This window comes from Streptomyces sp. NPDC093221, assembly GCF_044753885.1.
Lineage (GTDB): Bacteria > Actinomycetota > Actinomycetes > Streptomycetales > Streptomycetaceae > Actinacidiphila.
On the sequence record NZ_JBIVOA010000001.1, the window covers coordinates 1,331,276 to 1,388,439 of the forward strand.

At 72.1% G+C, this 57,164-nt stretch carries 47 protein-coding genes and 1 pseudogene (2 of these 48 running past the window's edge); 31 read left to right on the plus strand and 17 right to left on the minus strand.

What is annotated here, in order from left to right:
* Positions 1–403: the beginning of an RNA polymerase sigma factor SigF gene (locus tag ACIQCJ_RS05940; protein WP_355346983.1), read on the minus strand. The gene continues 449 nt to the left of window position 1, outside the view; the window shows 403 of its 852 coding nt (coding positions 1–403); its start codon is at positions 401–403; its stop codon lies beyond the left edge, outside the window.
* A gap of 229 nt (positions 404–632) precedes the next feature.
* On the opposite strand from ACIQCJ_RS05940, the gene ACIQCJ_RS05945 reads away from it, so the two are divergent.
* The 7 genes from ACIQCJ_RS05945 (at position 633) to ACIQCJ_RS05975 (ending at position 8,203) form a co-directional block, all read left to right on the plus strand.
* A complete protein-coding gene (locus tag ACIQCJ_RS05945; protein WP_355346986.1) occupies positions 633–1,001 on the plus strand; it encodes an STAS domain-containing protein in 369 nt (122 codons plus the stop codon).
* 141 nt (positions 1,002–1,142) lie between these two features.
* Positions 1,143–1,646: an ATP-binding protein gene (locus ACIQCJ_RS05950; protein WP_355346989.1), complete on the plus strand. Its 504-nt coding sequence runs from the start codon at positions 1,143–1,145 to the stop codon at positions 1,644–1,646.
* A 311-nt stretch (positions 1,647–1,957) separates the two neighbouring features.
* Positions 1,958–2,701, plus strand: a complete 744-nt coding sequence (locus tag ACIQCJ_RS05955) for a peptidase (RefSeq protein ID WP_402710804.1) — start codon at positions 1,958–1,960, stop codon at positions 2,699–2,701.
* A 126-nt stretch (positions 2,702–2,827) separates the two neighbouring features.
* On the plus strand, positions 2,828–4,189 hold the full coding sequence (locus ACIQCJ_RS05960; protein WP_402710805.1) for a beta-xylosidase: 1,362 nt from the start codon (positions 2,828–2,830) through the stop codon (positions 4,187–4,189).
* A gap of 327 nt (positions 4,190–4,516) precedes the next feature.
* On the plus strand, positions 4,517–5,617 hold the full coding sequence (locus ACIQCJ_RS05965; protein ID WP_402710806.1) for a WxL protein peptidoglycan domain-containing protein: 1,101 nt from the start codon (positions 4,517–4,519) through the stop codon (positions 5,615–5,617).
* A gap of 1 nt (position 5,618) precedes the next feature.
* Positions 5,619–6,884 carry a hypothetical protein gene (locus ACIQCJ_RS05970; protein ID WP_402710807.1) on the plus strand — a complete coding sequence of 422 codons (1,266 nt, stop codon included), beginning with the start codon at positions 5,619–5,621 and terminating at the stop codon, positions 6,882–6,884.
* Positions 6,881–8,203 carry a hypothetical protein gene (locus tag ACIQCJ_RS05975; RefSeq protein ID WP_402710808.1) on the plus strand — a complete coding sequence of 441 codons (1,323 nt, stop codon included), beginning with the start codon at positions 6,881–6,883 and terminating at the stop codon, positions 8,201–8,203. Before ACIQCJ_RS05970 ends, ACIQCJ_RS05975 begins: the two co-directional genes overlap by 4 nt.
* A gap of 279 nt (positions 8,204–8,482) precedes the next feature.
* Here the strand turns inward: ACIQCJ_RS05975 and ACIQCJ_RS05980 are convergent, their stop codons facing one another.
* Both ACIQCJ_RS05980 and ACIQCJ_RS05985 read right to left on the minus strand, forming a co-directional pair.
* Entirely contained in the window at positions 8,483–9,034 is a 552-nt protein-coding gene (locus tag ACIQCJ_RS05980) for a hypothetical protein (RefSeq protein ID WP_402710809.1), read from the minus strand.
* Positions 9,031–10,152 (minus strand): helix-turn-helix domain-containing protein, encoded by a 1,122-nt coding sequence (locus ACIQCJ_RS05985; protein WP_402710810.1) that lies wholly within the window; start codon positions 10,150–10,152, stop codon positions 9,031–9,033. Before ACIQCJ_RS05985 ends, ACIQCJ_RS05980 begins: the two co-directional genes overlap by 4 nt.
* A 242-nt stretch (positions 10,153–10,394) precedes the next feature.
* Here ACIQCJ_RS05985 and ACIQCJ_RS05990 point away from each other — a divergent pair, with 242 nt between their 5' ends.
* Positions 10,395–11,069 carry a response regulator transcription factor gene (locus tag ACIQCJ_RS05990; RefSeq protein ID WP_188285980.1) on the plus strand — a complete coding sequence of 225 codons (675 nt, stop codon included), beginning with the start codon at positions 10,395–10,397 and terminating at the stop codon, positions 11,067–11,069.
* Positions 11,070–11,081: 12 nt separating this feature from the next.
* A complete protein-coding gene (locus tag ACIQCJ_RS05995) occupies positions 11,082–12,350 on the plus strand; it encodes an ATP-binding protein (protein ID WP_391051534.1) in 1,269 nt (422 codons plus the stop codon).
* Positions 12,351–12,427: 77 nt separating this feature from the next.
* Here the strand turns inward: ACIQCJ_RS05995 and ACIQCJ_RS06000 are convergent, their stop codons facing one another.
* Positions 12,428–12,994: a GtrA family protein gene (locus ACIQCJ_RS06000; RefSeq protein WP_355347007.1), complete on the minus strand. Its 567-nt coding sequence runs from the start codon at positions 12,992–12,994 to the stop codon at positions 12,428–12,430.
* 290 nt (positions 12,995–13,284) lie between these two features.
* Here ACIQCJ_RS06000 and ACIQCJ_RS06005 point away from each other — a divergent pair, with 290 nt between their 5' ends.
* The 3 genes from ACIQCJ_RS06005 to ACIQCJ_RS06015 all read left to right on the plus strand — a co-directional run bounded on the left by ACIQCJ_RS06005 (position 13,285) and on the right by ACIQCJ_RS06015 (position 16,247).
* Positions 13,285–14,418, plus strand: a complete 1,134-nt coding sequence (locus tag ACIQCJ_RS06005; protein WP_391051693.1) for a 5-(carboxyamino)imidazole ribonucleotide synthase — start codon at positions 13,285–13,287, stop codon at positions 14,416–14,418.
* Positions 14,411–14,950, plus strand: a complete 540-nt coding sequence (gene purE / locus ACIQCJ_RS06010) for a 5-(carboxyamino)imidazole ribonucleotide mutase (RefSeq protein WP_355347013.1) — start codon at positions 14,411–14,413, stop codon at positions 14,948–14,950. The genes ACIQCJ_RS06005 and purE overlap by 8 nt, the downstream gene beginning before the upstream one ends.
* 103 nt (positions 14,951–15,053) lie before the next feature.
* Positions 15,054–16,247 (plus strand): dipeptidase, encoded by a 1,194-nt coding sequence (locus ACIQCJ_RS06015; RefSeq protein WP_402710811.1) that lies wholly within the window; start codon positions 15,054–15,056, stop codon positions 16,245–16,247.
* A gap of 24 nt (positions 16,248–16,271) precedes the next feature.
* On the opposite strand, the gene ACIQCJ_RS06020 is transcribed toward ACIQCJ_RS06015, so the two are convergent.
* Complete coding sequence (locus tag ACIQCJ_RS06020; RefSeq protein WP_355347019.1) at positions 16,272–17,198, minus strand: lysylphosphatidylglycerol synthase domain-containing protein; 927 nt, start codon at positions 17,196–17,198, stop codon at positions 16,272–16,274.
* 326 nt (positions 17,199–17,524) lie between these two features.
* A complete protein-coding gene (locus tag ACIQCJ_RS06025; RefSeq protein ID WP_355347022.1) occupies positions 17,525–17,893 on the minus strand; it encodes a VOC family protein in 369 nt (122 codons plus the stop codon).
* A gap of 147 nt (positions 17,894–18,040) precedes the next feature.
* Here ACIQCJ_RS06025 and ACIQCJ_RS06030 point away from each other — a divergent pair, with 147 nt between their 5' ends.
* On the plus strand, positions 18,041–18,595 hold the full coding sequence (locus tag ACIQCJ_RS06030) for a CGNR zinc finger domain-containing protein (RefSeq protein ID WP_391051526.1): 555 nt from the start codon (positions 18,041–18,043) through the stop codon (positions 18,593–18,595).
* A gap of 152 nt (positions 18,596–18,747) precedes the next feature.
* Here ACIQCJ_RS06030 and ACIQCJ_RS06035 read toward each other — a convergent pair whose 3' ends face one another.
* Positions 18,748–20,088 (minus strand): UDP-glucose/GDP-mannose dehydrogenase family protein, encoded by a 1,341-nt coding sequence (locus ACIQCJ_RS06035; RefSeq protein WP_355350043.1) that lies wholly within the window; start codon positions 20,086–20,088, stop codon positions 18,748–18,750.
* Positions 20,089–20,261: 173 nt separating this feature from the next.
* Between ACIQCJ_RS06035 and ACIQCJ_RS06040 the strand changes: the two genes are divergently transcribed.
* From ACIQCJ_RS06040 to ACIQCJ_RS06055, 4 genes are all read left to right on the plus strand, one after another.
* The gene (locus ACIQCJ_RS06040) at positions 20,262–21,518 is read left to right on the plus strand and encodes an LCP family protein (protein ID WP_402710812.1); all 1,257 of its coding nucleotides are present in this window, start codon (positions 20,262–20,264) and stop codon (positions 21,516–21,518) included.
* Positions 21,519–21,657: 139 nt separating this feature from the next.
* Positions 21,658–22,830, plus strand: a complete 1,173-nt coding sequence (locus ACIQCJ_RS06045) for an acyl-CoA dehydrogenase family protein (RefSeq protein ID WP_391051522.1) — start codon at positions 21,658–21,660, stop codon at positions 22,828–22,830.
* A gap of 295 nt (positions 22,831–23,125) precedes the next feature.
* Positions 23,126–23,830, plus strand: coding sequence for an LAETG motif-containing sortase-dependent surface protein (locus tag ACIQCJ_RS06050; RefSeq protein ID WP_391051520.1), 705 nt, complete (start codon positions 23,126–23,128; stop codon positions 23,828–23,830).
* A gap of 167 nt (positions 23,831–23,997) precedes the next feature.
* The gene (locus ACIQCJ_RS06055; RefSeq protein WP_355350031.1) at positions 23,998–24,420 is read left to right on the plus strand and encodes a hypothetical protein; all 423 of its coding nucleotides are present in this window, start codon (positions 23,998–24,000) and stop codon (positions 24,418–24,420) included.
* A 188-nt stretch (positions 24,421–24,608) separates the two neighbouring features.
* Here ACIQCJ_RS06055 and ACIQCJ_RS06060 read toward each other — a convergent pair whose 3' ends face one another.
* Complete coding sequence (locus tag ACIQCJ_RS06060; RefSeq protein ID WP_355350028.1) at positions 24,609–25,823, minus strand: LCP family protein; 1,215 nt, start codon at positions 25,821–25,823, stop codon at positions 24,609–24,611.
* Between the two features lie 321 nt (positions 25,824–26,144).
* On the opposite strand from ACIQCJ_RS06060, the gene ACIQCJ_RS06065 reads away from it, so the two are divergent.
* Positions 26,145–26,624, plus strand: a complete 480-nt coding sequence (locus ACIQCJ_RS06065) for an acyl-CoA thioesterase (protein ID WP_355350051.1) — start codon at positions 26,145–26,147, stop codon at positions 26,622–26,624.
* Between the two features lie 184 nt (positions 26,625–26,808).
* On the opposite strand, the gene ACIQCJ_RS06070 is transcribed toward ACIQCJ_RS06065, so the two are convergent.
* Positions 26,809–28,362 (minus strand): LCP family protein, encoded by a 1,554-nt coding sequence (locus ACIQCJ_RS06070; protein ID WP_402710813.1) that lies wholly within the window; start codon positions 28,360–28,362, stop codon positions 26,809–26,811.
* Between the two features lie 118 nt (positions 28,363–28,480).
* On the opposite strand from ACIQCJ_RS06070, the pseudogene ACIQCJ_RS06075 reads away from it, so the two are divergent.
* A pseudogene (locus tag ACIQCJ_RS06075) lies at positions 28,481–29,527 on the plus strand (glycosyltransferase family 2 protein); the annotation flags it as partial.
* 171 nt (positions 29,528–29,698) lie between these two features.
* On the opposite strand, the gene ACIQCJ_RS06080 reads toward ACIQCJ_RS06075, so the two are convergent.
* The 4 genes from ACIQCJ_RS06080 to ACIQCJ_RS06095 all read right to left on the minus strand — a co-directional run bounded on the left by ACIQCJ_RS06080 (position 29,699) and on the right by ACIQCJ_RS06095 (position 36,295).
* Positions 29,699–31,507 (minus strand): LCP family protein, encoded by a 1,809-nt coding sequence (locus ACIQCJ_RS06080; RefSeq protein ID WP_355350019.1) that lies wholly within the window; start codon positions 31,505–31,507, stop codon positions 29,699–29,701.
* A gap of 303 nt (positions 31,508–31,810) precedes the next feature.
* Entirely contained in the window at positions 31,811–33,637 is a 1,827-nt protein-coding gene (locus tag ACIQCJ_RS06085) for an LCP family protein (RefSeq protein ID WP_402710814.1), read from the minus strand.
* A 153-nt stretch (positions 33,638–33,790) separates the two neighbouring features.
* Positions 33,791–35,317, minus strand: a complete 1,527-nt coding sequence (locus tag ACIQCJ_RS06090) for an LCP family protein (protein WP_402710815.1) — start codon at positions 35,315–35,317, stop codon at positions 33,791–33,793.
* 186 nt (positions 35,318–35,503) lie between these two features.
* Positions 35,504–36,295 carry a TIGR03089 family protein gene (locus ACIQCJ_RS06095; protein ID WP_391162243.1) on the minus strand — a complete coding sequence of 264 codons (792 nt, stop codon included), beginning with the start codon at positions 36,293–36,295 and terminating at the stop codon, positions 35,504–35,506.
* A 208-nt stretch (positions 36,296–36,503) separates the two neighbouring features.
* On the opposite strand from ACIQCJ_RS06095, the gene ACIQCJ_RS06100 reads away from it, so the two are divergent.
* Both ACIQCJ_RS06100 and ACIQCJ_RS06105 read left to right on the plus strand, forming a co-directional pair.
* Positions 36,504–37,643 (plus strand): sugar phosphate nucleotidyltransferase, encoded by a 1,140-nt coding sequence (locus tag ACIQCJ_RS06100; RefSeq protein WP_391162242.1) that lies wholly within the window; start codon positions 36,504–36,506, stop codon positions 37,641–37,643.
* A 68-nt stretch (positions 37,644–37,711) separates the two neighbouring features.
* Positions 37,712–38,701, plus strand: coding sequence for a DNA-3-methyladenine glycosylase family protein (locus ACIQCJ_RS06105; RefSeq protein WP_402710816.1), 990 nt, complete (start codon positions 37,712–37,714; stop codon positions 38,699–38,701).
* A 901-nt stretch (positions 38,702–39,602) separates the two neighbouring features.
* Here ACIQCJ_RS06105 and ACIQCJ_RS06110 read toward each other — a convergent pair.
* Genes ACIQCJ_RS06110 through ACIQCJ_RS06120 form a run of 3 tightly spaced genes read right to left on the minus strand, consistent with a single transcriptional unit; the run spans position 39,603 to position 42,434 of the window.
* Positions 39,603–40,922 (minus strand): coenzyme F420-0:L-glutamate ligase, encoded by a 1,320-nt coding sequence (locus ACIQCJ_RS06110; protein ID WP_402710817.1) that lies wholly within the window; start codon positions 40,920–40,922, stop codon positions 39,603–39,605.
* Entirely contained in the window at positions 40,919–41,875 is a 957-nt protein-coding gene (cofD, locus tag ACIQCJ_RS06115; protein WP_355350057.1) for a 2-phospho-L-lactate transferase, read from the minus strand. The genes ACIQCJ_RS06110 and cofD overlap by 4 nt, the downstream gene beginning before the upstream one ends.
* Positions 41,876–41,888: 13 nt before the next feature.
* Positions 41,889–42,434, minus strand: a complete 546-nt coding sequence (locus ACIQCJ_RS06120) for a cysteine dioxygenase (RefSeq protein ID WP_402710818.1) — start codon at positions 42,432–42,434, stop codon at positions 41,889–41,891.
* Between the two features lie 631 nt (positions 42,435–43,065).
* Between ACIQCJ_RS06120 and ACIQCJ_RS06125 the strand changes: the two genes are divergently transcribed.
* The 3 genes from ACIQCJ_RS06125 (at position 43,066) to ACIQCJ_RS06135 (ending at position 48,965) form a co-directional block, all read left to right on the plus strand.
* Positions 43,066–43,329 carry a WhiB family transcriptional regulator gene (locus ACIQCJ_RS06125; RefSeq protein WP_031519519.1) on the plus strand — a complete coding sequence of 88 codons (264 nt, stop codon included), beginning with the start codon at positions 43,066–43,068 and terminating at the stop codon, positions 43,327–43,329.
* Between the two features lie 312 nt (positions 43,330–43,641).
* Positions 43,642–47,505, plus strand: coding sequence for a glycosyltransferase family 2 protein (locus ACIQCJ_RS06130; protein WP_402710819.1), 3,864 nt, complete (start codon positions 43,642–43,644; stop codon positions 47,503–47,505).
* On the plus strand, positions 47,502–48,965 hold the full coding sequence (locus ACIQCJ_RS06135) for a DUF5719 family protein (RefSeq protein WP_402710820.1): 1,464 nt from the start codon (positions 47,502–47,504) through the stop codon (positions 48,963–48,965). Before ACIQCJ_RS06130 ends, ACIQCJ_RS06135 begins: the two co-directional genes overlap by 4 nt.
* Positions 48,966–49,045: 80 nt before the next feature.
* On the opposite strand, the gene ACIQCJ_RS06140 is transcribed toward ACIQCJ_RS06135, so the two are convergent.
* Entirely contained in the window at positions 49,046–49,489 is a 444-nt protein-coding gene (locus ACIQCJ_RS06140; RefSeq protein ID WP_391052892.1) for a metallopeptidase family protein, read from the minus strand.
* A gap of 237 nt (positions 49,490–49,726) precedes the next feature.
* Between ACIQCJ_RS06140 and ACIQCJ_RS06145 the strand changes: the two genes are divergently transcribed.
* From ACIQCJ_RS06145 to ahcY, 7 genes are all read left to right on the plus strand, one after another.
* Positions 49,727–50,149 carry a DUF3499 domain-containing protein gene (locus ACIQCJ_RS06145; protein WP_355350091.1) on the plus strand — a complete coding sequence of 141 codons (423 nt, stop codon included), beginning with the start codon at positions 49,727–49,729 and terminating at the stop codon, positions 50,147–50,149.
* Positions 50,150–50,374: 225 nt separating this feature from the next.
* On the plus strand, positions 50,375–51,733 hold the full coding sequence (locus ACIQCJ_RS06150; protein ID WP_401314628.1) for a phosphomannomutase/phosphoglucomutase: 1,359 nt from the start codon (positions 50,375–50,377) through the stop codon (positions 51,731–51,733).
* Positions 51,734–52,104: 371 nt separating this feature from the next.
* Complete coding sequence (locus ACIQCJ_RS06155; RefSeq protein WP_402710821.1) at positions 52,105–52,284, plus strand: Trm112 family protein; 180 nt, start codon at positions 52,105–52,107, stop codon at positions 52,282–52,284.
* A gap of 83 nt (positions 52,285–52,367) precedes the next feature.
* On the plus strand, positions 52,368–53,504 hold the full coding sequence (locus ACIQCJ_RS06160; RefSeq protein WP_355350076.1) for an SIS domain-containing protein: 1,137 nt from the start codon (positions 52,368–52,370) through the stop codon (positions 53,502–53,504).
* 4 nt (positions 53,505–53,508) lie between these two features.
* Positions 53,509–54,708, plus strand: coding sequence for a mannose-6-phosphate isomerase, class I (gene manA / locus ACIQCJ_RS06165; RefSeq protein ID WP_402710822.1), 1,200 nt, complete (start codon positions 53,509–53,511; stop codon positions 54,706–54,708).
* Positions 54,709–54,804: 96 nt separating this feature from the next.
* Positions 54,805–55,764: a cation diffusion facilitator family transporter gene (locus tag ACIQCJ_RS06170; protein WP_391052882.1), complete on the plus strand. Its 960-nt coding sequence runs from the start codon at positions 54,805–54,807 to the stop codon at positions 55,762–55,764.
* 236 nt (positions 55,765–56,000) lie between these two features.
* Positions 56,001–57,164, plus strand: partial view of an adenosylhomocysteinase gene (gene ahcY / locus ACIQCJ_RS06175; RefSeq protein ID WP_355350085.1) — the 5' portion only. The gene runs 288 nt beyond the window's last position; the window shows 1,164 of its 1,452 coding nt (coding positions 1–1,164); its start codon is at positions 56,001–56,003; the stop codon falls past the right edge of the window.

The window sequence follows — 57,164 nt, forward strand, 5'->3', positions numbered from 1 at the left end:
CCCGCACCGACCAGCTCGTGTCACGGAAGAAACGTTTGATCTCACCGATGATCGTCGGCATCGCGAACGTGGGGAACTCCACACCGCGGCTCAGCTCGAACCGGTCGATCGCCTTGATCAGGCCGATCGTGCCGACCTGGACGATGTCCTCCATCGGCTCGCTGCGGGTGCGGAAGCGCGAGGCGGCGAATTTCACCAGCGCCAGATTGAGTTCGACCAGGGTGTTGCGGACATACGAGTACTCGGTGGTGCCCTCCTCCAGCGACTGGAGGCGGGCGAAGAGCGTCTTCGACAGAGCGCGGGCGTCGACCGGTCCTATACGGTCGTACGGCGGGATCTCGGGAAGTCCCTCAAGGCCCTTGAGCTGCTCGTGCGCATGATCCAGGCTCAGCCGGGGTGTCATGTGCTCCTCCCTCTCTTGAGACCTTTCGCGACCACTCGCGGCGATGGATGGAGCGGTGCCGTATCTCCACCCCTACCCCGATTCCCCGGCCGGTCGCAAATTCCCTCGAACGGGTGAGGTACGGTCCGCTGGACCGTTCCTGCCGGGCCCGCGACCTCCGACTACCGCGCCATCTGCGAAAAGCGTAGGGTCGGGGGGCGTGTCAACACGGACGCACAGAGGAGCGCACATGGACCGCGATGTGGTCGGCACGGCCGACCTGGGAAGGCTGCGTGTCGAGGTGGGACACCACGGCCGATCCGCGGTCTTCGCCCCCACGGGCGAGTTGGACCACCACACCGCTGACCTGCTGAGCGAGCCGCTCGACGCGGCTCTCGACGCGGGCACCACCCGGCTGGTGATCGACTGCTCGGGCCTGGAGTTCTGCGACTCCACGGGGCTGAACGTGTTGCTGAGCGCGCGACTGCGGGCGGACGCCGCCGGGGGGGCCGTCCATCTGGCCGCCATGCAGCCGACGGTCGCCCGCGTTTTCGAGATCACCGGGGCGGACACGGTTTTCACCGTGCACGCCACGCTGGACCAGGCGCTTCAGGAGTAGCGGGGTGCGTACGGGGGCCATGGGACGTGAGTGGCGATTTCCTGCGGGACGATGTTTGGTGGGCTCCCAGACGTGTTCCCGGAGATCGACCGGGAAGAAGACCGACGGACACCTGTTGGACATCCGTGAGGTGAGGCGCTGATGAGCACCACCCGGCCTTACGCTGCGGACGACCGCGGCTCGGATTCGGGCGAGGGTGAGTCCGACGTGTCGGCGCCCGAGCGGGCCGGTCCCGACGAACCGGTGCGGAAGCTGGCGCTGTCGGGCGAGAGCGGCATTGTGCCGCGCGCCCGTGACTTCACCCGGCAGGCACTGCGCGACTGGGGCTGGCTGCCCGCCGCGAGCGCGGACCGCAGAGCCGCCGCCGAGGACGTGCTGCTGGTCGTCTCCGAGTTGGTCACCAACGCCTGCCTGCACGCGGGCGGCCCCGACGAGCTGCGGCTGCGCCGCAACCCCAAGTCGCTGCGCCTCGAAGTCGTCGACAGCGGCCCGGGCGAGCCGTCGCCCCGTACCCCGCACCGCGCGGGCCGCCCCGGCGGCCACGGCATGTTCATCGTGCAGCGGCTCTGCCTCGACTGGGGCGTGATCCGCGAGGCCGACCGGCCGGGCAAGACGGTCTGGGCGGAACTGGCCGCACCGGCGTAACCGCGACGGCCGCCGCCCGGCGGCCACGACCGGACCCCTCCCGGTCAGGGCGACCTTTCCGTACGCCCGCACCGGTACGCGCCCGCCCTGACGCGTTCCCGTCCGCGCACGCGTGCTTCCGTACGCGCGCGCTCGCCTGCTCCCGTACGCCCACGCGCGCCTTCGCGCGCCTGCGGGTCCGCCTTCGCGCGCCCGGTTTCCGTCGGTGCGACGCCTCTCTTCCCTCTCCGACCTCACCGGCGTACCCTCACGCCAAATCTGATGTGCCGTCAGATCTGCCGGTGCGGGTGGCGGCGGAGGGAGATGGGCCGATGAGCAGGACCAGGGCGGGTTTCGTGGTGGCCGGGATAGCGGCGGGGGCGGTCGTCATGACCGGCGCCCCAGCCGCGCAGGCGACCACGGTGAACGTCAACTACCACTGCAAGACGCCGATCGGCGACAAGAGCGCGGTCTCGCCGATCGACATCGCGGCCACGCCCAGCGGTTCGTCGTACCGCCTGAAGATGACCTTCCAGAAGGGGGTCTCGTCCAGTCCGATCGAGCTGGGCAAGGGGGCGATGAACCCGCACGCGACGATCCTGCTCGGCGGCGCGGACAGCGGTTCGCTGACGGTGACGGGACCGTCCAACCCGGCCCCGATCCCGGCCAACACGCCGATCAAGATCACCGATCTGTCGGGCACGTACACCCCGAAGGCGAGCGGCAAGGTCACCTTCACGCCCGGCGTGCTGACCATCCTGGCGCTGGGCACGACGACGACCTGCACGGCCGATCCCAAGCCGGGGGTGTCGCTCACCCTCACCGTCAAGGCGGCGGGCGGATCGAGCGGTTCCGGCGGGTCGAGCGGTTCTGGCGGATCGAGCGCGTCCGGCGGTACGACGGGCTCCGGCGGCTCGTCGGGTTCCGGCGGTACGAGCGGAGGTTCGAGCGGCAACCTCGCGCAGACCGGCTCCGACGACGGCGTGGTCGCCCTTGGCACCCTCGGCGGCACGGTGCTGCTGTTCGGGGCCGGTGGCGCGCTCTGGCTGACCCGCCGCACCCGGCGAGGCGTCTGACGACCTGACGGATCGTCACATACGGTCGGCGCTCTCCATTGACTTCTCTTGACCGCCCGGCCTCAATGGCCACCGTCGGCGCGGGAAATGGGACGCCGCGTCACGAACACGGATCAAGGGGACGATATGAACGCTCATTCGCGCAGGGCGCCGGGCCGCCGAGGTCCACGAAGACCAGCCACCGTCGCGCGCCGGCTCGTGGCGGTCGTCGGTACGGCGGCGCTCGTCGTCGGCGGCGGGACGGTGCTCGCCGCCTCGGCGCACGCCAACACCCCGGTCGACTTCGCCACGCACTGCGTCCCGCCGGCCGTCGCCGGGCTGCCGCCCATCGACGGCACGTCCACCGCCACGGTCACCGTGGACGACGCGACGCCGAAGGTCGGCGACACCGTCCACGTCACCTACACGCTCAGCCGGGCCGCGGCGAGCAACCCGACCGACATCGCCCTGCCCGCCGACGTGGTCACACCGCACGCCGTCGTGGTGCTCGGCGGCGCGCAGACCGGCGCCGTCACGGTGGACGGCCCCAAGAGCAACCCGCCGATCCCCGGCAAGGGCGCCTTCCCCGCGCTGGTCATGCACGGCAGCTTCACCGCCACCGCGGCGGGCACGGTCACGCTGTCGCCCGGCGACTACACCATCCACACCAGCTACATCCTGGAGCTGGACACCGTCTGCACCGTGACGAATCCGCCCGCGCCGGTCTCCGAGACGGTCACGGCGAGCGGCTCGGTGCCGACCAACAACCGTGCCATCGCGCTGAGTTCGGCGTCCGGCGACCGGGGTGCGGCGGTGAGGGTGACCGGCAGCCACTTCACCGAGGGCGCCACCGTCACCATCGCGGGCCGCTCCGGCGCCGACGAGACGGCCGACCGTACGACGGCCACCGCCGACTCCTACGGCGGCTTCACGGCGTCGCTCACCGTCAACGACCCCGCGACCACCGGGATCGTGGCGTACGAGGGCGGCGCGTACGACCCCGCGACCGCCGCCGGACCCGCCGCGTACACCGTCAATGACAACACTCCCGTACCGCCCGGCGCGCAGAAGGTCACGGCGTCGGTCGTCCCGGGCACGCTGTCGATGACGCAGGCCGGTGACACGGTCACCATGACGCCCGTCGACTTCGGCACGGGCGGCACGTCCAGCGGCGCGCTCAGGACCGTCACCGTCACGGACTTCCGCGGCGGCTCCACCGGCTGGTCGCTCACCGGCAAGGTCAGCGACTTCACCGGCCCGGACGGGTCGCGGATCGGCGCGGACAAGCTCGGCTGGACACCCGCCTGCGCGACCGCTACGGGCAGCCCGAGCAACTGCGTGGCGGGCAGCGCCGGTTCCGTCGGCAGTACGGGAGCCACCCTGGCCTCCGCGCCCGACGCCACCGCGACCGGCGGCGAGTTCACCGTCGACGCCGGTCTCTCACTCGACATTCCGCGGTTTAGCCCCGCCGGAACCTACTCGGGAGTCTTGACCCTGACCCTGACCTGACGCACAGTCAGATACTGCTGCCGACCGAGGGAGTTGACGAGGATGTCGTGGTCGCGAGCACGGTCGTGGTCACCGCCGCCGTCCCGGTCCCGCCCGCGCGCCGCCCGGGTCGGGGCCGACGCGCGGACGCGTACGCGGATACGCGTGCGGCCCCGTCCGCCGCTTCCGGACGTGCCCGCGGGCACACCTGCGGGGACACCTGCCGGGACACCTGCGGGCACACCTGCGGGCACACCTCCGGGCGTACTTCCTCGCGGACGGGCGCGGGCGCGGGCACGGTCCGCGGCGGCCACGGGCCTGCGCGCGCTCACCGCGACCGGGGCCGTCGTGGCGGTCGGCCTCGCCGCTCTCCTCGGTCCGGCGGCGGGACCGGCCGGCGCCGCCGACAACGGGCGCTGGTCGGTCTTCCCCGCCCCCGCCGCGGGCGCCGCCGACCCCAGTGCCACCGGCCAGGAACGGCAGTTCTTCACCCTCCAGGCCGACCCCGGCACCACCGTCAAGGACAAGGTGTCGGTCTCCAACCTCTCCACCGCGCCGATGACCTTCAGGCTCTACGGCGCCGACGCGTACAACACCCCGCGCGACGGCGGCTTCGCCGTCCGGGGCCCCGACGAGACCAACCGCGACGTCGGCACCTGGATCCGGCTCGCCAAGACCACGCTGACCGTGCCGCCGCGCACCCGCGCCGACATCCCGTTCACCCTCGCCGTCCCGGCCAACGCCTCGCCCGGCGACCACCCCGGCGCGATCGTCGCCCTGGACACCCGGACCGACGAGGGCTCGGGCAAGGTCGCGGTCGGCGTGCGCCGGGCGGTCGGCGCGCGCGTCTACCTGCGGGTCGGCGGGCCGAGCCTGGCCGCGCTCTCCGTCGAACACCTCACCGTCAGCCACGGCGACCCGCTGCTGCCCGGCACCGGCAGCACGGCCGCCACCATCCACTACACGCTGGTCAACCGCGGCAATGTCACCCTCTCGCCGCGCCTGGCCGTCAAGGCCACCGGCCTGTTCGGCCGCACCCTGCTCAACCGCCCGGCCCGCGACCTGCCCCTCGAACTCCTGCCGGGACAGCAGGTCAGCCTCACCGAGAAGTGGGCGGGCGCCCCGGCCTTCGACCGCGTCTCGGTCCGGCTGACCGTCAGCACCGCGACCGGCGGCGTCGACGAGCGCGGCACCGCCTCGTACCTCGTCGCACCCTGGCTCGCGGTGGCGCTCGTCCTGGCCGGACTCGCGGTGTCGGCCGCCTGGTACGTACGCCGCCGGCGGTCGCGGCACCCGGCGGCGGAAGCCGCTGAGGCGGCATCTGGCGCCGGGCCGGACGCGGTGCCGGACGCTTCGGATACGTACACGGGCCCCGGTCCGCGTGCGGATACGGGTGCGGACTCCGGGCCCGGCACCGCCGTCATCGGCGCGCCGAGGGGCGGGAGTTGACGTGCGGGCGACGCGAAGCGGGCTCCTGGGACGGCGGTTGGGCCTCGGGCGGCGGGCACGGCTCCGGCGGCCGGTCCTCGCCTTCGTCACCGCCCTTGTCCTGACGGCCGGTTCGGCCGTCGCGGCACCGGCAGCGCTCGGCGCGCCCGCCGACTCCGCCGTACTCCGCGTGCCCGCCGCCGCGCCGACCGTCGTGGCGCACCCCGGCGCGGCCCGCCCCGGCGGCGACGTCACCGTGGTCGGCGCGGGCTGGAAACCCGGCACCCTGCTGGCCATCCTGCTCTGCGGCCAGGACGCGATCGGCGGCACCAACTCCTGCGCCAACGCCTCCGGCCGGGCCGTCACCACCGACGCGGCGGGGAAGTTCAGCCGCCGGCTGCCGGTCGTGGCGCCGCCGAAGCCGTGCCCCTGCGTCATCCACGTGTCCACCGTGACCGGTGAACAGCTCACCGTGGACGCGCCGTTCACCGTCACAGGACACCCCACCGCGCCGCTGCCCGCGCGGACCGGCACCGGCAGGCTCGCCGTACTGACCGCGCGGCTGCGCGGCGGCGGCGGACTGCTCACCTGGTTCGGCGCGCCCGCGCACCGCACGCTCGTGTTCACCGTCGGCAATCTGGGCTCGGGCGCTGTCAAGGACCCGGCCTTCGACGTCGGCGCCTCGCACGGCGTCTACGCACCCCAGTGGGACCGCCAGCAGTGGCACGGCACGGTCGCGCCCGGCGGGAAACAGCGGATCGGCTTCCCGGTGGAGCTGGGCTCCGGCGCGCACGGCGCGTACACCGTACAACTGCGCTACGGCGGAAAGGTGCTGGTCACCGAGGCGTGGTCGGTCGGGCGGCCGTGGGGCGTCACCCTCTTCTGGATCCTGCTCTTCCTGGTCGTCCCGGCCGCCGTCTTCCGGCTCGGGATGCTGGCGGTCGACCGGCTCAGGCCCGGCGCGGGAGCCGCCGTGCCCGGCGGGCGGCCCGCGTGGCACCCGGCGACCGTACTGGCCCACCTGCCGCTGAAGGCCGCCGTCCCGCGCGGACGCCACGCGCCGCCCGGACCGCCGCCACCCGCCTCCGCGCCCCCGCCGCCCTCGTACGCGCCGGACGCGGGCCCGCTGCCCTGGTTCACCCACGGCGCCCTGCCCGCCCTGCGCGGCTCCGTGCCGCCGCGCTCTTCCGACTCCGGCTCCGGGCCCGGGTCCGGCTCCGGCTCCGGGTCCGGGCCCGGCTCCGACGAGAGCCCCGCCCCGAGCCCCCCTTCGAAAGGAAGCCCGTGACCATACGACGAAGCGCGTCCGCGGCCGTGGCCGCCCTGCTGCTCGGCGGCGGATCGGTGCTGATGACCGCGGGGGCCGCGCACGCCGCGGAATCCGACTTCGCGACCAGGTGCGTGCCCCCGGCCGCGTCAGGACTCGGCCCCATCGACGGCACCACCAAGGCCGACATCACCGCGCCCGCCACCGCCAAGGTCGGCGACACGGTCACCGTCACCTGGAAGACCGTCCAGGCCGCCTCCAAGAACCCCGACATCATCGACCTGCCCGCCGACAAGGTGCAGCCGTCCGGCAAGGTCACCCTCGGCGGCACCCAGACCGGCACCCTCGACGTCCAGGGACCGCGCCGGAATCCGGCCATCCCCAAGAACAGCGAAATGAAGCTCTCCGACATGACCGGCACCCTCAAGCTCACCAAGGCCGGTGACATCACCCTCTCCCCGGGCGCCTACACCATCAACGTCAGCTACCCGATCTCCACCGACACCGTCTGCACCCCCACGGCCGCCGTGCCGGTCGCCACCACGATCAAGGTGACGGAGGGGGACGCGACTTCCGGCGGTACGACGACGGGCGGCACGACAACCTCGGGCGGTACGACCACCGGGGGCACGTCCGGTAGCACGTCCGGTGGGACAGGCGGCGGGACGGGCGGCACCTCGTTCAAGGGGACGTCCGTGGACGTGCCGTACGCCTGCAAGACGCTGATCGGTGACAAGTCGGCCACCTCGAAGGTCGAGATCGACGCGGCGAAGGCGTCCTCCGGCTACGACCTCACCGTGAAGTTCGGCAACAGCGTGATGGACAGCCCGAGTCCGATCAGCAAGGGCATGATCACACCGAGTATGACCGTGCTGCTCAGCGGTGCCCAGACCGGCTCCCTCACGCTCACCGGCTCCCCGAACAGCACCGCCTTCGCCCAGAACGCGCCCATCACCATCGACGACATCAAGGGCCGCTTCGTGCCCGGCAAAACCGGCAAGGTCGGGCTGAGCCCCGGCACTCTCGTCATCAAACTCACCGACGGCGGCACCGCCGTCGCCACCTGCACGCCCACGAAGGCCGCCCCGGTCTCCCTCACCCTCGACACCGCCGCCGCCCCCGGCGGCGGCACGACCGGCTCCACGACCACCGGCGGCACCACCGGCTCCACGACCGGCGGTTCGAGCACGACCGGCTCCACCACGGGCGGCGACCTCGCCGCCACCGGCTCCGACGCCAACGGCCCCCTCCGCGCCCTCGGTTACGTCGCCGCCACCGCCCTCCTCCTCGGCGCCGCCGTCCTCACCTTCACCCCCTGGCGCCGCTTCCTCCGCCGCTGACCCGCGCAGGACGGGCCGCGACATCAGCCGGGCGACGGGCTGTTGTCGCGGCCCGCGGGATCACGTAGCGTCGGCCGACGTGAACACCGGACCGGCGCTACGCGCGGCTGTGTGAGCGCGCCGTCGAGTACGGCTTCAGCGGCGAGTGTGTCGCAGGCGGTGCTCGGACAGTTGGGAACACGACTGTGCGGACAGGGCGTCGAACAATCCGGCCGATTCGGTTGTGACTGCCCGTCAAGCGAGGTTCCGCGGGAGCGCCCGCTGGAGTTTTCGTCCCGGTCAGGTGGGATCAAGCAGTCCTTCGGCTCTGGCCCACTCGATGAAGTCCGAGCCGTCGCACGGCAGAAACGCCTCCGCGTCCCGTAACGCGTCGACGACCGCGCAGGCTTGGTGCTCCGTGAGGAGGCCGCCGCGCAGACCGTGGCAGATCAGTTGGAGCGTAGTCGAAACCGGTACCCCATGGGCGATCGCGACGTTCCGACCGGCCCGGTCGTCGATGACGGCGGTGCACCCGTGTAGTTGGGCGTAAGCGAGAGTGGCTGCTTCACCAAGGTCCTTGGTGTCTCCCGTGCCGCCACCGAGACGGTTGTGGAACGCACTGAACGATGCGAGGAATTCCAGCGAGTCGTCGTTGGATTCGGTCAGCCACACCTGGGCTCCCACCAGGTGCAGACGGCTGTGGCGGGCGGCTCCGCGCCGGATCTCGTGCGCGACGGCGTTGGTCAGCAGGCAGGTTCGGCCTTCGACGAGTTTCGCCAGCACCTCCAGTTGACCGGAACGGGCGAAATAGTTCAGCGGCGAGCTGTCGAACACCAGGCTCGTGTCCGTCATGGCAGGAAGGCTCCGACTTCCCCGCGCAGCGCCTCCAGCGGAACCGGGTGGGGCTGGCCGAGGTCTTCCCTGTGCAGTTGCTTGTCCCGGATGATCTCAAGGGAGCGGGTGGCGGAGATCTTGTAGGTCCGGTAGGCGTGCACGGCTGCCGCTCTGACACCGGTGGGCACATGGCCCTCGGGCAGTTCTTCCACGACCTGTATCCCCGCCTCCATGTAGTCGGCGCGCGTGGGTGAGCTTCGATCGAGGCTGCGGTACTCGTCGCTGTCGATCGCTTCGTAGCCGCGCAGTTGGCGCAGGGCCACGGACCAACTCACCCGGTACTCGGCTGCCAGGACGATGACGGCCGGACGCAGTCTGTGCTCCTCGCGCAGTTGCCGGTAGCGGTCGGTGGCACCAGGCGGGAAAAGGAGGGCTGCGGCGAAAGCGTCGATGGCACGTTCGTGGTCGCTGGTGTCGACGCCCCAGTCGGCGGAGTAGGCGTCGGCGAGGATGTGGTGCCCGAATTCATGGGCCAGGGTGCTGCGTCGTCGGCCCGCGTCCAGGGTGCTGTTGATGACGGCGACTCCGAGGTCGCCCAGGGCCGCGTAGCACCCATCGACCCCCTGCGGCCCGATCGGGGCGGACCAGGCGTAAAGACCTGTCCGCTCCACACAGTTGGCCAGGTTCAAAAGTGGCTTGCCGGGGTCTGCTCCCAGCCGGGACCGGGCATCGCTCGCGGCCGCGAGGACGGCCGGGGCGTCGTCGGCGGTGAAGGGATCGACCGGTTCACCGCGGCTGGCCGTCCCGAGGGCCGCGGCGTCGACCAGCGTACGCAGATCACGCAGACGGTCCTCCAGTTCGTACTCGCCTGCTCTGTCGTCCCGCTGCGTCGGCTGGGCACGCCTGCTGGCCACGACCGGCGCGGGTGGAGTGACGAACCATGACAGGGGCCGGTCCAGCGCGGTACCGATGGCCGCCAGTTCAAGCGAGTTCAGCTTTCTCCCGCCGACTTCGATCTTTGCGATGGCGGACCGGTCCATGCCGGTGGTCTCCGCCAGTTGTTCCTGGCTGAAGCCACGGACGGACCGTGCCTCTGCGACTCTCGCGCCTACGTCGGCCCACGTCCACTCATCCATTGTTCCAATATCGCACAACGCGAAGGGCTGAAACCAGCGGGCGAGGCCCACCGGCCGGGAGCGCCGGCCCTTTCCGATGTGATGTGGTCCCGCTCGCGCGTTCCTCTGCCGTCTTCGCCCCTCCTCGTAATCCCTCCTGCGGCCCCCGGAATCCGGCCGCCGCAGGGGGCGCGGCGGGTGGCGTGGGGCGGCTCTCCGTACCACCGCCTCCCCGGCGCCCGGTGCGGACTACCATCAAGCCCATGACCCGCGTACTTCTCGCCGAGGACGACGCATCCATCTCGGAACCGCTCGCGCGCGCACTGCGCCGAGAGGGCTACGAGGTCGAGGTGCGCGAGGACGGACCCACCGCTCTGGAGACGGCACTGCTCGGCGCCGTCGATCTGGTGGTGCTCGACCTGGGCCTGCCCGGCATGGACGGCCTCGATGTGTGCCGCAGGATCCGTACCGAGGGACACACCTTCCCGGTGCTGGTCCTCACCGCGCGGGCCGACGAGGTCGACACCGTCGTCGGCCTGGACGCCGGCGCGGACGACTACGTCACCAAGCCGTTCCGCCTGGCGGAGCTGCTGGCCCGGGTGCGGGCGCTGCTGCGCCGCGGCACCACCGAGTCCACCCAGCCCGCCACCCACGGCGTCCGGATCGACGTCGAGTCGCACCGGGCGTGGATGGGCGACGACGAGCTCCAGCTCACCGCAAAGGAGTTCGACCTGCTGCGCGTGCTCGTACGCGACGCGGGCCGGGTCGTCACGCGGGAGCAGCTCATGCGCGAGGTCTGGGACACCACCTGGTGGTCCTCGACCAAGACGCTGGACATGCACATCTCGTGGCTGCGCAAGAAGCTCGGCGACGACGCGGCCAGCCCCCGCTACATCTCCACCGTGCGCGGCGTCGGCTTCCGGTTCGAGAAGAACTGACACGCTGGCTCCATGCGCCGCCGTCTGATCTCCTCCACGCTGGCCGTGGTGCTCGTCGTGATCGCCGTCTTCGGGATCTCCCTGGTCATCGTGGAGACCCGGACGATCGAGAGCAGCGCCCAGGAGAGCGTGGACTCCGAGGCGGTGCGTCTGGTCGGCATCGTGGAGAACCGCATCCTGGCGGGGGAGAGCATCACCGCCAAGGGCCTGGACCGGCAGATCGCCGCCGACCGTTACGCGGTGGTGCAGGTGCCCGGCCACCCCGAGGTGACGCTCGGCGACAAGCCCAAGGGGCGGGTGCTGGCGTCCCGGCAGTCCGGCGGCCACGGCGAGAAGGTGCTGGTCGAGGAGCCGCGCTCCAAGGTCAGCCAGGAGATCGGCCGCACCCTGCTGGTGATCCTGGCGGTCGCGCTGCTCGCGGTGCTGGCCGCCGTGATACTGGCCGTCCTCCAGGCCCGCCGGCTGGTCAGCCCGCTCACCGATCTCGCCGAGACCGCCGAGCGGCTCGGCTCCGGCGACCCGCGCCCCCGGCACCGCCGCTACGGCGTCCCGGAACTGGACCGGATCGCCGACGTCCTGGACGCCAGCGCCGACCGGATCGGCCGGATGCTCACCGCGGAACGACGGCTCGCGGCCGACGCCTCCCACCAACTCCGTACGCCGCTGACCGCGCTGTCCATGCGGCTGGAGGAGATCGTGGCGACCGCCGACGACCAGGAGGCGGTCAAGGAGGAGGCGACGATCGCGCTCGGCCAGGTCGAGCGGCTCACCGATGTCGTGCAGCGGCTGCTGACCAACGCCCGCGACCCGCGCAGCGGCTCCGCCGTCGACTTCGACCTCGACGAGGTGATCAAGCAGCAGGTCGAGGAGTGGCGGCCCGCGTACCAGAACGAGAACCGGACCATCGCGCGCTCCGGCACCCGGGGGCTGCGCGCGGTCGGCACCCCCGGCGCGGTCGCGCAGGTGCTCGCCACGCTGATCGAGAACTCGCTGATGCACGGCGCGGGCACCGTCACCCTGCACACCCGCGTCACCGGCAACCAGGCCGTCGTGGAGGTCACCGACGACGGGCAGGGCGTGCCGCCGGACCTCGGCGGGCGGGTCTTCGAGCGGACGGTCAGCGGGCGCAACTCCACCGGGCTCGGCCTCGCGGTCGCCCGCGACCTGGCGGAGGCGGACGGCGGACGGCTGGAACTGCTCCAGCAGCGGCCCCCGGTCTTCGCGCTCTTCCTGTCCCGCGAGATCCCGTCACCGCCGCCCCGCGCGGACGTCGTGAGCTGAGGACGCCGTGAGCTGAGGCGGCCGGAAGAGAAGCGGCCGGAAGAGAAGCGGCCCGGTCGAGCGGGACGAGAAGCCGCTCAGTTGAAGCGGTCGTCTTCCCTGGCCGCCGCGGCCTGCCGGGCCCTGACAGCGGCGCTGGCGGTCGCACCGGACGCCTTCGGCCCCTTGCCGTCGGCCAGGAACGCCTCGGCCTGCTCCACGGCCTCGCGCGCGGGCAGCGCCCGGAAGACCCAGGTCCGGTAGGACCAGAAGCGGAAGAGCGTGGCCACGCCGATGCCGACGAATTTGAAGATGTTGGCCTGGAGCGAGCTGTCCCAGCCGAAGCCGTACACCGCCGTGTAGAGCACGCCGTTCTCGATCACCAGGCCGATGGCGCTGAAGAAGAGAAAGAGGCTGAGCTCCTTCGTGCGGCCCGCCTTGTCGCGGTCACGGTAGGTGAAGTACCGGAAGCCCACGTAGTTGAAGGCGATGGACACCACGGTCGCCAGGATGCTGGCCCGTACGGTCTGGAGCTCGGTGCTGTGCCGCACCAGGTTGAACACCCCGATGTTGACCAGCACACCGGCGGCGCCGACGACCCCGAACTTCGCGATCTCGCGGTACAACAGCCGCAGTCGGGAACGCAGCTCTCGCAGTCCGCTCATGGTGATCGCTCGGCCCTGTCTGTGGAAGGTGGGGGGCGGGTGCCGTCATGGGTGGGAACGGGGTGGAATCCGCTGAGAAACCGGGTGCCGAGGGGGCACGGTCGGTGCCCCTGCGTGTCGCCCCGTGCCTCCGTGTTGTCTCCACCACATGTTAACCGTGCCGTACGGAGCTACGTCGATCGGAGCCGGTCATTCGTGTCCCCGCGTGGCGGATACCCTGGTGGCACCCCCTACGAGTACCAGCCCGCGCACCTCCGGCAGGAAAAAACGTGACATTCCCGGTAGTCGGCATGATCGGCGGCGGCCAGCTCGCCCGCATGACCCACGAGGCGGGCATCCCGCTCGGCGTCAGGTTCAGGATTCTCAGCGACACCCCTCAGGACTCGGCGGCCCAGGTGGTCGCCGACGTGACCGTGGGTGACTACCGGGACCTCGCGACCCTGCGGGCCTTCGCCCAGGGGTGCGACGTGCTGACCTTTGACCACGAGCACGTACCGGCCGAGCACCTGCGCGCCCTGGAGGCGGACGGCGTCGTCGTACGCCCGGGGCCCGACGCGCTGGTGCACGCCCAGGACAAGGGCGTCATGCGCGCCCGCCTCGCCGAGATCGGCGTGCCCTGCCCGGTCAACCGCATCGTCACCGACCCCGCCGACGTCACCCGGTTCGCCGAGGAGCAGGCCGGGGGCTACCCCGTGGTCCTGAAGACCGTGCGCGGCGGCTACGACGGCAAGGGCGTGTGGATCGCCCGCTCCGAGGCCGACGCCGCCGAGCCCTTCCGCGCGGGCGTCCCGGTGCTCGCCGAGGAGAAGGTGGACTTCGTACGGGAGCTGGCCGCCAATGTCGTCAGGTCGCCGCACGGCCAGGCCGTCGCGTACCCGGTCGTGGAGTCCGTCCAGGTCGACGGGGTGTGCGACACCGTGATCGCGCCCGCGCCCGGCCTGTCCGACGCCCTGTCCGCGCGGGCCCAGCAGCTCGCGCTGACCGTCGCGCGCGAGCTGGGCGTGGTCGGCCACCTCGCCGTGGAGCTGTTCGAGACCCGCGCGGCCGACGGCAGCTCCGCCATCCTGGTGAACGAGCTGGCGATGCGCCCGCACAACAGCGGCCACTGGACCATGGACGGCGCCGTCACCTCGCAGTTCGCCAACCACCTGCGCGCCGTCCTCGACCTGCCGCTCGGCGACCCGCGCCCGCGCGCCCGCTGGACGGTCATGGCCAACGTGCTCGGCGGCGACTTCCCCGACATGTACGCGGCCTACCTGCACTGCATGGCCCGCGACCCGGGTCTGAAGATCCACATGTACGGCAAGGACGTGAAGCCCGGCCGTAAGGTCGGCCACGTCAACACCTACGGCGACGACCTGGCGGACGTGCGCGAGCGCGCCCGGCACGCGGCCGACTATCTGCGAGGAACGATCGATGAGTAACCCCGCCGCTTCCGCCGGGAGCCCGCTGGTCGGCGTCGTGATGGGCTCGGACTCCGACTGGGAGGTCATGGAGGCCGCCGCGCAGATCCTCGACGAGTTCGAGGTGCCCTACGAGGTCGACGTGGTCTCCGCGCACCGCATGCCGCACGAGATGATCGCGTACGGCGAGCAGGCCGACGGCCGCGGCCTGAAGACCATCATCGCGGGCGCGGGCGGCGCCGCCCACCTGCCCGGCATGCTCGCCTCCGTCACCCCGCTGCCGGTCATCGGCGTGCCCGTGCCGCTGAAGTACCTCGACGGCATGGACTCGCTGCTGTCCATCGTCCAGATGCCCGCGGGCGTCCCGGTCGCCACCGTCTCGGTCGCGGGCGCCCGCAACGCCGGGCTGCTCGCCATCCGCATCCTCGCCGCCCACGACCCCGAACTCCTCACCCGGATGCGGGAGTTCCAGCAGTCGCTCAACGAGCAGGCGACGGAGAAGGGCAAGCGGCTGCGCGCGAAGGCGAAGGGCGCGGGCGGCTTCGGCTTCTGACCCGCAAGGCGCGTAAGCCCGTAGGCCCGTAGCCCCGCAAGGCGCGCCGCCCTCGGCTCCCGGCCGCCGACGCCAACACCCGCTCCCCACCCGGAGGTACGACGTGGACCACCTGACGCACGCCCGCGAACTGCTCGCCGCCCACCCCGTGGTGGACGGGCACAACGACCTGCCGTGGGCCCTGCGCGAGCAGGTGGCGTACGACCTCGACCGGCTCGACATCGCCGCCGACCAGAGCGACCGGCTGCACACCGACATCCCGCGGCTGCGGGCGGGCGGCGTCGGCGCGCAGTTCTGGTCGGTGTACGTGTCGGTGGAGCTGACCGGCGGCGAGGCCGTCACCGCGACGCTCGAACAGATCGACGTCGTACGGCGGTTGGCCGACCGCTACTCGGCCGACCTGCGGCTCGCGCTGACCGCCGACGACATGGAGACCGCCCGTTCCGAGGGCAGGATCGCCTCCCTGATGGGCGCCGAGGGCGGCCATTCCATCGACTGCTCGCTGGGGACGCTGCGCGGCCTGTACGACCTCGGCGTCCGCTACATGACGCTCACGCACAACGACAACACCCCGTGGGCGGACTCGGCGACCGACAAGCCCGTCGCGGGCGGTCTCACCGCCTTCGGCGAGGAGGTCGTGCGCGAGATGAACCGGCTCGGGATGCTGGTGGACCTCTCCCACGTCTCGCCCGACACCATGCGCGCCGCGCTGCGGGTCGCCGAGGCCCCGGTGCTCTTCTCGCACTCCTCGTCCCGCGCCGTCTGCGACCACGTGCGCAACATCCCCGACGACGTCCTGGCCGCGTTGCCCGCCAACGGCGGTGTCGCGATGGCGACCTTCGTGCCCAAGTTCATCCTGCCCGCCGCCATCGAGTGGACCGCGGCGGCCGACGAGAACATGCGCGCCCACGGCCTGCACCACCTCGACACCACCCCGGACGGCATGGCCGTGCAGCGCGCGTACGAGGCCGCCCACCCGCGCCCGGTCGCCACCGCGGCCACCGTCGCCGACCACCTCGACCACATGCGGGCCGTCGCGGGCGTCGACCACATCGGCATCGGCGGCGACTACGACGGCACGGCCTTCACCCCCGACGGCCTCGCCGACGTCTCCGGCTACCCGCACCTGATCGCCGAACTGCTCACCCGCGGCTGGTCCGACCCGGACATCGCCAAGCTGACCTGGCAGAACGCGGTACGGGTGCTGCGCGAGGCCGAGTCGGCCGCCGCGGCGATCCGCGCCCGGCGCGGCCCCTCGACGGCGACGATCGCGGCCCTGGACGGCCCGCGCGCCTGACCCCGTGGACCCGAAAACGCCCGCTCAGAGCACCTTGCGCCGCACCAGCGCGCCCAGCGTCAGCGCGGCGGGCACCAGCGGCAGCCAGACCGTGACGATGCGGTAGCCGAGCACGGCGGAGGCGGCGGCGGTCGTCGAGGCGCCCGCCGCCACCAGGGCCAGGGCGAGCGCCGCGTCGACCGACCCGATCCCGCCGGGCGTCGGCACGGCCGCCGCCAGACACGTGGCGAGCAGATACGCGAGCGCGACGTGCGCGGCGGAGACCGGTATCCCCAGCGCGAGCGTGACCGCGGCGAGACCGGCGGCCTGGAGCGCGGGGAAGGCCAGCGAGCCGCCCCACAGCGCGAGCGCGCGGGACGGCCGGGTGTGCAGCGTACGGGCGTCGGTGAGTGCCGCCGCCAGGAAGTCGCGGATCGTACGGCGCAGCGGCCGGAGCAGCGCCAGCGCGAGCGCCGCCGCGCCGAGCACGAGAACGGCCAGCAGCCCGAGGAGCAGCAGCGCGTTGCCGTCGGGCAGCAGGCCGCGCAGGTGCAGCGCGTGCGGGAAGAGCGCGAGCAGCACCAGCAGCAGCGTCACCCGGCCGACGGATTCCGCCAGCGAGTACAGCGCGAGGGCGGCCGACGAGCGGAGCAGCGGAAGCCCCTGGGTGCGCAGGAAGCGCAGATTGACCGCGCTCGCGCCGATCCCGGCGGGGGCGAGCTGTCCCGCGGCCGACGCGGCGAACTGCGTGGCCAACAGGCGGGCGGGCGGCAGCGGTTCGAGCACCGTGCCCTGCCGGGCCACGGCGTTGGCGACCCAGCCGAGGCCGGTCGCCGCGAGCGCGGCCAGCAGCCAGCCTCGGTTGGCGGCCAGCAGGTCACGGCAGCCGGTCTCGATCAGCGACCAGTGCTGCGACACCCAGCCGCCGACGAGCAGCACGGGTATGAGCCCGGCGAGGGTGCGCCACGGCACCCGCGTACGCCTGCGGGCCGGTCGCCCGGCCGCTTCCCCGGCGTCCCCCTCTTCCCGCCCCTCGTCCCCCTGACGTATTCGTTCTCGCAGCTCCAGTGGTGCGGCTTCCCCCGGTGGTCGTCGCAGGGATGCCCGCAGCCGCAGTGGAGTTCGGAGCATGGCCACCGCTCTCGGTCGTCCCCGCCAGTCACGCGCCTACCGGATCGTAGTACCGCGAGCAGGATGCGACGGCCGGAATACGGCCGGGCGTCGGACGGCCGATGACCAGGGGGCGGAGCGGTGACCGCGGGGCGACGGCGGCGGGGCCGCCGGGGGACGGCGGCCGTTCAGCAGGCGCAGAGGCAGAACGGGTGCCCGGCGGGGTCCGCGTACACGCGCCAGTTGCGCGCGCCGTCCAGGTCGCCCTCCAGGAGCGTCGCGCCCAGCGCGAGCACCTGCTTCTCCGCGCTGTCCATCGCGGCGCGCTCCACGGCGATGTCGAGGTGGAACTGCTGGGGGCGCTCGGGGTCGGGCCAGCGGGGCGCCCGGTGCGCCGGGGCGAGCTGGAAGGACAGGCGCTGGCCGTCCTCGCGGTTGAGGTCGACCCAGTCGTCCTCCGACGCGTCGACCGTGCCGCCGACCAGTTCGGCGTAGAAGGCGGCCAGCGCGCGCGGGTCGGGACAGTCCAGGACGACCGCGCCCAAGGTGCCGATCATGACGGATTCCTCTCGTGGTGGGCTGCCGTGCCACCGGCCGGTGCCGTGGTCACCGGACAGCGGTGACCAGTACAGCGGTTACCAGTACAGCGGTCTCAGCCGGTAACGGTTACTTCATCATGGCGGAGTGGCGGTAACGTTTCAAGGGTGGAGCAGCCCGGAGAACGCAGTCCCGCGCCTGGACCGCTGCGGCTGGTCCAGGACCTGGTCAACACCGTCGACCTGGAGAGCGGCGACGACGCGCTGCGCACCCCGGCGGAGCTGGCCGCCTGGGCGGGGGAGCGCGGCATCGAGGGGCCCGGCTTCGGCCCTGGAGGGCTCGCCGACGTCCTGGTCCTGCGCGAGGCGCTGCGCGACGTCTGCCAGGCCCACGCGGGCGTCGACGTACCGCCCGCCACCCTGGAGGCGCTGGAACGCCTGCTGTCCCGCGCGCCGCTGCGTCTGACCGTCGATACCGAGGGCGCCGCCGCCGTACGCCCCGCCCCCGGCCTGACCGGACCCCCGGCCCTCACCGCCCGCGTCGCCGCCGCCGTCGTCTCGGCCGTCGCGGACGGCACCTGGCCCCGCCTCAAGGCGTGCGCGGCCGACACCTGCCGGTGGGTCTACTACGACCGCAGCCCCTCGGGCCGCAGCCGCTGGTGCACGATGGCGATCTGCGGCAGCCGCGCCAAGATGCGGGCGTACCGCAGCCGTACGCGCTGAGGCGCGTGACGCCCGGCCGTCCCCTTCCGGTACGGCGGCCCGTACGGCGGCCCGTGCTGCCGGTCAGTGACGTGCGCACGTACGAGGCACGTGCGCACGCACGAGGGCCCGTACGCGGTGGTGTCGCGTACGGGCCCCGCGGGTGTCGTCGGTTACGCGGAGGGGCGGCCCATCGCGCGGTAGGTCCAGCCGGCCTTGCGCCAGACCGCGGGGTCGAGCGCGTTGCGGCCGTCGAGGATGTGCCGTTCGCGGGCCACGTCGGCGAGGGCGGCGGTGTCCAGCTCGCGGAATTCCCGCCACTCGGTCAGGTGCAGTACGAGGTCGGCGCCGCGGACGGCGTCCAGCGGCGTGGGGGCGTAACGCAGGGTCGGGAAGAGCCGCTTGGCGTTCTCCATGCCCTTCGGGTCGTAGACCGTGACCTGGCCGCCCTGGAGGTGTATCTGGCCCGCCACATTGAGGGCGGGGGAGTCGCGGACGTCGTCGGAGTCCGGCTTGAAGGTGGCGCCCAGCACGGCGATCCGGCGGCCGAGCAGGCTCCCGCCGACCGCCTCGCGGGCCATCTCCACCATGCTGGTGCGGCGCCGCATATTGATGGAGTCGACCTCGCGCAGGAACGTCAGCGCCTGGTCGGCGCCCAGCTCACCGGCGCGCGCCATGAACGCGCGGATGTCCTTGGGCAGACAGCCGCCGCCGAAGCCGATCCCGGCCCTGAGGAATTTGTGGCCGATCCGGTCGTCGTGCCCGATCGCCTCGGCGAGCTTGGCGACATCGCCGCCCGCCGCCTCGCTGACCTCGGCCATGGCGTTGATGAAGGAGATCTTGGTGGCGAGGAAGGCGTTGGCCGCGGTCTTGACGAGTTCGGCCGTCGGGTAGTCCGTGACGATGAACGGCGTGCCTTCTGCGAGCGGTCCGGCGTAAACCTCCCGAAGGAGTGACTCGGCGCGCTCGCTGGTCACGCCGATCACGATCCGGTCCGGGTGGAGCGTGTCCTGCACCGCGAAGCCCTCGCGCAGGAACTCCGGGTTCCACGCCAGCTCCGCGTCCGCGCCCGCCGGGGCCGTCTCGCGCAGCCGCTCCGCCAGTCCGGCCGCGCTGCCCACCGGCACGGTGGACTTGCCGACCACCAGCGCGGGGCGCCGCAGATGCGGGGCCAGCGAGGAGAAGGCGTTCTCCACGTAGCTCATGTCGCAGGCGTACTCGCCGTGCTTCTGCGGGGTGTTCACGCAGACGAAGTGGACGTCGCCGAACTCGGCGACCTCCTCCCAGGAGGTGGTGAAGCGCAGCCGCCCGCTGGAGCCCTCGATCCCGGCCACATGTCTCGCGAGCAGTTCCTCCAGGCCCGGCTCGTACATGGGGACGCGCCCCTGCGACAGCATCTCGATCTTGCTCGGCACGATGTCGAGGCCGAGCACTTCGAAACCGAGCTCGGCCATCGCGGCGGCATGGGTGGCGCCGAGATAACCGGTGCCGATGACGGTGAGCTTCAGAGGCATGCGCAGAGCATAGTAGGGACCGCGCGGACCAAATAGTGGGTGGTCGGGGGGCCGGGGGTCCACAATGCGTGCAGATATCCAAGGGGTGGGTCGAGGGGTGGGGTGCAATCGTGGGTGACGCGAGCGGCAGAGGCGGCGGGACGGACGAGGGGACGGTCCCGACCGGAACGGACGTGACGACGCCGGATCAGCGGCGGGACCGGGGGCCGGACGAGGGGCGGTCGCCGGAACCGGAGGGGATACCGGGGCGGATACCGGGGCGGATATCGGCCGTCAAGCGCGAGCCGGGGTCAGAGCGGGGGTCCGAGCCGGAGCCGGAGCCGGGACTTGAGCCGGATGCGGAGGACGGCCTCGCGCCCGACGGTCCTGACGGCCCCGACAGCCCGGCGCGCAAGACCCGGCGGCGCCGCCGTACCCGCCGCGTGCTGTACGCGGCCGTGATCCTGCTCTGCACCGGTGTGCTGCTGGTCGTCGGCACCGCCTACTGGGCCTTCCAGCACTACACCGGCCGCGTCGAGCGCATCCCGAACGCCTTCCCGACCGACGTACCGGCCGCCGCGCAGCCGCAGGCGTCCAAGAGCGGCAGCCAGACCTTCCTGCTGGTCGGCCTGGACGCCAGGTCAGACCTGCCGACCACCGGCAAGAACGCCAAGGCGCCGGAGTGGAAGCCGGGCGCCCAGCGCAGCGACACGATGATGCTCGTGCACCTGCCCGCCGACCACAAACACGCGTACGTCGTCTCGCTGCCGCGCGACTCCTGGGTGAGCATCCCCGGCCACGGCCAGGCGAAGCTGAACGCGGCCTTCTCCTGGGGCGGCCCGCCGCTGCTGATCGACACCGTGCAGCGGCTCACCAAGGTGAAGGTCGACCACCTCGCGGTGATCGACTGGAGCGGCTTCAAGAATCTGACCAACGCGGTCGGCGGCGTGGACATCACCGTCGACAAGACGGTCGACCGCCGCAACGGCCCCGGCGGGGTCTGGACGGCCGGCCCCCACCACATGAACGGCGACGACGCCCTCGACTACGTGCGCGAGCGCTACGGCCTGCCGCGCGGCGACCTGGACCGTACGCACCGGCAGCAGAATTTCCTGCGGGCCGTGCTGTCCAAGATGCTCTCCGGCGGCACCTTCTCCAATCCGCTCAAGCTGAAGCGGACCCTGGACCAGGTGACGTCCGTGGTGAGCGTGGACGACAGGCTGTCCAATGGCGATCTGCGCGACCTGGTGTGGAACATGCGCGATGTGCGCTCCTCGGACATGGTGTTCATGAACGCGCCGATCTCCGGCTTCGACACCATCAAGAAGCAGTCCGTGGTGCTGCTGGACGCCAACGGCTCCTCCGAGCTGTGGCAGGCGCTCCGCAACGACACGATGAGCGACTACCTCGCGAACAACACCGTCGACCGGCTCGGCGACAAGGTGTCGTGAGGCGTTGCGGGGCGTCGGAGGGCGTCGTGCGGTGTTCCGCGGGTGTCATGAACGTCACGTAGGTGGCGCCGCGGGCGCGGGCCTAGGATCATTGGGTTACTTAACGGTAGTTAGCGCTGCACTCGGGGAGTGAGACACCTTGGCCGGATCCTCCGACTTCGACCTTTTCCGTACGTCCGAGGAGCACGACATGCTCCGGGACGCGGTCCGCTCCCTCGCGGAGGCGAAGATCGCGCCGTTCGCGGCCGAGGTGGACGAGCACGGCCGCTTCCCGCAGGAGGCCCGTGACGCGCTGGAGGCCAACGACCTGCACGCGATCCACGTCCCCGAGGCGTACGACGGCCCGGGCGCGGACGCGCTGTCCACGGTCATCGTGATCGAGGAGGTGGCGCGGGTCTGCGCCTCCTCCTCCCTCATCCCCGCGGTCAACAAGCTCGGCTCGCTGCCCGTACAGCTCTCCGGCTCCGAGGAGCTGAAGACGAGGTACCTCGGCGCCCTGGCGCGCAAGGAGGGCATGTTCTCGTACGCGCTGTCCGAGCCCGAGGCCGGCTCGGACGCGGCGGGCATGAAGACCCGCGCGGTACGCGACGGCGACACCTTCGTCCTCAACGGCGTCAAGCGCTGGATCACCAACGCGGGCGTCTCCGAGTTCTACACGGTCATGGCCGTCACCGACCCCGACAAGCGCTCCAAGGGCATCTCCGCGTTCGTGGTCGAGAAGGGCGACGAGGGCGTCTCCTTCGGCGCCCCCGAGAAGAAGCTCGGCATCAAGGGCTCCCCAACCCGCGAGGTCTACTTCGACAACGTCCGCATCCCCGCCGACCGCATGATCGGCGCCGAGGGCACCGGCTTCGCCACCGCGATGAGGACCCTCGACCACACCCGCGTCACCATCGCCGCCCAGGCCATCGGCATCGCCCAGGGCGCCCTCGACTACGCCAAGGGCTACGTCAAGGAGCGCCAGCAGTTCGGCAAGGCCATCGCCGAATTCCAGGGCATCCAGTTCATGCTCGCCGACATGGCCATGAAGCTCGAAGCCGCCCGCCAGCTCACCTACGCCGCCGCCGCCAGGTCAGAACGCGTCTCGGCCGGCGGCAAAGAGGAAGACCTCACCTTCTTCGGCGCCGCCGCCAAGTGCTACGCCTCCGACGTCGCCATGGACATCACCACCGACGCCGTCCAACTCCTCGGCGGCTACGGCTACACCCGCGACTACCCCGTCGAGCGCATGATGCGCGACGCCAAAATCACCCAAATCTACGAGGGCACCAACCAGGTCCAGCGCATCGTGATGGCGCGAAACCTCCCCTAGGGCGGGGGGTGGTGATAGGCGGGTGACGGGGGTGAAGTGGGTGACGGGGGAGGGCGGTTCGGGGGGTTCAGTACAACGATCGGGGGAAGATCGCTATGTCCGACTATCCGGTGTAGTCCGGTGGTTCGGGCGGGGGGGATCGTCACCCGGCGCCGTTTAGCGGGCGGTTTGCGATCAATTGACAAGCGGACGCGGCGGCTTGTAGAGGTTTGAGGGCCACAGATGGCGCGGGAGTTCGATCCCGCCCCTTGTGTGCCCTTTCCGCGCTTGTGATCCGATCCCGTGAAGGGAAGACGTGTCCATATCCCGCCGTACCGCAATCGCGGTGCGTACCATCGGCGTTGCCTCCGCCGCAGCCGCGCTCGCGCTGGGCGTTGCAGGCAACGCGTTCGCTTGCAGCATCTCCGAGTTCTCCGCCCAAGCCTCGTGCGACAACGGCAAGGGCTCGATCGACGTCACCAACAAGGACTACTCCCACACGCTGGTGAACATCACCGTGTCGCAGGGGCAGACCGAGGTCGGTCACCAGGAGAACCTGACCGGGACGCGTCAGGGCGTCACCGTCAACTTCCCGGTCGACTGGTCGCCGTCCACGACGTACACGGTCACCGTCGTGAAGGCTTCCGGCCAGAAGGTCGGCACCACGGACGTGAAGACGCCGGAGACCGCGTGCAAGGTCGACACCCCGACCACGCCCGCGACCGACACGCCGACCACGCCGGCCACCGGCACTCCGTCGGACACGCCGACCACGCCGGCGACCGAAACGCCGTCGACGGCCCCGTCCGACACCCCCACCGCGACGCCGAGCACCAGCGGCGCGGCGGCGGTTGACGACACCAACGCTCCCTCGCCCGCGGCCGGTGGCACCACCGACCTGGCCGAGACCGGTGGCGGCAGCAACACGGGCATGATCGCCGGTGTCGCCGGCGCGCTCGTGGTGGTCGGCGGCGGCGCCGTCTACGGCCTGCGGCGTCGTACGGCCGGTGCGCGTCACTAAGGTCACGATCCGGCCAACTACGCGTCGCTGAGGTCTCGTTCGTCACCGGCGTGTATCAATGCAAACCCTGCGCGTACCTGACAGGCAGCAGGCGATACGCTGCGACGCCGTCGTCATCCGACGGCGTCGCGGCAATCGTCCACACACCTGAAGCAGGGGGACCCTTTATGGCCATTCGCAAGTCCACGATGCAGGAGCAGGTGGCTCAGGCCATCGCGGAGATCAACCCGAGCGACCGTCCGATCGCCACGATCCACACGGTCACCGGACCGAGCCCGTGGCTGATCAACTCGCTCGGCCTGATCGCCCAGGCATTCGTGAAGTACTACTTCGTCACGGTCACCGAGCAGGCCGTGGTCTTCCACAAGGCGGGCCGCATGAGCTCCCGCCCGAAGGAGCTCGTCGCCGCGATACCGCGCGCCGAGGCCGCGGGCCTGGTGTCCGAGGTCAAGCGGAACGCCCTGTGGAGCTCGCTGAAGTTCCAGCTCCCCGGTGAGCCCAAGCCGACCCGGCTGAACGTGGCCCGTTACTGGCGCACCGAGCTCGACCAGTGGGTGCCCGCCGTGACCGGAGCCCCGGCCGCCGTCTGAGCCCGAGGCGTCCAGCCCGAGGCATCTGAGCCCGAGGGATCTGAGCCCGAGGTGTCAGACCTTCGAGGATCAGACCCCGAGGCAGCAGACTCCGTACCGTCACCAAAGGCCCCGGCCCCCGCAGCGACGATTCGCCGCGGGGGCCGGGGCCTTCGGTGTGTGCCGTCCCGTCGGTGCCCGCCCGGTACCTACTTGGTGGCGGTCACCTTCTGGTCGTTCTTCAGCTCGTCGAAGAGCGTCTTCGCCTTCGTCATGTCCCACTTCACGGCGTCGCCGTCATTGGGCGTCATGTAGTTGGCGTTGCCGATCGGGACCGTGACGGAGTTGCCGTCGCCGCCCGTGACGCCCTTCATGGCCCAGAACATCGAGGCCAGGTTCATCAGGCTCATCTTCTTGTCGACGATGAGCGTGTCGAGCCCGGAGCCGATCACCGGGTAGAGCTTGAACGGGTTGAGGATCGTCGTCGGCGAGGCCGCCTGGTGGGCCAGCGTCGACAGGAACTTCTGCTGGTTGCGCATCCGGCCGAGGTCCTGGTCGGCCTCCTGGTGCCGCTGCCGGACGAAGGCCAGCGACTGCTTGCCGTTGAGCTTCTGGCAGCCCGCCGCGAAGTCGGCGCCCGACGCCTTGTCCTTCAGCGGCTTGTCCAGGCACATGTTGACACCGCCGAGCGCGTTCACCAGGTTCACGAACCCGGAGAAGCCGATCTCCGCGTAGTGGTCGATGTGCAGGCCGGTGTTGTACTCGATGGTGCGGGTCAGCAGCTCGGGGCCGCCGTCGGAGTACGCGCGGTTCAGCTTGTGCGTGGAGGCCGCGTACCGCTTGCCCGACTTCTGGCCGGTGAAGGCCGGGATCGTGACGTACGAGTCGCGCGGCAGGCTCATCATGGTGGTCCCGTTGCCGCCGGTGTGCAGGATCATCATGGAGTCGGTGCGCTGGCCGTCCGCGGCGCCGGTGTGCAGGTCCTTCTCGTCCTGCTTGGTCAGCCCCTCACGGCTGTCCGAACCGACGATCAGATAGTTGGTGCCCTTGCCCGTCGGCGGCCGGTCCTCGACCTTGCTCAGGTCGACCTCGCGGCGCACCTTGGAGTCGGCCCAGAAGTACGTGGAGACGGACACCACCAGCAGCGCCACGACCAGACCGAGCGCCGTGATGCCGATCTTCTTGCGGGTGCTCCAGCGGGGCCTGCGGGGGCCGGTGGCGGTCCCGCCGGGCGGGGGCGGGCCGAAGCCGCCTCCGCCCTGGCCGCCTCGGCCGGGGCCCGCGGGCCCCGCGGGGCCGGGACGTCGGACGGGCTGCGGCGGTACCCCGCCCGCCGCGGCGGCGGCCCGGCGCGGCGACAGTTCAGGGGGCAGCGGCGGCTCGGCGCCGCGGCGCTGCTCGGTGTCATCGCTCCAACCGTTCATGGTGGAAAGTGTGCCCGGCCTCGGGCGACGACCGGGAATCCACGGCGGTTCTGTAGCAGACCCGATGCATTCGGCCACCGGCCGCGACCGTTTCGCAACGGACATAAGGTTGCTGTCATGATCGATCGCCCCACCCCCGAGAGCCCGGCAGTCCCCGAGAGCCCAGCCGCCCCCGAAACCCCGGCCACGCCTGAGGCCCTGGCGGCGCCTGAGACCCTGGGGGCACCTGAGGCCCTGGCCACGCCCGACGTCCCCGCTCCCGACGGCGCGGCGCTCCCGGGCAAGCCGACCTCGGCGTCCCGCATCACGCTCTCGCACATCATGAGCGCGCACGACACCAATCTGCTGGGCACCGTCCACGGCGGCGTCGTCATGAAGCTGGTGGACGACGCGGCGGGCGCCGTCGCGGGACGGCACTCGGGCGGCCCCGCCGTCACCGGCGCGATGGACGAGATGATCTTCCTCGAACCGGTCAGGGTCGGTGACCTCCTCGCCGTGAAGGCCCAGGTCAACTGGACCGGCCGCACCTCCATGGAGGTCGGCGTCCGCGTCATGGCCGAGCGCTGGAACGAGTCGGGCGTCGCCAAGCAGGTCGCCAGCGCCTACCTCGTCTTCGTCGCGGTCGACGTCGAGGGCAAGCCCCGGCACGTACCGCCCGTCCTGCCCGAGACCGACCGCGACCGCCGCCGCTGGCAGGAGGCCCAGATCCGCCGCACCCACCGCCTGGCCCGCCGCCGCGCGATCGTGGAGCTGCGCCGCCGCCGCGCGGCCGAGGGTCTGGACGACCAGGGCCTGTCCTGAGCGGTTCGGAAAGACGGCCGGGGGCCCCGGGGACGCACCCCGAGACCCCCGGCCGTCCGGCCCTCAGGCCGTTGAGCAGCCGATCCGGTCAGCAGCGGATCGGTTGAGCAGCCGGTCCGATCAGCACCCCATCCGATCAGCACCCCATCCGGTCAGCGCCCGGTCCGATCGGCACCTCATCCGGTCAGCACCCGACCTCGTCACCCGTCAGCGCGGAGTCCATCGTTCCCGACGCCCCGCCGTCGTCCGCCGTCACCGGCGTGACCGCCTTGTAGTCGGAGCCGAGGACCACCTTCATCGTCTTGCCCTGGCCGGGCACGGCCACCAGCTCGGAGCCGGGCAGCGCGGTGGCGAGGGACTGCGCGGAGCGGTCCCAACGGGGGTCGTAGCGGATCACGGTCCGCGCGCTGGGGTGCTCGGACGTCCCGGGGGTGCCGACGGTCGAGAAACCGGTGGCGGCCAGCGCCTTCTGCGCGGCGGCGGCCAGCCCGCTGGTGTCGGTGCCGTTCTGGACCGAGACCCTGATGGTCGCGGGGTCCACGTCCACCTTGACGCCCCTGTGCTTCCTGGCCGTCTTGTGGTGCACCGCCAGCGGCCGGTCCGCGCGGATCGCCGCCCACATCTTCCCGGCCTTGGCGGTGTCCCACTTCACGGTGGAGCCGACGCCCGGGACGGAGTAGTCCGTGTCGCTCAGCGGCACGGAGCCGAACTCCGACGAGCTGGCCGTGAGGCCCTTCATGCCCTCCGCGAGCGCGATCAGGTCACCCGCCTTGAGGTTCTGGTCAGCGCGCACCGACCCGAGCACGGTCGAGGCGACCCGGCTCAGCTCCAGCGGGTTGGCCAGCGTCCCGCCGCTGGTGATCTTGTGGATGACCTGGGCCACGAACCGCTGCTGCCGCTGCATCCGCCCCAGATCCGCCGCCGCGTCCAGATGCCGGGCGCGTACGTACTGGAGCGCCTGTCCGCCGTCCAGCTTCGTGGTGCCGACCGGCAGGTCGAGGCCGGTGTAGGAGTCCTTCAGCGGGCGCGTCGTGCAGACCGGGACGCCGCCGATGACGTCGACCGTCTTCATGAAGCTCGTGAAGTCGACCTCCAGGTAGTGGTCGATGTGCACACCGGTGAGCTGCTCGACGGTACGGACGGTCAGCTTCGGGCCGCCGTCCGCGTACGCCTGGTTGATCTTCGCCGGGTGGGTGTCCGCCTGGACCTCGGCGGCGGGCGCGGCACTCCCCGTACCGGAGGCCGTGCCGGACGGCGTGGCCGAGGGTGCGGCGGACGGCGTGCCGGGCGGTGACGCGCTCGCCGGAGGGGACCCGGGGGACGACGCGTCCGCCGACGGCTGGTCCGGCAGACGTACGTACGTATCGCGCGGGATGCTCACGATGCTCGCGTGCGAACGGTCCTCCGACAGGTGCACCAGCATGATCGTGTCGGTGCAGTGACAGGGCGCGCCGCCCAGGTGGTACGCCTTCCTCGTCGCCGGGTCCAGGCCGTCGCGGCCGTCCGTGCCGACCAGCAGGAAGTTGGTGCCCTTGGACCCGTCGGGACGCCCCTCCATCCCGCCGAAGGCGTCCACCCGGTCGATCGCGCCGCTGACCCCGTTCAGTACGGCGTGGCCCACCCCGCTCGCGGTGATGATCAGCAGGGCCAGGCCGCCGATGATCCGGGTGCTCCAGCGGATCGGCGGACGTCGGCGCGCGGGGGGCACTCGGGTGGGCGGCACACGGGTGGGCGGCACAGGGAATCCCTCCGTGCGGTGACAGGGGCGTGCGGACCCGTTCAGGCTAGGGACAAATAGGACAGTAGGTCTTGACCCCACGCGCTGGGGTCCCCCATTAGCGGTAACGTTTGCCGCGATGAACGCCGCCGCTCCTGACCCCGCCACCCGTGCCGCCGCGCCGCAGAACCCCGCGCCCCCGGCAGTCTCCGTGATCATGCCGGTGCTCAACGAGGAGCGCCATCTGCGCGACTCGGTGCGGCACATCCTGGAGCAGGACTATCCGGGCGAGCTGGAGGTCGTCATCGCGCTGGGCCCGTCCACGGACGGTACGGACGCGATCGCCGCCGAGCTGACCGCCGCCGACCCGCGGGTCCACACGGTGCCCAACCCCACCGGCCGCACCCCCGCCGCGCTCAACGCGGCGATCAAGGCGTCCCGGCACCCGGTCGTCGTACGCGTCGACGGGCACGGCATGCTCTCGCCCGACTACATCGCCACCGCCGTCCGCCTCCTCGACGAGACGGGCGCGGCGAACGTCGGCGGCATCATGCACGCCGAAGGCGAGAACGACTGGGAGCGCGCGGTCGCCGCCGCCATGACGTCGAAGATCGGCGTCGGCAACGCGGCCTTCCACACCGGAGGCGCCGCCGCCCCCGCCGACACCGTCTACCTCGGCGTCTTCCGCCGCGAGGTGCTGGAGCGGCAGGACGGCTACAACGTGGAGTTCATCCGCGCCCAGGACTGGGAGCTGAACTACCGCATCCGCGAGGCCGGCCACCTCATCTGGTTCTCGCCCGAACTGCGCGTCTCCTACCGGCCGCGCCCCACCGTGCGCGCGCTCGCCAAGCAGTACAAGGACTACGGCCGCTGGCGCCGCGTCGTCACCCGCTACCACCGCGGCTCGGTCAACCTGCGCTACCTGGCCGCCCCCGTCGCCCTGTTCGCCAACGCGGCGGGCATCGTCGTCGGCGCGGCCGTCACCCCGTGGGCGCTGCTGGTGCCCGCCGCGTACGTGGCCGCCATCACCGTCGGCTCGCTCCCGGCGGGCCGCGGCCTGTCCTTCGGCGCCCGGCTGCGTATCCCGCTCGCCCTGGCCACCATGCACATGTGCTGGGGCTACGGCTTCCTCACCAGCCCGCGCTCGCTGGCCCGCCGGGTGATCGCCAGCCGCCGCCCCGCGGTGCGCGACGGGGAGTCGCGACAGCGGGGACAGCACGACGTCCAGCAGGGACAGCAGGACGGGCAGGGCCAGCAGGACGGCCAGCAGACGGAGACGGCCCGCGCGGAGGCGTGAGCCGCTTCCCGCGCGGGCCGGTCGTACCGCCTGCCGGTCCCGCACTCTCCCACCCGCGTCCTACCAGCGGTAGATCGGCAGCACCTCCATGCAGCCGGTCGTGTCCGCGCCGTTCACCGCCTCCGCCGTCGTCGGCACGGAACCGCTCTTCGGCAGCGTCTTGCTGAAGTCCGTACCGGTCTTCCAGTCCGCGCCGATGGTCAAGGTGATGGTGTCGACGTCCGCGGACGCCTTCACATTGCCCGCCGGGATCTTCAGCGCCTTGCCCACCGCCGTGGCGTCGGCCTTGCCCTGGTCACCGCTGCTCGTCGGATACGTCAGGGTGGTGCCGGGGCTCGGCTTGGTCTGCTGGCTCGCCTCCGCCTTGGTGAAGCCCGCGGTCTTGAGCGTGGTGGCGATACCGCCCGCGCGGTTCGGCGTGGCCACGCCGTCCGAGGTGCCCGCGGTGCCGTTGACCACGGAGACCGCGATGGTGTCGGAGGCCGCGGCGGCCGGGCCCTGCGGCGCGGTCGTGGCCGGTGTCGTGGCGGGCGCCCCGCTCGCCGGGGTCTTCGCCTTGCCGTTGCCGTCCATCGCCACGTCGTTGCGCAGCAGCGACCAGACCTGGGGCGCGTCCGCCGACGGGATGTAGTGCGCCAGCGGGGCCTTCGGGTCCGCGTCGTGCGGCATCGTCAGCATCGTGATGCGGTCCGACGGCACGGTCTTGAGCTGCATGCCCAGGTCGTACAGCTTCTTCGGGGTGCCGATCTCCTTGGAGACCTCGAACGCCTCCATCGCCGTGGTCGCGATCTTGTTGAGCTTGCCCGGGTCGGTGAAGAGGTTCTGACTGCGCAACTGCCGGATCAGCGCGCTCATGTACATGTGCTGCGCCTTGGCCCGCGCGGCGTCACTGCCCCAGGCGTGCCGGGTCCGCAGCCACTTCAGCGCGGTCTCGCCGTAGATCTTCTGCTTGCCCGCCTTGAGGTGCAGGTGCGAGCCGCCGGGCTGGGCCGGGGTCGAGTGGTCGTCCACATTCTGCTTCACGCAGACCTCGACGCCGCCGACGACGTCGGCCATCTTCACCACACCGGAGAAGTCGATGGTCAGCCAGTGGTCGATGTAGACGCCGGTCAGATTCTGCACGGTGGCCAGGGTGCAGCCCGCGCCGCCGCGGCCGAGCGACGCGTTGATGATGTCGTTGACCGGCGCGAACTTCTCGTGCGTCTTGGGGTCGGTGCACGCCGGGATGTTGACGCGGGTGTCGCGCGGGATGCTGACCACGGACATGTTGCTGCGGTCCGCGGACAGGTGCGCGATCATGATCACGTCGGCGCGGGCGGCGTCGCCCACGGTGTTCTTGGCGCCGCCGAGCTTCAGATCCTCGGGGTCGTTGCGGCTGTCGGAGCCCAGGATGAGGATGTTCATCGCCGTCTTGCCGGCGGCGTTGGCCTTCGTCTTCGCCACGGTCGAGCTGCCGCTGACGCGCTCGCCCTTGCGGATCTTGCCCGCCAGGTACTCGTAGTAGCCGTAGGCCGCGCCCGCCGAGCCGAGCACCGCGACCGCGGCGCCGATGGACACCCACTTCAGGACCCTGCGCTTACGGCTCTTCGTGCGCCGCCGTGAGCCGCCGCGCCGGTGACCGCCACCGCCCGCCGCGCCGCGCTGGCCCGGTATTCGCTCGGGTGGCTCCTGCCCGCCGTCGGAAGAGGCGGGGTCGGCGTCCGGTCCCGCGCCGGAGCCCGCGCCGTCGTCGCCGCCGGAGTCCGTACCTGATGGCGCGCCGGGCGCGTAGGCGCGGGCGTCGTCCCGGTACAGGCTCTCGTCCCATCCCCGGTGGTCCGGGTTGGGTGCCGTACCGAAGCCGTTCCCTCCCACTGTCCCGTCGCGCATCCCGAACCTCCCTGTGGCGCGCATCGTCATCACGGTGACCGGCCGCGCGCCTTCGCGCGGGGTGTACGGACGGTGCACGCCGACGCGCCGCCCTACCCGGGTCATACTGGGTCGCCCCACTGTCAGACGGCTGTGAGCGGCGAGGAGTTGCACCCGGAGATCGTCAATTAGCGGACGCCGGGACTCCGGCGCCCGCCCGGATCACGTCAGAGGGTGACGGAGGTCACGGCGTTAGCCGCATTCACCGCATTCACCGCGTTTACGGTATTCACCGCGTTCGTCGCGTGCGCGACATCCGTGACCTCACTTCACGCACGCCGTGTCGGCGGCCTCGGTCTTCGGGAGGTCCGAGGGAGCCGCGGTGGGCGGGCCGATCGGGGTGCCGGGCGCCGTGAAGTCCTTGCCGAGGGTCAGCTTCATGTACGCGAGCGGCGCCGCGTCCGTCGTGCCCTGCTTCAGCGCGGAGGCGGGCAGCCCCATCATCGCGGCCAGCGAACGCGCCTGGTCGGCCTGGTTCGGCGCGTACTCCAGGACGGTCCTGGCGGTGGCGGGCGCGTTGCCGCCGTTCGCCGAGCGGTTGACGCCCTGGGTGTTCTGGAGCCAGTTGACGGTGCTCTGCGCCGCGCCGAAGGTCCCGCTGCCGTTGAGCACGTTGACGCGGGTGTCGTGCGGGGTCGCCTTCGGCCCGGTCAGCCGGGGGTCGGGCGTGGCGGACGGCTTCTTCACCGCGGTCAGCGACACGTCGTTCTTGATCAGCGCGAAGAGCTGCGGGGCCTTGACCGGGTCGACGACGACGGTGGCGTGCACCTTCTCGTTCGGGTTGTCGAGCACCGGCAGGGTGGTGAAGCTGATGTGCTTCTCGTCCACCTCGCTGAGGTCCTTGGCCAGGCTGGTGAGCTTGCTCACGCTGCCGATCGCGCTGTCCACGGTGAGCGCCTTGGTGGCCGCGTCCGCCAGCGTGAACAGCTTCTTCGGGTTGGTCAGCGTGCCGCTCGACTTGATCTTCCGGATCATCGCGCTCAGGAAGTTCTGCTGGAGCTTGATCCGGTCCAGGTCGCTCTGGTTCTTGAGCGCGTGCCGGGTCCGTACGAACTCCAGCGCCGTCTCGCCCTGGATGTTGTGCGGTCCCGCGCTCAGGTTCAGATGGGACTTCGGGTCGACCAGCGGCCGGGCGAGGCAGACGTCGACACCGCCGACGGCCGTCGACAGGGCCTTCACCGCCTCGAAGTTGACCATCATGAAGTGGTCGATCGGCAGCCCCGTCATCGCCGTCACCGCGCGCATGGTGCAGCCGGGGTCGCGGCCGTCCACGCCCAGGCTCTCGTTGAACTTGGGCGTGGTGAGCTGCGCGGGCGTGCCCGGAACCGTTTTGGTGCTGCCGTCCTTCTGCTTCGTCGGGCAGTCGGGGATGGAGGTGACGATGTCGCGGGGGATGCTCATCGCGGTCGCGTTGCTGCGGTCGGCCGACACATGGAAGAGGATCGTGGTGTCCGCGTGGCCGACGCTGCCCGCGTCGCCGTACTTCTTGCCGAGGCCGACCCGGCTGTCCGTGCCGATCACCAGCACGTTCATCGGACCGGTGTGCGTGACGTCCTTGCTGCCCGCGTTGCCGACGTCCACCGTCGTGATGTTGTTGTTGAAGTGCTGGTAGACGAGGTAGCCGCCGACGCCGACCGCCACCAGCACGAAGCTCACCGTGCCCGCGGTCCACAACAGGACCTTCTTCTTACGGGACTTCTTGTTCCTCGCCTTGCGACGGCTGGTCGGCGTGGACACGTCGGCCGAGCCGCCCCCCAGTCGCGCCGAGCCGGTGGTGGAGGTCGTGGCACCGGTCCTGGCCGCGAGGCGGGCCGCGCGCCGGCCGCCGGGGGACGGGGCGGGGCTGTCCGTCGGGCCGGTCCCGGTCCCGGCCCCGGCCGCGTCGTCGTCTCCGGCGGTGGGAGCGGAGTCGCGCCCTTGGCCGCGCCCGGCGTCCCGCGGTGCGGGGGAGGCGTCGCGGTGACCGCTCTGCCCCGGCACGGTGGGCCTCGGTGCCGCGTCCGGCTCCAGCCGCAACTGGTACGTACCGGTCGCCGGGTCCAGGACCCACTGGTCCGCCGGGTCGATGTTCCTACGGCCTTGCGTGTCCACGGTCGCTCGGGTCCTCCATCCGGGATCGGCCGGATCGCTCACACTAGCCCCACAGTTCAGCGCCGATGCGCGCCCGTGACAAATCGAGCGCCCCTACAACCGGACAAAGCTGCCGATCCCGCCTGCCGACCAGGTGGACTCTTTAGCGGGATTTCACCCGCTCTTGCCACAGATGTCGCGGTCCGCGGTCGTCCCGCGGTACGTGGGGCCCGTGGGGGTGGTCGTGGGCGTGGCCGTAGAGGTCGAGCCCGCGGACGGGGTGCCGGGCGTACGCGTACCGCCTCCGCTGTCACCGCCGCCGTCTCCGCTGTCCGGCGCCTTGTCCGACACGTTCACCGGCCGGTCGTCGCGCAGCGTCTTGAAGAGGGTGTCGGCGGCGGGCTGGACGAGCTGGTCGCGGTTGATGTCGTTGACGTACTGCTCGCGCGGCACGGTCAGGAAGTGCACGTTCCCGGTCGGTATCTGCTGGAGGCTGTGCGCGAGGGTGTACAGCTCGCTCAGCGAGTCCAGGCCGGGGTCGGCGGTCAGCGACGAGGTGGCGGCCGACAGCAGCGGGTAGAGCTTGGTCGGGTTCAGCAGCACGCCGTTGCTGCTCACCTTCTTCAACAGCGAGGCGAGGAACGCCTGTTGGCGGTCCATCCGCATGGTGTCGCTGCCGTCGCCGATGCCGTGCCGGGCGCGTACGTATCCCAGCGCCTGCTCGCCGTTGAGCGTCTGCCGTCCCGCGGGCAGGTCGAGGTGCGCGTACGTGTCGTGCACCGGCTCGGCCAGGCACACATCGACACCGTTCACCGCCCCGACCATCTTCTTGAAGCCGTTGAAGTCCACGATCAGGTGATGGTCGACGCGGATGCCGGTCATCTTCTCGACCGTACGGATGGTGCAGGCCGCGCCGCCCGACTCGAACGCCCAGTTGAACTGCTCGAACCGCTCGTGGTCCTCCTTGCCGCTCGGCAGGGTGCAACGCGGCACGTGCGTCATCAGGTCACGCGGGAGGCTGACGGCGGTGGCGCTCTTCCGGTCGGCGGATATGTGCAGCAGGATCGTGGTGTCCGAGCGCTGAGTGCCGCTGTCCTGGCCGTACTTGCTGTTGCCGTTCCCGCGGTTGTCCGAGCCGATCAGCAGGATGTTCTGGGCCTCCGTCGGGCCCTGCGTGGGGCGCTCGGAGGCGTGCACCTTCAGGTCGTTCTCGGTCGCGGTGTCGGTCGTGATGTTGCCGTTGAGCCGCTGGTAGAGGTACCAGCCGGTGCCCGCGCAGGCCAGCACGAGTACGGCGGTGCACAGGGCGACGACCTTCAGCCAGCGCCAGTTCTTGGGGTTGGCGGGCTCCTCCGCCGGGGCGGCGGCGGGGCCTTCGACCGGCGGCGTATCCGTCTCCGTATCGGCAGCCGGCTCCGCGGCCTTTTCCGTAGCGGCGGCCTTTTCCGTAGCGGCGTCCGGTTCCGTCCCCGCGTCCGCGTCCGCGTCCGCGTCCGCTTCGGCCTCGGCTTCGGTCTCGGCCTCTGGTTCTGCCTCGGCCTCGGCTTCGGTCTCCGCCTCTGCCTCTGGTTCTGCTTCCGCTTCGGTCGTCGGCTCGGCGGGCTCGTCCGACCGCGCCTTCTGTGTGCCGGACGCGTCGTCGGAGCCGTCGGAGGCGGGGGGAACGGAGTCACCCTGCGGAGGCTCTGCTGGCGTGGTCACGTCGGGGCCCGTCTCTCGGAAGTCGCCGGTTACCGGGGACAGGCTTGCGATTACCCGCCCGGCATTCGTTCAGACAGCCGAATACGGTGGTTGGTTGCCTGGGTACCCGAAATCCACAGACAGCTGTTGACGAGCTGTGACGGAAGTGACGACAGAGGCGTCCGGCGAGGCCGGGGCGCGTGACCGCTACAGAGATACGGTGACGCGCTCGGCGTCCTTCCGCTTGGCCAACTGCTCCTCGGGCAGCCGGTCGAGGTGGCGGCAGAGCACCACGGAGGCGTCGGCGGCGAGCGGCGCGAGCAGCCCGGCCGCGAGCCCGTCCCACGTGTCGAAGGACAGCGGCGACAGCAGCCGTCCGCCGCGGCCGAGCCCGAGCGCGGCGGCCGACGCGCGCGCCTTGGCGACGACCTCGGACGCGGTCAGCACACCCCCGCCGTCCGGCAGTACGAGCGCGGGCGCGTCCGGGCCGACCGGCGCGTAGGGCGCGAAACGGTCGCCCTGGCTCGGCACCTCCACCGCGTAGTCGACGAAGCCCGCGGGCGGCTGCGGGAAGCGTCCGCCCAGCGGCCGGAGCGCGAGCGCGACCCGCTCGCCGCCGCAGGCCCGCGCCGCGTCCAGGGTGTCCGGGCCGCTGACCACCAGGTCGGCACCGGCCGGATCGCCGCCGGGCGCCACGACGACGCCCGCCGAGAAACCGGCCAGCACCCACACGGCCGTCTGCCAGTGCGCGGGCAGCAGCAGCGCCAGCCGGTCGCCGGGCTGCGCGCCCAACTCGTCCTGGAGCAGATTCGCGGTCTTCGCCACCCAGTTCCCGAAGGTCGCCACCGACAACTCGACGCGTTCACCCGTCGCGTCGTCGTAGAAGGTGACCAGCGGGCGGCCCGGATCACCGCGCAGCGCGGCGTCGAGCAGCCCGGCGGGAGTCGCGGGGCCCTGGGGAGTGCGGGGCGTGTCGGGCGTGTTGGCGGTCGGCGTCACGCGTGTCAGGCTACCCCCAGCGATCACCACGGCCTGTGCCCGTACGGGTACGGGGGCCGGTTCCCCGTGCGGCCGTCTCGCGTGGCGTCCCCGCCCGACTCGGCCCGTCCGACTCGGCTCGTCCGTACGGGTGTCAGTGTGGCGGCGCGGCCGACTGTCCGTCAGTTCGTGAATACTCATCTTTACGGCTTATGTCACTATGCTTGCCATGCGAGCACACCCCGCCTCCGCCGTCAGCGCGGAGCGCCCCGTGGAGAGCCCTGCGGCAACCGAAGCGATCCTCCTGGTCGGGGGCAAGGGCACCCGGCTCAGGCCGCTGACCGTGCACACCCCGAAGCCGATGGTCCCGGCGGCCGGAGTCCCGTTCCTCACCCACCAGCTCGCGCGCGCCAGGGCCGCCGGGGTCGAGCACGTGGTGCTCGCCACCTCCTACCTCGCCGAGGTCTTCGAACCGCACTTCGGCGACGGCTCGGCGCTCGGCCTGCACCTCGAATACGTCACCGAGACCGAGCCGCTGGGCACCGGCGGAGCCATCCGCAACGTCGCCCACCGGCTGCGCTCCGCGCCCGGCGACCCCGTCCTGGTCCTCAACGGCGACATCCTCACCGGCCTCGACATCCCCGCCCTCGTCGGCACCCACCGCGCCACCGGCGCCGACATCTCACTGCACCTGACCAAGGTCGCCGACCCGCGCGCCTTCGGCCTCGTCCCCACCGACGCCGACGGCCGCGTCACGGCCTTCCTGGAGAAGCCGCAGACGCCGGAGGAGATCGTCACCGACCAGATCAACGCGGGGTGTTACGTCTTCACCCGCTCGGTCATCGACACCATTCCGGCCGGGCGGCCGGTCTCCGTCGAACGCGAGACCTTCCCCGACCTGCTCGCCGCCGGCGCCCACCTCCAGGGCATGGTCGACTCCACCTACTGGCTCGACCTCGGCACCCCGCAGGCGTTCGTCCGCGGCTCCGCCGACCTCGTACTCGGCCACGCGCCGTCCCCCGCCGTCGCGGGCCTCGGCGGCGACCACCTCGTCCTGACCGGCGCCCATGTCGCCGCCGACGCCAAGCTCTCCGGCGGCACCTGTGTCTCCACGGGCGCCGTCATCGGGGCCGGCGCCCGCGTCGACGGCAGCACCGTGCTGTCCGGCGCCACCGTCGAGCCCGGCGCCGTCATCCGCGACTCGCTCGTCGGCATCGGCGCCGTCATCGGCGCCCGCACGGTCCTCGACGGCGCCGTCGTGGGCGACGGCGCGCACATCGGCCCCGACAACGAACTGCGCGACGGCGTACGGATCTGGTGCGGAGCCCGGATTCCGGCGGGCGCGGTGCGGTTCTCGTCGGACCAGTAGGGCGGGGGGGCTCGGCTTTACGGGGGCGGGGCGGCGGGTGCGTCGGAGGGGGCGGATACGCTCGCCGGGTGCCTCTCCCGCGACCTCGACCCGCCTCCACCACCGCCACCGCCGCTTGCGCGGCGTCGGTGTCATCGGCGGCTCCCGCGGCTCCGCGTACCCGGTCCTGGTCGCCTTCCGGGCCGCTCGACATCCGGCTCACCCTCAACCCGCTCTGCCGCGGTTACGGCGACCCCGCCTTCCGGATCGACCCGGACGGCACCGTCTGGCGGGCGAGCCGCACGCCCGACGGCGCGGGCACCCTCCGCCTGACCGGAAGTCCCGCCACGATCGAGGCCCACGCGTGGGGGCCCGGCGGCCAGTGGCTGCTCGACGCGCTGCCCGCGCTGCTCGGCGCCGACGACGATCCGGCCGCGTTCACGCCCCGGCACCGGCTCGTGCACGCCGCGCACCGGCGCCACCCAGGTCTGCGGCTGACCCGTACCGGGCTCGTCCTCGAATCGCTGATCCCCTCCATCCTGGAACAGAAGGTCACCACCACCGAGGCGTACCGGGCCTGGCGGCTTCTGCTCCACCGCCACGGAGAGGCCGCGCCGGGGCCGGCGGGCGCCGAGCGCATGCGCGTCATGCCCGACGCGCGGGGGTGGGCCCTGGTCCCGTCCTGGGACTGGCACCGGGCGGGGGTCGACAACAAGCGCGCCTCCACCGTCCTGCGGGCCGTCCGGGCCGCCTGCGCGCTCGAAGGGCTCACCGCCCTTCCACCCGGCGAGGCGGCCACGCGGCTCCAGACGGTGCCCGGGATCGGGCCCTGGACGGCTGCCGAGACGCTTCAGCGCAGTCATGGGGCCGCCGATGCCGTGACGGTCGGGGACCTGCACCTGCCGCATCGGGTCGGGTACGCCCTCACGGGTGAGCGCCGCTCTTCCGATGAGGTCATGCTCGGTCTTCTCGCGCCCTACGCGGGGCAGCGGCACCGTGCCGCCCGCCTCATCCTCCTCAACTCTCCCGCCCCGCCCCGCCGCGCCCCCCGCCTGGCCCCCAACCCTCCTGGCCGCTAGCCCTCTTGCCCTTTGTCTTTGCCCGCCCGCCCACCCGTGCGGGTGTTTTCTTCGTCTGCGGGTGCCGCTTGTGCCTGGTCGGTGCCGGTCCGGGGTACCTCCTCGAAATGCGGCTACCTGGCCTTGCTCATCCGGCACCGTCCCTGTCACCGCATTTCTGCGGGGGCACCCCGGCCCGTCCCCTCCCGGTACGTCGGCGTCCGCCTGCCGGTGGGGGTGGCCGGGGGAGGGGGGTTCTTTCGGCGGGCCGCCCTGCGCCGGTGCCCCCTCCCGGTGAGTCGGAATGCTCGGGCCCTTCCTCCAAGAGCCCCACAAAACCCCTGCGGCGAGCCCCACACCCGCCCTGAGGACCAGATGACCGCTTAACCCCCAGCCCCCCACCCCCTCCGGCGGCCGTCAGGTTGCGGGCCCGAGCCGAACCGTCAAACCCCGCAAGACCCGGGCCTCGCCCCCTTCACCCGAGCGAAGAGCCAGGCGGTGCATGGCCCACCCCCCGGCCCCCTGTCCAGCCCACCCGCCCAGACGGCCGCTGGCGGAGACGCCCGGCCCCCACCCACCCCCCTCCCAGCACCCCCACCGGCGGCCGGACGCCGACGTACCGGAGCCCACCCACGCCCGCCCCGGCACCACGGCGGACCGTCGGCCGCCCCCACCCCCAGCCCACCCCACACCCCCCGGCAACCCCCACCGGCGGGCGGACGCCGACGGACCGGGAGGGGACGGGCCGGGGTGCCCCCGCAGAAATGCGGTGACAAGAAGGGTGCCGGATGGGCAAGGCCAGGTAGCCGCATTTCGAGGAGGTACCCCGGACCGGCACCGACCAGGCACAAGCGGCACCCGCAGACGGAGAAAGCACCCGCACGGGTGGGCGGGCGGGCAAAAACACCCCCCCGGAGGGGGCTCAGCGAACGGCGATGAAGGCGGCGGAGTCGCGAGCCGGCCGAACGGCCGGCGCGGCGGCCGGCCGCCCAATGGCCACGGCCCCCATGGGATCCCAATCGGCGGGAAGCCGAAGCACGTCGCGGACGACGTCACGGCAGAACATCGTCGAGGAAACCCACGCGGAGCCAAGCCCCTCCCCGGCAAGCGCCACAAGAAAGTTCTCGACGGCCGCCCCCACAGCCACCACGAACATCTCCCGCTCCGCGGCCCCCCGCCGCGCATCCGGATAGGCGTGAGCCCCGTCGGCGACAAGGCACGGCACGACGAGATAAGGAGCGCGCCGCAGCACGTCCCCCCGCCGAAGCCGCCGTGCCACGGACTCCTCGGAGAAACCGTCGCGCCGCAGGTCCGCCGCCCAGGCGTCCCGCATGGCGTCGAGCAACCGCTCCCGTGTCTCGGACGACTCCAGGAGGACGAACCGCCACGGAGTGGTGTGGTGGGGGGCGGGCGCGGTGACGGCGAGCGCGACGGCACGTCGAACGGCGGCGGGGTCGACCGCGTCGTCGGTGAACTCCCGTACCGTCCGCCGCAGCGAGACTGCCTCGCGTACGGCCTCGGAGGTGCCGAGCCGGAACATGTCGTTGGCGGCGGCCCGCACAAGAGGCCGCGCGCCGGAATCGTCGCCGTCGGCGAGAGCGCCCTCGGCGGCGACGACCTCGCCGAGCCCCCGTACGACGGCAACCGGCAACCCCCCGACCTTCCCCTTGACCAGGTCCCCGGCGGCGGCCAGCTCGTCCCCGGTGGCGGTCACCGTCACGGACATGAGGTTGCCGTGGCTGTCGAGACCGCCGCGGAGGTCGTCCAGGACGCGGACCCCGGCGGCGCCGATGGCGACGTCGGTGAGACCTTCGCGCCAGGGCCGCCCGAAGGTGTCGGTGACGATGACGCCGACGCGTACGCCGAGGATCTCGCGGAGGCCGTCCCGGACGCGCCGGGCGGAGGCGTCGGGGTCCTCGGGGAGCAGAAGGATGGTTCCCGCCGCGGTGTTGGAGGCGTCGACGCCCGCCGCGGCCATGACGAAGCCGTGCCGGGTCTCGACGATGCGGGTGGGGCCGCGGCGGGCGACGAGGCGTACGGCCTCGGCGTCGATGGCGGCCTCGCGGTCGTCGGCGTTGACGATCCGGCCCTCGGCCTTGCTGACGATCTTGGAGGTGACCAGCAGGACGTCGCCGTCGGCGAGTTCGGTCCCGGTGGCGGCGATGAGCTTGGCGATGTCGGCGCCCGGCTGCACCTCGCCGATGCCGGGGACGGCGAACACCTCGTAGCGGGGCGCGTTCATGCCCGTACCTCCTCGGCGAGCGTCAGCGCCTCCCTGGCCATCTGGGCCGTGGCCTCGGGGCCGTCCATGAGCAGGGGGATGGCCCGGCAGCGGATTCCGGCGGCCTCGACCTCGGGGACGGCGGCGGCGTCGACGGTGTCGACCAGCCAGCCGTCGAGCAGCCCGGAGCCGTAGTGCGCGGCGACGGCCGCGGCCGTCGACTCGACCCCGACGGCGGCCAGCACCTTGTCGGCCATGCCGCGCACGGGGGCGTCGCCGATGAGCGGGGAGAGGCCGACGACCGGCACCCCGGCCTCGGCGATGGCCTCGCGGATGCCGGGCACGGCGAGGATGGTGCCGATGCTGACGACGGGGTTGGACGGCGGGAAGACGATGACGTCCGCCTCGCCGATCGCCTCCAGGACGCCGGGCGCGGGCTTGGCGCCCTCCGCGCCGACCGGCACGACGGCGTGCGCGGGTACGGAGGCGCGCAGCCGTACCCAGTACTCCTGGAAGTGAACGGCCTTGCGCTCGCCGTCGATCTCGACCAGCACATGGGTCTCGATCCGGTCGTCGGACATCGGGATGAGCCGCACGCCGGGCTTCCAACGGGCGCACAGCGCTTCGGTGACGGCGCTGAGCGGGTAGCCCGCGCCGATCATCTGTGTGCGCACGATGTGGGTGGCGAAGTCCCGGTCGCCGAGCCCGAACCACTCGGGGCCCACGCCGTACGCGGCGAGTTCCTCCTTGACCGCGAAGGTCTCCTCGGCCCGCCCCCAGCCCTGCTCCTCGTGGATGCCGCCGCCGAGGGTGTACATCACGGTGTCGAGGTCGGGGCAGACCTTCAAACCGAACAGATGGATGTCGTCTCCGGTGTTGCCGATGACGGTGATCTCCGCCTCCGGCGCCGCTGCCTTCAGGCCGCGCAGAAAGCGCGCCCCTCCAATACCTCCGGCCAGAACCACGATTCGCATGGTTCCCAGTCTGTCAGCCCGCCGCGGCGGCCCGTGAGGTATCGGCCCGCGGGGCGGCGGACGTGCAGGCGTACGGGGTCATCTTGGTGAGGCCGGGGAAGTAGACGTGCAGGCTCACCGCGGGTTCCAGCGCGTCGTTGACGACCTCGTGGACGTAACCGGGCGCGAAGGCACGCTGCGCGCCCGCCGACAGCACCCGGTTGACCTCGCGGCCGACGCCGCCCGAGGCGCCCGTGCTCGCACCCGGCAGCGCCCGCTCGCGCAGTGCGCCTTGGAGCACGGTGAGCACACCGGACGACAGGCCGTGGTCGTGCAGCCCGCTGCTCTGACCGGGCAGCCAGCTCAGCAGCCACACCTCGTAGCCGGGTCCGCGGCGCAGCCGCGCGTACCAGCGGGTGGTGGCGTCGTAGCGCACCTGGGGGGCCCATCGCTCGCGGTCGGCGGCGATGGAGCGGGCGAGCCCGGCGAACTCCGCAACGGTGTGTGGGTGTTGCGGCACCGGGGGGAGCAGGTGGGGAAGGGCGAGCGGGTCACCGGCGATCGAGACATCGCTGTACATGAAGGTGTGTTCCTCGTGATGCGCGAGTGGCTAGGCGGTGCCAGGTCCGTGACAGGTCCTGGGCAGGGGGCTCAGCGGCAACAACAGGAACGACAACAGCTCTGGGCGAGCGCGACGCAGCGGGACTCGCGACGGCGAGTCCGGGTAGGCGCGTGGTGCTCAGCAGGCATGCCGTCAAGGAGACCGGTCGCGCCCGTACCTTGTCAACCGGATGTCCGGAATGTCGCGAATCTTTCACCTGATCCGGCTGGAAGGGTTGGTGAAAGGTTTGTGCGCAGAAGTGTGCGGATATGTGGTGCCCAACCGCATGAAGAGCACGTTGTGCTGTTGTGCTTCTGTGATCGGAATGTGATCCACAACGCTTCACCCGAATGGCGGAACGTGGCGCGTCGCCAAGGCGTCTGACGAGGTGTGAACGGTGGATCGGCGGGACCATGGTTGACGGATACCGGATTTTAGGCCGATATCAACACTTTCTGTCACCTCTTGGTTCAGCGGAGTGAATAACGGGCCCAATAGCAGATCTCGGCTTGACTGGCCCGGATCGGCACACTTGTAATTTCACTCGTGTCGTTAGGCCGCACATGGTGACGGCAACATCACGGGGAAGCACGACAGACGAGGGGCGCGCATGACCGAGCAGTTCCAGTTGCTGCTGGCCGAAGAGGCCGACGAGGAACTCGGCTGGCAGGAGCGCGCGCTGTGTGCGCAGACCGACCCCGAGTCGTTCTTCCCGGAAAAGGGCGGTTCCACGCGTGAGGCGAAGAAGGTCTGCCTCGCCTGTGAAGTCCGTTCCGACTGCCTGGAGTACGCCCTGGCCAACGACGAACGCTTCGGCATCTGGGGCGGCCTGTCCGAGCGGGAGCGCCGCCGCCTGAAGAAGGGCGTCGTCTGACCCACGCGACCGGGCCGACGACCGGTCCGAGGACCGGGTCCGCGGCAGGGCGCCGACCGAGCCCTGACCGCGCCCCCGACCCCTCGCGCGGCACCGCGCACCGGCCCGATCACAGCTCCCGCACACCCCGCTTCCAGCCCGCGTACAGCCCGCTTTCCGCGCCCACCGGCACGGGAGGCGGGCTGCCGTTGTTCTCACACTCGGACGGAGCCCCCGGTGTAAGCCGTTAGTGTGGGGGCCCGTCCGAGACGTTCCCCGCCGCCGGCGGCCGATGCGTCAACCGCAGTCCAGCGAACCGGGGCCCGAACCTCGATGTCCGTGAACAGCCCAGCACCGGCCTTCTTCCCGGCCGGCATCCCTGAGTTCCCGCGCCACGTCGTCACCGCCGTGCTCGTCGCGCACGACGGCGCGCGCTGGCTGCCCAAAGCCCTCGCCGGCCTGCTCTCCCAGGACCGCCCTGTCCAGGACGTGATCGCCGCCGACACCGGCAGCGCGGACGACTCCGCGCGGCTGCTCGCCGACTCCCTCGGCGACCAGCGCGTCCTGCACCTGGCCCGCCGCACCGGCTTCGGCGCCGCCGTCGAGGAGGCCGCCAGGGTCGCCGCGCCGCTCAGCGCCGAGCAGTTGCCGTACCTGGGACGCCGCAGCGGCTGGGACCCGGTCAGCCGCAGTTGGAACGACGACGCGTACGACGAGCCCGAGCAGCCGCACGGCGACCCCGTCCAGTGGCTGTGGCTGCTGCACGACGACTGCGAGCCCGACCCCGGAGCGCTCGCCGCCCTGCTGCGCACCGCGGACGCCTCGCCGTCCGCCTCGATCATCGGCCCCAAGCTGCGGAGCTGGTTCGACCGCAGGCAGCTCCTCGAAGTCGGCGTCAGCATCGCCCGCAGCGGTCGCCGTTGGACCGCGCTCGAACGCCGCGAGCAGGACCAGGGCCAGCACGACCAGACCCGCCCGGTGCTCGCCGTGTCGTCCGCGGGCATGCTGGTGCGCCGCGACGTATGGGAGGAGCTGGGCGGATTCGACCGCAGGCTGCCCCTGATGCGCGACGACGTCGACTTCTGCTGGCGCGCCCAAGCGGCGGGCCACACCGTGCTGGTCGCCCCCGACGCCGTCATGTGGCACGCCGAGGCCGCCTCCCGCGAGCGCCGCCCGGTCGACTGCGCGGGCCGCTCCTCGGTCAACCCGCACCGCGTCGACAAGGCCGGCGCCGTCTACACCCTGCTGGCCAACACCCGCGGCCCGCTGCTGCCCTATGTGATGCTGCGGATCGCCGTCGGCACCATATTGCGCACGCTCGCCTATCTCGTCGGCAAGGTGCCGGGACAGGCCGTCGACGAGATCGTCGGACTGCTCGGCGTCCTGCTGCGCCCCGGACGGGTGCTGGCCGCCAGACGCAGAAGAGGCCGCGGCACCGTACCGCCCTCCGAACTGCGACCGCTCTTCCCGCCGCCCGGCGCGACCGTACGCGCCACCGTCGACCAGGTCGTCAGCAACATCGCGGGCCGCGCCGACGCCGCGTCCGCCGCCGCGGGACGCCACGGCGGCTCCGTCGAGTCCGGACCGGGCGACGAGGACGGCGACTTCCTGGAAGTCGAGCAATTCGCGCGGCTCAAGCGCGTCGCCCGCAAGCCGGGCCCCGTGCTCTTCGCCGTCCTGCTCGTCGTCTCGCTCGCCGCCTGCCGCTCACTGCTCGGCGGGGGAGCCCTCTTCGGCGGCGCCCTGCTGCCCGCCGACCCCGGCGCCTCCGACCTGTGGGGCACCTACACGGGTTCCTGGCACGCGCTGGGCACCGGCGGCACCCAGGCCGCGCCCCCGTACATCGCGGTCCTCGCGCTCTTCGCGACCGTGCTCTTCGGCTCCACGGGACTCACCCTCACCCTGCTGCTGGTGGCCTCGGTGCCGCTGGCCGGGATCACCGCCTACTTCGCCTCCCGCCCGCTCGTCGAGTCGCGCCTGCTGCGCGCCTGGGCGTCGGTCGCGTACGCCTTCCTGCCCGCCGCCACCGGGGCGCTGGCCACCGGACGGCTCGGCACCGCCGTCCTGGCCATCCTGCTGCCGCTGATGGCGCGCGCCGCCGTCGGCACCGCGGGCCTCCAGCTCGGCGACGGCGCGATCGAGCGCGGCGCACGGCCCGGCTGGCGCTCCACCTGGGCGCTGGCGCTGATGCTCACCTTCACCACCGCCTTCACCCCGGTCACCTGGCCGATCGCCCTGACACTGGCCGCCGCCACCCTCGGCTGGCGCATGGCCCGCGGCCAGCAGCAGCTCCTGGTCCCGCAGCTCCTGCGCTTCGCGGCCCTGCTGATCACCCCGATCGTGCTGCTCGCCCCCTGGTCGCTGACGCTGCTCGCGCACCCCGGACGCCTGCTGCACGAGGCGGGACTGCCGTACGGCGACAAGGGCGTCTCCGGCATCGACCTGCTGATGCTCAGCCCCGGCGGACCCAAGGCGGGCGCCGCCTTCCTGCTGATCGGCGTCGTCCTGGCCGCGCTCGCCGCCCTGATGCGCGACACACGCCGCCCGGCGATCGTCGCCGCCTGGGCCGCCGCCGCGACCGGACTGCTCTTCGCCGTCATCGAGAACACCAAGGCATGGGCGGGCCCCGCCACCCTCGTCTACGGTCTCGCCCTGCTGGCCGCCGCCGCGATCGGCGCGGAAGGCGCCAAGGAGCGGATCGCCGCCAGCGGCTTCGGCTGGCGCCAGCCCGTCGCGGGCCTGATCGCGCTGGCCGCGGCCCTCGCGCCGCTGCTGGCCGCCTTCACCTGGGTCGCCGACGGCGCGAACGGCCCCATCAAGCGCCAGGACCCGCAGCAGGTGCCCGCCTTCGTCGCCGAGGAGAGCACCTCCCGCGACCAGGCCCGCACCCTGGTGCTCAACGGCACCGCGGGCCGCATCTCGTACTCCCTGGTGCGCGGCGCGGGCGCGCGGATCGGCGACGCCGAACTGGCCGCGGAGGCGTCCCGCGACAGCGAACTCGACACCGTCGTCGCCAACCTGGTGGCGGGTTCCGGCGCCGACCAGGGCAGCCGCCTCACCGGATACGCCATCCGCTACGTACTGGCGCAGAAGGGCGCGCCGCGCTCGGTGGGCCGCGTCCTGGACAGCACCCCCGGCCTGTCCCGGGTGAGCCAGGCGGACGGCAGCGAATTGTGGCGCGTCAACGACGCGGTCTCCAGGATCGCGATCACCAGCAAGGGCGCGCAGCCCGTCGCCGTCGCGGCAGGCAAGGTCGAGGCGCACACCACGGTGCCCGCCGGTCCCGAAGGCCGCGTATTGCGCCTGGCGGACTCCGCCGCGCCCGGCTGGCAGGCCACCCTGAACGGATCCGCGCTGCCCAGAACGACCGTCGACGGCTGGGCGCAGGGCTTCCAGCTGCCCGCCACCGGCGGCCGTCTGGACGTCACCTATGAGGAGCCGTTCACCCACACCTTCTGGCTGGGCGCGCAGGGACTGCTGCTGCTCGTGGTCATCGTGCTGGCCCTGCCGGGCCGCCGCCGCGAGATCGACGACGACCTGCCGGAGGCCGACGCGCCCAGCGCCGTCCAGATTCCCGCACAAGGTGCGGGCGAGGGCCGTCGCGCCCGCCGCCTCCAGGCGGCGGCCGACGCCGAGGCCGCCGCGGCCGATCCCGACGCCGCGGAGGCCGAGGGCCAGGAGCAGGCGGCCTACGCGGCCCAGCAGGCCCACCACGGTCGGCAGGGCCAGGACGGGCCCGCGGGCCCCGACGCACCGCCGCAGACCCCGTACGACCCCTCTGAGGGCGGTTACGACCCGTACGCGGTGCCTGCCCCCGACACCGGCGAGCAGTTCTACGGCTACCCGCGGCAGGACCCCGGCTACGGCACCGACCCCGCCCAGCAGCAATGGGACGGGCAGCAGCAGTACGCGGCGGAGCCGGGCACGTACGAGCAGCAGCAGGTCGGCTACACCGACCAGTACGGCTACCCGCAGCAGCCCCCGCCGCCCTACGACCCGTACGCGACGACCGGCCACGAAGAGGCGGCCGGTTACGACGAGACGGCGGGTTACGACCAGCAGCAGCCGCAGCAGCAGTACGACGGGCAGGCGCCGTACGGCGGACAGCAGCCCTACGACCCGGCCGCGTACCCCGACCCGGCCGCCCCGTACTACGCCGAAGACGACCAGCGCCGCGACGGGAGCGACCACCAGTGAACCGCAGCACGATCTCCCTGGCGGGCGCCGTCGCCGCCCTGGCCGTACTGACCGGCGCCGCCGTGGTGTCCGGCGGCGGCGACCGGGACACCGCGCCGGTGGCCTCCGCGGCCCGGCTGCCCGTACAGCGCAGCAATCTGCTGTGCCCGGCGCCGTCCTCGTCGGAATTCGCCAACACCACCTACACCTCGTTCACCCCGCAGGGGACGGCGGGCGCGACCGGCTCCGGCAGCGCGGAACTGGTCCCCGCGACGCCCAAGGGCAAGGCGCTCACCCCGCTGAAGGCCGCGGGCAAGCCCGCCACCAGCTCCACCGACAAGCCCGACGCGCCCGCGCTGATCGGTACGGCCGACGGGCCGCTCGCGCCCGGCTGGACCGTCCAGCAGACCACCGTCGTGGACACCGGGGCGGGCCGCGGCCTGCTCGGCGCGTCCTGTGTGGCACCGGACAGCGAATTCTGGTTCGCGGGCGTCAGCACGGGACCCGACCGGCAGGACTTCCTGCACCTGGTGAACCCCGACGACACCCCGGCGGTCGTCGACATCGAGCTGTACGGCAAGGACGGCCTGCTGAAGGCGTCCACCGGCGACGGCGTCACCGTGGCGGGCAAGTCCGCCAAGCCGGTGCTGCTGTCCACCCTGGTCGCGGACAAGGCGCAGGACCTCACCGTGCACGTCGTGGCGCGCAGCGGCCGGGTCGGCGCGGCCGTTCAGGCCATCGACAAGAAGCTCGGCAGCGACTGGCTGACCCCGGCCGCCGAGCCCGCCACCAGCCTGGTGCTGCCCGGCATCCCCGCCGACGCCGCGACCGTGCGCCTGGTGGTGTACGCGGCCGGTTCCGACGACGCCGACCTCACGCTGAAGCTGGCGACGCCGACCGGCTCGATCACCCCCGCGGGACACGAGACGCTGCACGTCAAGAGCGGTATGACCAGCGCGGTCGACCTCGGTGACCTCACCAAGGGCGAGGCGGGTTCGCTGGTCATCACCTCCAGCCAGGTCCACGCGGCGGTCCCCGTGGTGGCGGGCCTGCGGGTGACGCGCGGCAAGGGCGCCAAGCAGGAGATGGCGTTCCTGCCCGCCACCCCGGCGATCGAGACCCGCTCCACCGTCGCCGACAACCGCACCAAGGGCTCCACCTTGTCGCTGGTCGCCGTCGGCCAGGACGCCAGTGTGAAGATCACCGCGTCGGCCGGATCCTCCGGCGGCGAGCCGGTGTCGAAGACGGTCAGCGTCAAGGCGGGGACGACCGTCGCCGTCCCGCCGCCGCTGCCCGCGTCCGGCAAGGGCACGTTCGCCGTGACCGTCGAGCGCGTCTCCGGCGGAAGCGTCTACGCCTCACGGACGCTGGCGCTCCCGCTGGACGGGGTGCCGATGTTCACGATCCAGCCGATGTCCGACGACCACGGCATGGTGGATGTTCCCGCGGCCCGCGCCGACCTGGGGATTCTCAACCACTAGAGCGTTTTCCCGCACCTGGTGCGGTCCGCGCGGGCCGCACCATATGCGGGCGGTCCGCGTCGGGGCCGCGCCGGGCCGTGTCAGTCCTCGCCGTACTTCGGGTCGACGTTCTCGGGGGACAGGCCGAGCAGCTCCGCGACCTGCTCCACGACGATCTCGTGCACCAGGAGCGCCCGCTCGTCGCGGGTCTTGGCGCGGATCTCCACCGGGCGCCGGTAGACCACGATGCGGCTCGGCCGGTCCTTGCCCGCGCCGATGAGACGGCCCAGCGGCACCGTGTCGTCGTCCGTCGGCGGGGTGTCCTGCGGCCAGGGCACCTCCTGGACGGCGAATTCGACGTCGGCGAGCTGCGGCCAGCGCCTTTCCAGCCGGTCGGCGGCGTCGCGCACCAGGTCGTCGAAGGCATCGGCGCGGCTGAGCGCCAGCGGCACCTGCGGGGGCGCGATGGGCCCGCGCATCCCACGTCCGTGGCGGTCGCGGTGGCGCGGACGGGGTGCGGAAGGAGGAGGTGCCGAGCTTTCCATCAGCGATGATCCTAGCCCTCCCGCCGGGTGCGCACAGGACGGACACCACGCAGTCAGCATCTGGCCATAGATCAGACGCATATGCGCCAGCCGCCGCCTGTCACGGCCGTGACCGCGTGTCGTACTTCTCCCGCACCGCCGCGCCGCGCCTGCCATGTGTTTTCCGTCCGCGCAGGTCAGCGCGGCGGCCGTCACGCGGCACGATTCCGGGGGCACGTGACGACACGACCGGGTGAGCTGGCGGAGAGTCGTCGCGGCCCGCTCAAGAGTGCGGTACCGTCCAACCTCGTGAGCCTTGTACGTCGCTGTTCGCGCACCGCATGCGGCCGTCCCGCCGTCGCGACGCTGACGTACGTCTACGCGGACTCCACCGCCGTTCTCGGACCGCTCGCCACGTACGCGGAACCGCACTGCTACGACCTGTGCTCCGAGCACTCCGAGCGGCTGACCGCGCCCCGTGGCTGGGAAGTCGTGCGCCTGGCGACGGACACCGGTCCCGTCGGGCCCAGCGGCGACGACCTCGAAGCGCTCGCCAACGCGGTGCGCGAGGCGGCCCGCCCCCAGGAGCGCCGCCAGCAGGGCCCTGGCCCGCGCGACATCGACCCGCTGGAAGTGGCCCGCCGCGGCCATCTGCGCGTGCTCCGCTCGCCCGAGCAGTAGCAGCCGGCCTCACCTCCCGTCCCCACCGCGCGGTCCCCACCCCGCGCAAGCCGCCCCTCGCGCCGTCCCGTTGACCCTTTCGGGGCTCCCGTGACGCCACCCCTCGCGTCGCGGCGGCGGCGAAAAACTCCGCTCACCCCATCGGGGTAGGTTGTGCTGGAAACTCCACCGCGCCGCCCACCGGCGCCGTTCCGACCCTTCACCAGAGTTCACCAGAGGTGTGCAGTGGCCGATTTGTCGCAGCTCGTCAAGGCCTACGACGTACGCGGAGTCGTACCCGACCAGTGGGACGAGCCGCTCGCCGAGATCTTCGGCGCCGCCTTCGCCACGGTCACCGACGCCACGGCGATCGTCGTCGGACACGACATGCGGCCCTCGTCCCCCGGCCTGTCCGCCGCCTTCGCGCGCGGCGCCGCCTCCCGCGGCGCGGACGTCACCGGGATCGGCCTGTGCTCCACCGACGAGCTGTACTTCGCGAGCGGGCAACTCGACCTGCCCGGCGCCATGTTCACGGCCAGTCACAACCCGGCGCGGTACAACGGCATCAAGATGTGCCGCGCGGGCGCCGCCCCCATCGGCCAGGACACCGGCCTCGCCGACATCCGCGCGCTCGCGGAGAAGTGGCTGGAGAACGGCGTCCCCGCCGTCGACGTGGAAACCGGCACCCTGGTGCGGCGCGACGTGCTCGGCGACTACGCCGCCTATCTGCGCTCGCTGGTCGACCTCTCCGGAATCCGGCCGCTCAAGGTGGTCGTGGACGCGGGCAACGGCATGGGCGGCCACACCGTGCCCACCGTCCTCGACGGGCTGCCCGTCGACCTGGTGCCGATGTATTTCGAACTGGACGGCACCTTCCCCAACCACGAGGCCAACCCGCTCGACCCGAAGAATCTGGTCGACCTCCAGGCGCGGGTCCGCGAGACCGGCGCCGACATCGGCCTGGCCTTCGACGGCGACGCCGACCGCTGCTTCGCGGTGGACGAGCGCGGCGAACCCGTCTCCCCGTCCGCGGTGACCGCCCTGGTCGCCGCCCGCGAACTGGCCAAGCACCCCGGCGCCACGATCATCCACAATCTGATCACGTCCTGGTCGGTGCCCGAGGTGGTCAGGGAACACGGCGGCGTCCCGGTGCGCACCCGCGTCGGCCACTCCTTCATCAAGCAGGAAATGGCCGACTCCGGCGCCGTCTTCGGCGGCGAGCACTCCGCGCACTACTACTTCCGCGAGTTCTGGAACGCCGACACCGGCATGCTCGCCGCCCTCCACCTGCTGGCCGCCCTCGGCGCCCAGGACGGCCCGCTGTCCGCTCTGGTCGCCGCCTACGACCGCTACGCGGGCTCCGGCGAGATCAACAGCACCGTCGCCGACCAGGCCGCGAGCACCGCGGCGGTCCGCGCCGCCTTCGCCGGCCAAGACGGCGTCACCTTCGACGAGCTGGACGGGCTCACCGTCACCTCCGCCGACTGGTGGTTCAACCTCCGCGCCTCCAACACCGAGCCGCTGCTGCGGCTGAACGTCGAGGCGCGCGACGCGGAGGGCGTGGCCCGCGTCAGGGACCAGGTCCTGGCGATCGTCAGGACCTGAGCCCGCGTGGTCTCGCGGGCCCGACGCGGGGTGGGGTCTACGCGGCCGGGGGTTACGCGGGCCGGCCGTCGTACGCGCCTGGTCGTCGTACGGGTCCGGTCGTCGTACGGGTGCGGTCACCGCATGGGTGCGGTCACCGCATGGGCGCGGTCACCGTACGGGCGCGGTCACCGCATGCGCGCGCTCGGAGTTATCCACAGGCCGCACTCGGGGCCGGGCGCTACGGCTATAGGCTGAGAACGTACGCGGCGGGAGCCGTCGGCCCGGCCCGGGACCGTACCGCTCGGAGCACGCGCCCGCCGTATCCCGACCGCAGTCCCGCGCGCGGTGGCACCTCGCCGCTCGCCGCACCCAGCACGGAGGACCCCACCATGCCGCTCGTCGAACCCAGCCTCCTGGAAATCCTCGCCTGCCCGGCGTGCCACGCCACGCTCCGCGAGGACGCCGACGCGAACGAGCTGGTCTGCACCTCCGACACGTGCGGCCTCGCGTACCCCGTACGCGACGACATCCCCGTACTCCTCGTCGACGAGGCCCGCCGCCCCCGCTGACACCCCCGCACGACCGCCGGACCGTCCGTCAGCCCCATCCATCCGCCGACCCTGACCAGGCCGCTTCCGACCGGGAGGTCGCGTTGTTCGACGAGTCGCTGCTTGAGGACCCCGAAGCGCTGGCCCGCGCGGACAGCCGCGGACTGCTGCTGGGCGTCGCCGCCGCCGGCGCCCGCGTACGCACCGCGCTGCGCCTGGCCGAAGAAGCCGGAGTCACCGCGCTGCGGCCCGACGGCCGCCCCAGGACCGTCCTGCTCGCGGCCAGCGGACCCGACGCCGCCGCGGTCGCCGACCTGCTGGTCGCCCTCGGCTCCGGCACCTGCCCCGTCGAGGTGCTGCCGCCCACGGGACCCACCCCGCAACAGTCCCGCTGGACACTGCCCGGCTGGGCGGGACCGCTCGACCTGCTGCTGCTCATCACCCCGCAGGGCAGCGAGCAGGGCCTGACCGACCTCGTGGAGCAGGCCTACCGCCGCGGCTGCACCGCCGCCGCCGTCACCCCGGTCAAGGCGCCGCTCGCCGAAGCCGTGGAACAGGTGCACGGCATGGCCCTGCCGTTCGCCGCGCCCTTCGGCAACGGCGCGGACCCCGCGGACGAGGACCCCGCCAACGACGCGGGCGCCTTCTGGGCGCTCCTCGCCCCGCTGCTCGCCCTCGCCGACCGGATCGGCCTGCTGAGCGCACCCACCCAGGCGCTGTACGGCGTCGCCGACCGGCTCGACGAGGTCGCCGCCCGCTGCGGCCCCGCCATCGCCACGTACACCAACCCGGCCAAGACCCTCGCGGCCGAACTGGCCGACGCCCTCCCGCTGTTGTGGAGCCAGGGCCGGCTCTCCGCCACGGCCGCCCGCCGCTTCGCGACCGTGCTCGGCACCCGCGCGGGCCAGCCCGCGCTCACCGCGGAACTGCCCGCCGCACTCACCGTCCACGGCCCCCTCCAGGCCAGCGCCCTCGCCCTGGCCGCCGACCCCGAGGACTTCTTCCGCGACCGCGTCGAGGAACCCGGAGGACTGCGCCTGCGGATCGTGCTCCTCCAGGAGAACTCCGAGCAGCCCGGACCCGCCACCCCCGCCGCCCGCGAGCAGGCGTACGCCCACGACACCCCGCTCAGCGAGATCGCCGCCGCCCCCGGCGGCCCCCTCGACACCGCGGCCGAACTGATCGCCCTCGCGGATTTCGCCACCGTCTACCTGACCGTCGCCTCGGCTGAGAGATCATGACCGCATGAACCGCCTCACCAACACGATCCGCCCCTACGCCTGGGGATCCACCACCGCCATCCCCGAACTGCTCGGCACACCGCCGACCGGCGAACCCCAGGCCGAACTGTGGATGGGCGCCCACCCCGGCGCGCCCTCCCGGATCGACCGCGGCGAAGGCCCCGTCGCACTCGACACGGTGATCGCGGCCGACCCTCGCGCCGAACTCGGCGACACCACCGTCAAGCGCTTCGGCCCCCGGCTGCCCTTCCTGTTCAAGGTGCTGGCCGCGGGCGCGCCGCTCTCCGTCCAGGTCCACCCCGACCTCGCGCAGGCCAAGGCCGGATTCGCCGACGAGGAAGCCCGCGGCATCCCGACCGACGCCCCCGACCGCAACTACAAGGACGCCAACCACAAGCCCGAAATGCTCGTGGCGCTCTCCCCGTTCGACGGACTGTGCGGCTTCCGCCGCCCCACCGACGCCGCCGACCTCATCGACGGCCTCGGCGTCCCCGCCCTCGCGCCCTACGCCGACATCCTCCGCGCCCACCCCGAGGACAAGGCGCTGCGCGAAGTCCTCGCCGCCGTCCTCACCGCGGAACCCGAGGCGATGGCCGAGTCCGTCACCGCCGCGGCCGAGGCCGCCGCCCGGCTGTCCACCCCCGACAGCCCCTACGCCGCGGACTACGCCGCCTACGCCCAGGCCGCCCACAGCTTCCCCGGCGACCGCGGCGTCATCGCCGCGATGCTGCTCAACTACGTACGCCTGCAACCCGGCGAAGCCCTCTACCTCGGCGCGGGCGTCCCGCACGCCTACCTCGACGGCCTCGGCGTGGAGATCATGGCCAACTCCGACAACGTCCTGCGCTGCGGCCTCACCCCCAAGCACATCGACGTCCCCGAACTCCTGCGCGTCGTCCGCTTCGAGGCCGGCGACCCCGGCGTCCTGCGCCCCGAGGCCGCCCCCGACGGCGAAGAGCTGTACGTGGCGCCGATCGACGAATTCCGGCTCTCCCGCTACGTCCTGGCCCCCGGCGCGCAGGCCCGCACCCTCGACTCCGGCACCCCGCAGATCCTGCTCTGCACCGCGGGCCGGGCCGAACTGCGCGACGGCGACGGCACCACCTTGACGCTGGCCCCCGGCGAGTCGGCATACGTCCCCGCGAGCGAGCGCACCACCCTGACCGGCGAAGGCACCGTCTTCCGGGCCACCGTGGCCGCCTGACGCACCAAAAGCCCGACGGGCTGCAACAATGTGCGTCCGCAACGCCCGGTACGACAAGACACAGACCCCGGGCCGACGAAAGGGACCCCAGCACCTATGAGCGCGTCAGGCGGAACACGGGCGATCGTCGCGGCGCTGAGCGCCAACCTGGCCATCGCCGTGGCCAAGTTCGTGGCCTTCGCGTTCAGCGGCTCGTCCTCGATGCTCGCCGAAGGCGTGCACTCCATCGCCGACTCCGGCAACCAGGCGCTTCTCCTGATCGGCGGCAAGAAGGCCAAGCGCGCCGCCAACGACGAGCACCCCTTCGGCTACGGCAGGGAACGCTACGTCTACGCCTTCCTCGTCTCGATCGTGCTGTTCTCCGTCGGCGGCATGTTCGCGCTCTACGAGGGCTACGAGAAGATCCGCCACCCGCACGAGATCGAGCACTGGTACTGGCCGGTCGGCGTCCTCGTCTTCGCGATCATCGCCGAGGGCTACTCCTTCCGCACCGCCATCAAGGAGTCCAACCACACCCGCGGCAAGCAGTCCTGGGCCGAGTTCATCCGCCGCGCCAAGGCACCCGAACTCCCCGTCGTCCTCCTGGAGGACTTCGGCGCCCTCATCGGCCTCGTCCTCGCCCTGATCGGCGTCGGCATCGCCCTCGCCACCGGCGACGGCGTCTGGGACGGCATCGGCACCCTCTGCATCGGCCTGCTGCTCATCACCATCGCCCTCGTCCTCGCGGCCGAGACCAAGTCGCTGCTGATCGGCGAAGGCGCGGGACCCGACTCGCTGGCCAGGATCCGCGCCGCCGTCGTCGACGGCGACACCGTCACCGGCGTCATCCACATGCGCACCCTGCACCTCGGCCCCGAAGAACTCCTCGTCGCCGCCAAGATCGCCGTGCAGCACGACGACACCGCCGCCGAGGTCGCCCGCGCCATCGACGCCGCCGAAGAACGCATCCGCGCCGCGGAACCCTTCGTCCGCGTCGTCTACCTGGAACCCGACATCTACAGCGAGCAGGCAGCCGCCGCGGGCCCCGACCCGGACCAGACTCCTGGCGGCCGGTGACCGGAAGCGCACTGGGGCGGACCGCCCGTCCGGTGTAGCTTTGTCGTAGCCAGACGTCGCTGCTGATGGCGGTCGGGCGGGTCATCTCGCGATGCCCGGCCGAGGGAGAGAGGGCCTCCGACGGATTGCGCTGCCGCTAGGGGACGGGTGTGTCCGCACGAGGGCACCCCCGTACACGCCCCGTGGCCGCGCCGTATCCACGTCCGCCTCGACCGCAGCACCGAGGAGCACTTCATATGACCACCACCGCCACCGACTTCAAGGTCGCGGACCTCTCGCTTGCCGCCTACGGCCGCAAGGAGATCACCCTCGCCGAGCACGAGATGCCCGGCCTGATGTCCATCCGCAACGAGTACGCCGCCGCGCAGCCGCTGGCCGGCTCGCGGATCACCGGCTCGCTGCACATGACCGTGCAGACCGCCGTCCTGATCGAGACCCTCGTCGCCCTCGGCGCCGAGGTCCGCTGGGCGTCCTGCAACATCTTCTCCACCCAGGACCACGCGGCCGCGGCCATCGCCGTCGGCCCGAACGGCACCGAGGAGAACCCGCAGGGCATCCCCGTCTTCGCCTGGAAGGGCGAGACGCTCGAAGAGTACTGGTGGTGCACGGAGCAGGCCCTGACCTGGCCGAACACCGCCACCGGCGGCCCCAACATGATCCTGGACGACGGCGGCGACGCCACGCTCCTGGTCCACAAGGGCGTCGAGTTCGAGAAGGCCGGCGCCGCCCCGGACCCGGCCACCGCGGAGAGCGAGGAGGAGCAGTTCGTCCTCCGCCTCCTCAACCGCACCCTCGGGGAGAACCCGCAGAAGTGGACGCAGCTCGCGTCCGAGATCCGCGGCGTCACCGAGGAGACCACCACCGGCGTCCACCGCCTCTACGAGATGCAGCAGGACGGCTCGCTGCTCTTCCCGGCGATCAACGTCAACGACGCGGTCACCAAGTCGAAGTTCGACAACAAGTACGGCTGCCGCCACTCCCTGATCGACGGCATCAACCGCGCCACCGACGTCCTCATCGGCGGCAAGGTCGCCGTGGTCTGCGGCTACGGCGACGTCGGCAAGGGCTGCGCGGAGTCGCTGCGCGGCCAGGGCGCCCGCGTCGTCATCACCGAGATCGACCCGATCTGCGCGCTCCAGGCGGCGATGGACGGCTACCAGGTCGCCACCCTCGACGACGTCGTCGGCATCGCCGACATCTTCGTCACCACGACCGGCAACAAGGACATCATCCTGGCCTCCGACATGGCCAAGATGAAGCACCAGGCCATCGTCGGGAACATCGGCCACTTCGACAACGAGATCGACATGGCCGGCCTCGCGAAGATCCCCGGCATCGTCAAGGACGAGGTCAAGCCGCAGGTCCACACCTGGACCTTCCCCGACGGCAAGACACTGATC

Excerpts from the sequence above, each read along its gene's own strand:
- ACIQCJ_RS06055 (WP_355350031.1), top strand. The coding sequence starts at position 23,998 with ATGGCCATTCGCAAGTCCACGATGCAGGAGCAGGTGGCTCAGGCCATC.
- ACIQCJ_RS06130 (WP_402710819.1), top strand. The coding sequence starts at position 43,642 with ATGTCCGTGAACAGCCCAGCACCGGCCTTCTTCCCGGCCGGCATCCCT.
- ACIQCJ_RS06000 (WP_355347007.1), bottom strand. The coding sequence starts at position 12,994 with ATGAGCGGACTGCGAGAGCTGCGTTCCCGACTGCGGCTGTTGTACCGC.
- cofD (WP_355350057.1), bottom strand. The coding sequence starts at position 41,875 with ATGCGAATCGTGGTTCTGGCCGGAGGTATTGGAGGGGCGCGCTTTCTG.
- ACIQCJ_RS06065 (WP_355350051.1), top strand. The coding sequence starts at position 26,145 with ATGAGCGCGCACGACACCAATCTGCTGGGCACCGTCCACGGCGGCGTC.
- ACIQCJ_RS06025 (WP_355347022.1), bottom strand. The coding sequence starts at position 17,893 with ATGATCGGCACCTTGGGCGCGGTCGTCCTGGACTGTCCCGACCCGCGC.
- ACIQCJ_RS05955 (WP_402710804.1), top strand. The coding sequence starts at position 1,958 with ATGAGCAGGACCAGGGCGGGTTTCGTGGTGGCCGGGATAGCGGCGGGG.
- ACIQCJ_RS05980 (WP_402710809.1), bottom strand. The coding sequence starts at position 9,034 with ATGACGGACACGAGCCTGGTGTTCGACAGCTCGCCGCTGAACTATTTC.
- ACIQCJ_RS05995 (WP_391051534.1), top strand. The coding sequence starts at position 11,082 with ATGCGCCGCCGTCTGATCTCCTCCACGCTGGCCGTGGTGCTCGTCGTG.
- ACIQCJ_RS05990 (WP_188285980.1), top strand. The coding sequence starts at position 10,395 with ATGACCCGCGTACTTCTCGCCGAGGACGACGCATCCATCTCGGAACCG.
- ACIQCJ_RS05960 (WP_402710805.1), top strand. The coding sequence starts at position 2,828 with ATGAACGCTCATTCGCGCAGGGCGCCGGGCCGCCGAGGTCCACGAAGA.
- ACIQCJ_RS06100 (WP_391162242.1), top strand. The coding sequence starts at position 36,504 with ATGCGAGCACACCCCGCCTCCGCCGTCAGCGCGGAGCGCCCCGTGGAG.
- ACIQCJ_RS06035 (WP_355350043.1), bottom strand. The coding sequence starts at position 20,088 with ATGCCTCTGAAGCTCACCGTCATCGGCACCGGTTATCTCGGCGCCACC.
- ACIQCJ_RS06125 (WP_031519519.1), top strand. The coding sequence starts at position 43,066 with ATGACCGAGCAGTTCCAGTTGCTGCTGGCCGAAGAGGCCGACGAGGAA.
- ACIQCJ_RS06120 (WP_402710818.1), bottom strand. The coding sequence starts at position 42,434 with ATGTACAGCGATGTCTCGATCGCCGGTGACCCGCTCGCCCTTCCCCAC.
- ACIQCJ_RS06155 (WP_402710821.1), top strand. The coding sequence starts at position 52,105 with ATGCCGCTCGTCGAACCCAGCCTCCTGGAAATCCTCGCCTGCCCGGCG.
- ACIQCJ_RS06080 (WP_355350019.1), bottom strand. The coding sequence starts at position 31,507 with ATGCGCGACGGGACAGTGGGAGGGAACGGCTTCGGTACGGCACCCAAC.
- ACIQCJ_RS05945 (WP_355346986.1), top strand. The coding sequence starts at position 633 with ATGGACCGCGATGTGGTCGGCACGGCCGACCTGGGAAGGCTGCGTGTC.
- ACIQCJ_RS06170 (WP_391052882.1), top strand. The coding sequence starts at position 54,805 with ATGAGCGCGTCAGGCGGAACACGGGCGATCGTCGCGGCGCTGAGCGCC.
- ACIQCJ_RS05985 (WP_402710810.1), bottom strand. The coding sequence starts at position 10,152 with ATGGATGAGTGGACGTGGGCCGACGTAGGCGCGAGAGTCGCAGAGGCA.
- ACIQCJ_RS06140 (WP_391052892.1), bottom strand. The coding sequence starts at position 49,489 with ATGGAAAGCTCGGCACCTCCTCCTTCCGCACCCCGTCCGCGCCACCGC.
- ACIQCJ_RS06060 (WP_355350028.1), bottom strand. The coding sequence starts at position 25,823 with ATGAACGGTTGGAGCGATGACACCGAGCAGCGCCGCGGCGCCGAGCCG.
- ACIQCJ_RS06110 (WP_402710817.1), bottom strand. The coding sequence starts at position 40,922 with ATGAACGCGCCCCGCTACGAGGTGTTCGCCGTCCCCGGCATCGGCGAG.
- purE (WP_355347013.1), top strand. The coding sequence starts at position 14,411 with ATGAGTAACCCCGCCGCTTCCGCCGGGAGCCCGCTGGTCGGCGTCGTG.
- ACIQCJ_RS05950 (WP_355346989.1), top strand. The coding sequence starts at position 1,143 with ATGAGCACCACCCGGCCTTACGCTGCGGACGACCGCGGCTCGGATTCG.
- manA (WP_402710822.1), top strand. The coding sequence starts at position 53,509 with ATGAACCGCCTCACCAACACGATCCGCCCCTACGCCTGGGGATCCACC.
- ACIQCJ_RS06005 (WP_391051693.1), top strand. The coding sequence starts at position 13,285 with ATGATCGGCGGCGGCCAGCTCGCCCGCATGACCCACGAGGCGGGCATC.